The organism is Rhizobium sp. P2_G2 (genome assembly GCF_056403555.1).
Window position 1 is genome coordinate 1 of the sequence record NZ_JBFUFF010000049.1, and the last position, 47,218, is coordinate 47,218.

Annotated in this window: 47 protein-coding genes and 3 pseudogenes; 37 read left to right on the top strand and 13 right to left on the bottom strand. The window is 59.6% G+C overall.

Annotated elements, in window-relative coordinates; genetic code table 11:
• From AC1D06_RS26335 to AC1D06_RS26365, 7 genes are all read left to right on the top strand, one after another.
• The coding region (locus tag AC1D06_RS26335) for a response regulator (RefSeq protein WP_477988736.1) at positions 1–536 on the top strand (536 nt) is incomplete at its 5' end.
• Positions 517–699: a hypothetical protein gene (locus AC1D06_RS26340; RefSeq protein ID WP_477988737.1), complete on the top strand. Its 183-nt coding sequence runs from the start codon at positions 517–519 to the stop codon at positions 697–699. The genes AC1D06_RS26335 and AC1D06_RS26340, both read left to right, overlap by 20 nt.
• Positions 700–930: 231 nt before the next feature.
• Entirely contained in the window at positions 931–1,140 is a 210-nt protein-coding gene (locus tag AC1D06_RS26345) for a cold-shock protein (RefSeq protein WP_477988738.1), read from the top strand.
• Positions 1,141–1,304: 164 nt separating this feature from the next.
• Positions 1,305–1,574 carry a hypothetical protein gene (locus tag AC1D06_RS26350; RefSeq protein ID WP_477988739.1) on the top strand — a complete coding sequence of 90 codons (270 nt, stop codon included), beginning with the start codon at positions 1,305–1,307 and terminating at the stop codon, positions 1,572–1,574.
• Between the two features lie 73 nt (positions 1,575–1,647).
• A complete protein-coding gene (locus AC1D06_RS26355; RefSeq protein WP_477988740.1) occupies positions 1,648–1,872 on the top strand; it encodes a hypothetical protein in 225 nt (74 codons plus the stop codon).
• Between the two features lie 34 nt (positions 1,873–1,906).
• Positions 1,907–2,287: a DUF6481 family protein gene (locus AC1D06_RS26360; RefSeq protein ID WP_477988741.1), complete on the top strand. Its 381-nt coding sequence runs from the start codon at positions 1,907–1,909 to the stop codon at positions 2,285–2,287.
• A 59-nt stretch (positions 2,288–2,346) separates the two neighbouring features.
• Positions 2,347–2,583 (top strand): hypothetical protein, encoded by a 237-nt coding sequence (locus AC1D06_RS26365; protein ID WP_477988743.1) that lies wholly within the window; start codon positions 2,347–2,349, stop codon positions 2,581–2,583.
• 350 nt (positions 2,584–2,933) lie between these two features.
• Here AC1D06_RS26365 and AC1D06_RS26370 read toward each other — a convergent pair.
• Positions 2,934–3,834: pseudogene (locus AC1D06_RS26370) on the bottom strand (methyl-accepting chemotaxis protein); the annotation flags it as partial.
• Positions 3,835–3,839: 5 nt separating this feature from the next.
• Between AC1D06_RS26370 and AC1D06_RS26375 the strand changes: the two are divergent.
• The gene (locus AC1D06_RS26375; RefSeq protein ID WP_477988744.1) at positions 3,840–4,235 is read left to right on the top strand and encodes a M10 family metallopeptidase C-terminal domain-containing protein; all 396 of its coding nucleotides are present in this window, start codon (positions 3,840–3,842) and stop codon (positions 4,233–4,235) included.
• A gap of 408 nt (positions 4,236–4,643) precedes the next feature.
• Here the strand turns inward: AC1D06_RS26375 and AC1D06_RS26380 are convergent, their stop codons facing one another.
• Both AC1D06_RS26380 and AC1D06_RS26385 read right to left on the bottom strand, forming a co-directional pair.
• The gene (locus AC1D06_RS26380; protein ID WP_477988746.1) at positions 4,644–4,910 is read right to left on the bottom strand and encodes a hypothetical protein; all 267 of its coding nucleotides are present in this window, start codon (positions 4,908–4,910) and stop codon (positions 4,644–4,646) included.
• 101 nt (positions 4,911–5,011) lie between these two features.
• The gene (locus tag AC1D06_RS26385) at positions 5,012–5,218 is read right to left on the bottom strand and encodes a cold-shock protein (protein ID WP_477988748.1); all 207 of its coding nucleotides are present in this window, start codon (positions 5,216–5,218) and stop codon (positions 5,012–5,014) included.
• Between the two features lie 572 nt (positions 5,219–5,790).
• Between AC1D06_RS26385 and AC1D06_RS26390 the strand changes: the two genes are divergently transcribed.
• Positions 5,791–6,018: a hypothetical protein gene (locus tag AC1D06_RS26390; protein WP_477988749.1), complete on the top strand. Its 228-nt coding sequence runs from the start codon at positions 5,791–5,793 to the stop codon at positions 6,016–6,018.
• A gap of 199 nt (positions 6,019–6,217) precedes the next feature.
• On the opposite strand, the gene AC1D06_RS26395 is transcribed toward AC1D06_RS26390, so the two are convergent.
• Positions 6,218–6,427 carry a hypothetical protein gene (locus AC1D06_RS26395; RefSeq protein WP_477988750.1) on the bottom strand — a complete coding sequence of 70 codons (210 nt, stop codon included), beginning with the start codon at positions 6,425–6,427 and terminating at the stop codon, positions 6,218–6,220.
• A gap of 429 nt (positions 6,428–6,856) precedes the next feature.
• Here AC1D06_RS26395 and repA point away from each other — a divergent pair, with 429 nt between their 5' ends.
• From repA to AC1D06_RS26420, 5 genes are all read left to right on the top strand, one after another.
• Complete coding sequence (repA, locus tag AC1D06_RS26400) at positions 6,857–8,071, top strand: plasmid partitioning protein RepA (RefSeq protein ID WP_477988751.1); 1,215 nt, start codon at positions 6,857–6,859, stop codon at positions 8,069–8,071.
• A complete protein-coding gene (gene repB, locus AC1D06_RS26405) occupies positions 8,068–9,078 on the top strand; it encodes a plasmid partitioning protein RepB (protein WP_477988753.1) in 1,011 nt (336 codons plus the stop codon). Before repA ends, repB begins: the two co-directional genes overlap by 4 nt.
• A 170-nt stretch (positions 9,079–9,248) precedes the next feature.
• Positions 9,249–10,463 (top strand): plasmid replication protein RepC, encoded by a 1,215-nt coding sequence (gene repC, locus AC1D06_RS26410; protein ID WP_477988754.1) that lies wholly within the window; start codon positions 9,249–9,251, stop codon positions 10,461–10,463.
• Between the two features lie 406 nt (positions 10,464–10,869).
• Complete coding sequence (locus tag AC1D06_RS26415) at positions 10,870–13,005, top strand: ParB/RepB/Spo0J family partition protein (protein ID WP_477988755.1); 2,136 nt, start codon at positions 10,870–10,872, stop codon at positions 13,003–13,005.
• A 151-nt stretch (positions 13,006–13,156) separates the two neighbouring features.
• Entirely contained in the window at positions 13,157–14,344 is a 1,188-nt protein-coding gene (locus tag AC1D06_RS26420; RefSeq protein WP_477988757.1) for a DUF932 domain-containing protein, read from the top strand.
• A 252-nt stretch (positions 14,345–14,596) separates the two neighbouring features.
• On the opposite strand, the gene AC1D06_RS26425 is transcribed toward AC1D06_RS26420, so the two are convergent.
• Positions 14,597–14,968: a MarR family transcriptional regulator gene (locus tag AC1D06_RS26425; protein WP_477988758.1), complete on the bottom strand. Its 372-nt coding sequence runs from the start codon at positions 14,966–14,968 to the stop codon at positions 14,597–14,599.
• 97 nt (positions 14,969–15,065) lie between these two features.
• Between AC1D06_RS26425 and AC1D06_RS26430 the strand changes: the two genes are divergently transcribed.
• From AC1D06_RS26430 to virB11, 13 genes and pseudogenes are all read left to right on the top strand, one after another.
• A complete protein-coding gene (locus AC1D06_RS26430) occupies positions 15,066–15,563 on the top strand; it encodes a hypothetical protein (protein ID WP_477988760.1) in 498 nt (165 codons plus the stop codon).
• A 3-nt stretch (positions 15,564–15,566) separates the two neighbouring features.
• Positions 15,567–16,241: a transglycosylase SLT domain-containing protein gene (locus AC1D06_RS26435; RefSeq protein ID WP_477988762.1), complete on the top strand. Its 675-nt coding sequence runs from the start codon at positions 15,567–15,569 to the stop codon at positions 16,239–16,241.
• On the top strand, positions 16,238–16,537 hold the full coding sequence (locus tag AC1D06_RS26440; protein ID WP_477988764.1) for a TrbC/VirB2 family protein: 300 nt from the start codon (positions 16,238–16,240) through the stop codon (positions 16,535–16,537). The genes AC1D06_RS26435 and AC1D06_RS26440 overlap by 4 nt, the downstream gene beginning before the upstream one ends.
• 4 nt (positions 16,538–16,541) lie before the next feature.
• A complete protein-coding gene (locus AC1D06_RS26445) occupies positions 16,542–16,883 on the top strand; it encodes a VirB3 family type IV secretion system protein (protein WP_477988765.1) in 342 nt (113 codons plus the stop codon).
• Entirely contained in the window at positions 16,858–19,242 is a 2,385-nt protein-coding gene (locus AC1D06_RS26450) for a VirB4 family type IV secretion/conjugal transfer ATPase (RefSeq protein WP_477988767.1), read from the top strand. Before AC1D06_RS26445 ends, AC1D06_RS26450 begins: the two co-directional genes overlap by 26 nt.
• Positions 19,242–19,940: a P-type DNA transfer protein VirB5 gene (gene virB5 / locus AC1D06_RS26455; protein ID WP_477988768.1), complete on the top strand. Its 699-nt coding sequence runs from the start codon at positions 19,242–19,244 to the stop codon at positions 19,938–19,940. Before AC1D06_RS26450 ends, virB5 begins: the two co-directional genes overlap by 1 nt.
• On the top strand, positions 19,937–20,170 hold the full coding sequence (locus AC1D06_RS26460; protein WP_477988769.1) for an EexN family lipoprotein: 234 nt from the start codon (positions 19,937–19,939) through the stop codon (positions 20,168–20,170). The genes virB5 and AC1D06_RS26460 overlap by 4 nt, the downstream gene beginning before the upstream one ends.
• A 3-nt stretch (positions 20,171–20,173) precedes the next feature.
• Positions 20,174–21,106, top strand: a complete 933-nt coding sequence (locus AC1D06_RS26465) for a TrbL/VirB6 family protein (protein ID WP_477988770.1) — start codon at positions 20,174–20,176, stop codon at positions 21,104–21,106.
• Positions 21,107–21,141: 35 nt separating this feature from the next.
• Positions 21,142–21,417 (top strand): hypothetical protein, encoded by a 276-nt coding sequence (locus AC1D06_RS26470; protein WP_477988771.1) that lies wholly within the window; start codon positions 21,142–21,144, stop codon positions 21,415–21,417.
• A 4-nt stretch (positions 21,418–21,421) separates the two neighbouring features.
• A complete protein-coding gene (locus AC1D06_RS26475) occupies positions 21,422–22,093 on the top strand; it encodes a VirB8 family type IV secretion system protein (RefSeq protein ID WP_477988772.1) in 672 nt (223 codons plus the stop codon).
• A gap of 47 nt (positions 22,094–22,140) precedes the next feature.
• Positions 22,141–22,943, top strand: a pseudogene (gene virB9 / locus AC1D06_RS26480) (P-type conjugative transfer protein VirB9).
• Positions 22,944–22,952: 9 nt separating this feature from the next.
• Positions 22,953–24,125 (top strand): type IV secretion system protein VirB10, encoded by a 1,173-nt coding sequence (gene virB10 / locus AC1D06_RS26485; RefSeq protein WP_477988773.1) that lies wholly within the window; start codon positions 22,953–22,955, stop codon positions 24,123–24,125.
• A gap of 8 nt (positions 24,126–24,133) precedes the next feature.
• On the top strand, positions 24,134–25,123 hold the full coding sequence (gene virB11, locus AC1D06_RS26490) for a P-type DNA transfer ATPase VirB11 (RefSeq protein ID WP_477988775.1): 990 nt from the start codon (positions 24,134–24,136) through the stop codon (positions 25,121–25,123).
• A 93-nt stretch (positions 25,124–25,216) separates the two neighbouring features.
• On the opposite strand, the gene AC1D06_RS26495 is transcribed toward virB11, so the two are convergent.
• Positions 25,217–26,407 (bottom strand): DUF1173 domain-containing protein, encoded by a 1,191-nt coding sequence (locus tag AC1D06_RS26495; protein WP_477988776.1) that lies wholly within the window; start codon positions 26,405–26,407, stop codon positions 25,217–25,219.
• 178 nt (positions 26,408–26,585) lie between these two features.
• The gene (locus AC1D06_RS26500) at positions 26,586–27,890 is read right to left on the bottom strand and encodes a PDDEXK nuclease domain-containing protein (protein ID WP_477988778.1); all 1,305 of its coding nucleotides are present in this window, start codon (positions 27,888–27,890) and stop codon (positions 26,586–26,588) included.
• Between the two features lie 328 nt (positions 27,891–28,218).
• Here AC1D06_RS26500 and AC1D06_RS26505 point away from each other — a divergent pair, with 328 nt between their 5' ends.
• The 4 genes from AC1D06_RS26505 to AC1D06_RS26520 all read left to right on the top strand — a co-directional run bounded on the left by AC1D06_RS26505 (position 28,219) and on the right by AC1D06_RS26520 (position 35,810).
• A complete protein-coding gene (locus AC1D06_RS26505; RefSeq protein ID WP_477988780.1) occupies positions 28,219–32,697 on the top strand; it encodes a strawberry notch-like NTP hydrolase domain-containing protein in 4,479 nt (1,492 codons plus the stop codon).
• A 5-nt stretch (positions 32,698–32,702) separates the two neighbouring features.
• Positions 32,703–33,734 carry a DUF7146 domain-containing protein gene (locus tag AC1D06_RS26510; protein WP_477988796.1) on the top strand — a complete coding sequence of 344 codons (1,032 nt, stop codon included), beginning with the start codon at positions 32,703–32,705 and terminating at the stop codon, positions 33,732–33,734.
• Positions 33,735–34,110: 376 nt separating this feature from the next.
• Positions 34,111–35,067, top strand: coding sequence for a DUF2493 domain-containing protein (locus AC1D06_RS26515; protein WP_477988781.1), 957 nt, complete (start codon positions 34,111–34,113; stop codon positions 35,065–35,067).
• 92 nt (positions 35,068–35,159) lie between these two features.
• Positions 35,160–35,810, top strand: coding sequence for a plasmid pRiA4b ORF-3 family protein (locus AC1D06_RS26520; RefSeq protein ID WP_477988783.1), 651 nt, complete (start codon positions 35,160–35,162; stop codon positions 35,808–35,810).
• A gap of 104 nt (positions 35,811–35,914) precedes the next feature.
• On the opposite strand, the gene AC1D06_RS26525 is transcribed toward AC1D06_RS26520, so the two are convergent.
• On the bottom strand, positions 35,915–36,535 hold the full coding sequence (locus tag AC1D06_RS26525) for a hypothetical protein (protein ID WP_477988784.1): 621 nt from the start codon (positions 36,533–36,535) through the stop codon (positions 35,915–35,917).
• Between the two features lie 460 nt (positions 36,536–36,995).
• On the opposite strand from AC1D06_RS26525, the gene AC1D06_RS26530 reads away from it, so the two are divergent.
• On the top strand, positions 36,996–37,319 hold the full coding sequence (locus tag AC1D06_RS26530) for a DUF736 domain-containing protein (RefSeq protein WP_477988785.1): 324 nt from the start codon (positions 36,996–36,998) through the stop codon (positions 37,317–37,319).
• A 355-nt stretch (positions 37,320–37,674) separates the two neighbouring features.
• On the top strand, positions 37,675–37,842 hold the full coding sequence (locus AC1D06_RS26535; protein WP_477988786.1) for a hypothetical protein: 168 nt from the start codon (positions 37,675–37,677) through the stop codon (positions 37,840–37,842).
• 78 nt (positions 37,843–37,920) lie between these two features.
• Here AC1D06_RS26535 and AC1D06_RS26540 read toward each other — a convergent pair whose 3' ends face one another.
• The gene (locus tag AC1D06_RS26540) at positions 37,921–38,208 is read right to left on the bottom strand and encodes a WGR domain-containing protein (protein WP_477988787.1); all 288 of its coding nucleotides are present in this window, start codon (positions 38,206–38,208) and stop codon (positions 37,921–37,923) included.
• Between the two features lie 308 nt (positions 38,209–38,516).
• Between AC1D06_RS26540 and AC1D06_RS26545 the strand changes: the two genes are divergently transcribed.
• Positions 38,517–38,912, top strand: coding sequence for a hypothetical protein (locus tag AC1D06_RS26545; protein WP_477988788.1), 396 nt, complete (start codon positions 38,517–38,519; stop codon positions 38,910–38,912).
• A 28-nt stretch (positions 38,913–38,940) separates the two neighbouring features.
• Here AC1D06_RS26545 and traG read toward each other — a convergent pair whose 3' ends face one another.
• The 3 genes from traG to AC1D06_RS26560 are packed head-to-tail and all read right to left on the bottom strand — an operon-like array spanning position 38,941 to position 41,364.
• The gene (gene traG / locus AC1D06_RS26550; protein ID WP_477988789.1) at positions 38,941–40,860 is read right to left on the bottom strand and encodes a Ti-type conjugative transfer system protein TraG; all 1,920 of its coding nucleotides are present in this window, start codon (positions 40,858–40,860) and stop codon (positions 38,941–38,943) included.
• Complete coding sequence (locus tag AC1D06_RS26555) at positions 40,857–41,090, bottom strand: conjugal transfer protein TraD (protein ID WP_477988790.1); 234 nt, start codon at positions 41,088–41,090, stop codon at positions 40,857–40,859. The genes traG and AC1D06_RS26555 overlap by 4 nt, the downstream gene beginning before the upstream one ends.
• Positions 41,080–41,364 (bottom strand): TraC family protein, encoded by a 285-nt coding sequence (locus AC1D06_RS26560; protein ID WP_477988791.1) that lies wholly within the window; start codon positions 41,362–41,364, stop codon positions 41,080–41,082. Before AC1D06_RS26560 ends, AC1D06_RS26555 begins: the two co-directional genes overlap by 11 nt.
• A gap of 220 nt (positions 41,365–41,584) precedes the next feature.
• Here AC1D06_RS26560 and traA point away from each other — a divergent pair, with 220 nt between their 5' ends.
• The 3 genes from traA to AC1D06_RS26575 are packed head-to-tail and all read left to right on the top strand — an operon-like array spanning position 41,585 to position 47,135.
• Complete coding sequence (gene traA / locus AC1D06_RS26565) at positions 41,585–46,204, top strand: Ti-type conjugative transfer relaxase TraA (protein WP_477988793.1); 4,620 nt, start codon at positions 41,585–41,587, stop codon at positions 46,202–46,204.
• A gap of 29 nt (positions 46,205–46,233) precedes the next feature.
• Positions 46,234–46,503, top strand: a complete 270-nt coding sequence (locus tag AC1D06_RS26570) for a hypothetical protein (protein ID WP_477988794.1) — start codon at positions 46,234–46,236, stop codon at positions 46,501–46,503.
• A gap of 2 nt (positions 46,504–46,505) precedes the next feature.
• A complete protein-coding gene (locus AC1D06_RS26575; protein ID WP_477988795.1) occupies positions 46,506–47,135 on the top strand; it encodes a zeta toxin family protein in 630 nt (209 codons plus the stop codon).
• Here AC1D06_RS26575 and AC1D06_RS26580 read toward each other — a convergent pair.
• Positions 47,122–47,218 (bottom strand): annotated as a pseudogene (locus tag AC1D06_RS26580) (IS5/IS1182 family transposase); the annotation flags it as partial. The gene AC1D06_RS26575 and the pseudogene AC1D06_RS26580 overlap by 14 nt on opposite strands.

The window sequence follows — 47,218 nt, forward strand, 5'->3', positions numbered from 1 at the left end:
CTGCTGAAGTCGTAAGATGTTGCCATAGCCATATCCTCCTTGAAGCAACATGGGCATTAAGGCCATCGAGCCTTGTGAACGCCGGCCCTTTCAGCGCCGGCAGAATTCGATTTAGTTGCGTGGATTTTGCCGTTCAAGATCCCTTTCCAGATTTTTTTGGAAGTATGGATCGAGGCCTTTTTGACGCCTTCCCTCTTGCCTTTTCAGCCCCTTGGGCCATGTTGGAAATCAACGAACCTTTGATCTCCACTTCCGGTCCATCAAGCTCCTTAAGCGGCAAGGATGTCCTGCCAGGCAATCAGTGCATGCGATCCGGGCAGTTGCCGGAGACCGGGCACGGAACGCCCAAGCACATTCTCATCGTCGAGGATGAGTATTTTATCGCGGTGGATTTGAAAACAAGTCTGACGAGGGGTGGCTACGGCGTGGTCGGCCCAGCGGGCATCGTCGCTGACGCCCTTGATCTTCTGTCACGCGAACGTCCCGACGCAGCCGTTCTCGACGTCAATCTCGGCAATGAAACGTCACACCCGTAGCGTCTATGTTGACATCCGTGGGGATACCGTTCGTGCTGACAACAGCCTGGACGACCCGAACGTGCTCCGGCACCCGGTTCTCCGCGGCGCCACCAACCTCGGCAAACCGACCGATTCTCGGGCGCTGCTGCAGGCGGTCCGCGCGCTGCTCAATGAAGTTTGACAGACGTGTACGCAAACGCACCATCTGGCCCATTATTGGTCCGTCGAAAACTAGACGTTGACATCGCCGGCCGAACTCTCTATCTGAAGTTCATCGAGATTTGCTTGCTGAGCTTTGATTATCGCGCGTTTGGCACCGCGCCCTGAACGAACCTTCCTTTCAAAAAATCGGTATCACCATCGCAGCGCTTTCGTGCCGCGGTTCATCAATGTTGCTATGAAAGGGTTCATCATGACCATCGGCACGGTTAAATGGTTCAATTCCACCAAGGGCTTTGGCTTCATTCAGCCTGACAACGGCGGCCCGGACGCATTCGTCCACATCTCGGCCGTCGAGCGTTCGGGCATGCGCGAACTCGTCGAAGGCCAGAAGCTCGGCTACGACATGGAGCGGGACCGGAAGTCCGGCAAGATGTCTGCCTGCAATCTGCAGTCTGCTTAATTCGGCCATCCGCTTTCCTTTGACCACGGATGTACTGGCACTGTTGAGAGCGTGATACCGGTGAAGGTCAGGCAATTGCCTGGCCTTTTTTGTTGCCGTGGTGCTTTGGGGCGATGGCTAACGAAGTGCTGCTATCGAAGCCCAGGCGGCTTTCGGAGATTTGCATGGAAACCAACGAATTGCAGGCCACCAACACCGCATGGCAAATCGCCATGCAGGAAATTCTGCGCATGGTCGTGCGCGACATCTACAAAACAGGCGGTGAAGAGAGCTTCAAAGCCCATATCAGCCGAATTGAAGAAGCTGCCGTGGACAGTATCTACACTGGCTTGATGCTGCGTGGCACCGACGGCTGGATCGAGACGCTGGTCAAGGAAAAGGCCAGCAACTTCGTCACCAGCCTGCTCACATCGTTCACGTTCGACCGCGCATAGAGCAATCAGAGGTTCGAGGCGCGAGGTCCAGTTGCTCCTTTCGCCACGGACCACCCCTATTGAGGATGACCCCATGGCAGAGACATATAGCAGATCGCGCCAGCAGGCCGAAATTGCCTTTGGCAAAGAGCAAACTGAATTCTTCGCCAGAGGACAGGCGATGAATGCGCTCGATTCAATCGCCCAGGCGCGCGAAGAGAAGACCTTACGGCTGCGCGAAGCACGTAAGGCGAAGGAGTTGGCCGACCGAATGTCGTCCCCTGCTGCTACCTCTGCGAAACGGGTCAGCAAAGCCTAACCATTTTGATTTTACACCCAACCAGGATGATGATTTGAAAAACGCCGGACACCATGATCTCGCCGATCGCCGTAAAGCTGCAACCGAGGCCAAGGCAGCCCTTCTCAGTGCCTATCGCTCTGCCAGGGATGCGGCGATACCAGGCCAGGAAGCCAGACAGGCCGAGCGCTTAGCGGTTGCTGCCGCCAGAGACGAGCGGCGTGTCGAGCGGGAGCGTTCAAGAACGGAAGAGCAGGACCGACTCCAAGCAGCAGCTGCCGAGCGACAGGCCGTCATCGATGCTGCCGCAAGAGCAGAGGCGGAAGCGCGGGAGGCTGCGGAGAAAAACCGGATAGCCTGGTTGGTTGAAGAGCAGGCCGCTCGCAAGGCCGAACGCGACCGCCGCTACGCCGCCCGCAAAGCTCGCCAAGCGTAGCGTCGGGCGTGGTCCCGAACGGCGCTGCTGATTTCAGGCCTTGTCATAGGAGATATGTTTTGACCTATAACGAACAGCATCAGATCATCATGAATGCGTTCTGGAATCCCCGCTTCGGTGTTTCCCCTTCAGCCACGAGGGGGGCAATTGAGAGTTTCGCCCGTAAGCACGATCTGTCCGGAGAGAATTATACGAACGCGCTCGATAGCGCGATTGCGGCTGGCCTTTTGGCGCCGATGGCCGGATCGAGCTTGACCATCCGTAATGCCGGCCGCGCTATGCTGCCGAAGCGGTAAGAATGCCAGTTGGTTCCGGTCTCGCTGTCGCGCGCAGCCACACACCTGGCGCGAACTTCTGATTGTGCGGTATCTCGAAAGCGGAGTCTCAATTCGGATAACGAGCGCTTGTGGGAATTGAGAAGATTCACCGGTTGACCAAATTATCGAGTAGAACAGCAAAAATCACGTCAGCGGTAGTTCTGCCTCGTGTGACAGCACAGGTGCCGCCGCCGATATTTCTGCTTCCGAGCCGTCGGCCCGCATCGGACACTTGGCTCTCTTTAGCTGCCGAGGTGGCGATGACAATCCATCTGGTTCAGTGGGGGATCAGCCGCCGCTACATAGACGCGAAAGCTCTGATAACACAACTAAGCAACCTTGCGCAGTAAGCGGGATTGTTGTCCGGTCGCGGTCCCCATGTTGAACTCGGCGATCAGGTCGCGCAATGTGGCACTCTCGCTGGCCAAAGATGCGGATGCGGCGCTCGCCTCCTCAACCATAGCGGCGTTCTGCTGGGTGGTTTGATCAAGGCTGTTGATTGCCGTGTTTATCTCCGCGAGGCCTACAGACTGTTCGCGTGCTGATACGGCAATTGCATCAACATGCTGGTTCATCGCCGTCACCAGTTCACCGATCTGCTTCAAGGCGCCGCCGGTTTTCGATAAGGTCGACGCCGGTCGCCACCTCGCCGCTCGACGCCTGGATAAGCGTCTTGATTTCCTTCGCCGCCTTGGCGGAGCGTTGCGCTAGTTCGCGCACCTCTTGAGCGACGACCGCAAACCCCTTGCCAGCCTCGCCGGCGCGTGCAGCCTCGACGCCGGCATTGAGCGCAAGCAGGTTGGTCTGGAACCCAATCTCGTCGATGACGCCGATTATGCTCGATATCTCGTTGGAGGATTGCTCGATGCGGCTCATCGCCTCGACCGCCTGGGTCACGATCTGGCCCGACGTGGCGGTGCTTGTATTGGCCTCGGCCGCGACTTTGCGAGCTTCCTCGGCGCGTTTGGACGATGAGGCGACATTGGCCGTGATCTCGTCGAGCGCCGCCGCCGTTTGCTCCAAAGCTGCCGCCTGCTGTTCGGTGCGTCTCGCCAGCCCATTGGCGCTGTGGGCAATCTCGTTCGATCCGCTGTCGATGCCGACAGTCGAGCCTGCCACTTTGCCGAGCGTCTGGCAGAGCTGGGCCACGGCACTGTTGAAGTTGGCTCGAAGCGCTTCGAAATCAGGGTCGAACGGCTCGCTGATTTGGGTCGTGAGATCGCCATCGGCGAACCTTGATCGGGAAGAAAAGCATTGACGGCATAGGCAATACGCTCGCCAATCATCTCACTGGCAACGCTGGGAACAACGTGCTCGATGACGGCTTCGGCGCCGACCGGCTCGCCGGCGGCCGCGGCATGGATGTCTTGATCGGCGGCGGCGATGCAGACACATTCGTTTTTCGGAGCGCGGACGGGTCCGATACGATCGCCGATTTTGCCGCCACCGGGAAGGGTCACGATGTTATCGATCTCAGCCACGTGACTGGCATCCATTCCATGGCTGACGTTCAAGCCCATCTACTGCAGTCAGGCTCCAATACCGTGATTGACTTTGGGAACGGTGACTACCTTACGCTGCTTAAGCATGCTCCAGGAGATCTAAACGTGCATGACTTTCTATTCAACTGAGTGAAGGCAACTCAGACAACCATTGCACAGAAAAGGGCGATCCTGACAGAGTACGGTCACCCATTCGGCGCGACGACAACGCTGGTTATGCGCTCAGATAACACCGAGGCCAGGCGGTGCCGATGGGCACGTCCCGAGTGCGGACGTCCATACCATTCCGTGCTGGCATAAGAACCAGCCTCCATCCTCTCTGTGAAGGCAGCTATGGTGTTTCATGCGTCTCGACATCGCTATGTTGCCGAAGCTGCAAAAATGCTAATTGGCTCCGGTCCCGTTGTCGTGCGCTGAGATGAGGCGCACTCCAGGTCCTCAATGCCTCAACTGGGCCGAAACGGGCCGCGAGCCGTGCTGAATGGTTGAACTTCTTGGCGATTTCATCCGCATCGCGGCTCGCCCACAGCGGTGGCATCAGTTCGGCAGAATGATCGTTTGAGAGTTATCGTTGGCGGGGTTAAGGAGCTTGTATCCGTCGGCGGTGAGATAGACCTGATCGTCCGCTGCGTGAATCCATCCGTTTGAGCTCGCATGGATGATGGCATTTTCCAGCTCGTCCAATTCCACGCCCTGGGCAAAGGCGTATTCCGCCAGGTCGTCAACGCTGACGCGGTCTCCAACCTCCATGTCCAAGCGCTGCATACATTCCAGGACCACGTGGCCGTGCTGGTTGGTTTCCACAGTCGACTCCGGCTTGATGATTCTTAGTCTGGGATGACGCGCACGCCACGAAACAGGCCAAGCTCTCCCGACATGTTCCCCTCCGGCATCGCAATCGGGGCTTAAGCCTGCAGGTTGTCAGCCGACATCTTGCCGCTACGGCGATCCTTGACCAATTCATAGCTAATCTTCTGGCCGTCGTTGAGCCCGCGCAGTCCAGCCCGCTCGACGGCGGAGATGTGGACAAAGACGTCGGCGCCCCCATCATCCGGCTGGATGAAACCAAAGCCTTTTGTTGCGTTGAACCATTTGACGGTACCAGTGGCCATTTTTCTCTTCCCAAAAATCTGCACGCGCCGGCGGCAGCGATTTGAACGCCGGCACCATGCTGGGTTTTTTCGCGCGATGCAAGGCGGGAAGACCGAAGGCATCCAACGGCATGGCGCTACGTTTCGCGTCACCAAACGAGATGCTCTGTTCGTGGAAGAGCCGGCTCGGCCGACCAAAGCGCGGTCTCGCTGCAGCTGGAAATTCAGTGCGGCGGTCAATTGACTCGTATGTGTCGGTTTGCTTGAATACCAATCTCGGAGGGCGGTCATGGCTTATGATTGGGACGGTCGGCGGACACGCCGAATTCGGTTTCTGCGGCTTACGGCGGCCATATTGTTCGGCTTGGCGGTACCGGTCGCCGTTGCGGCATGGCCCCATATCACCTGAGCTATGCCAGGTCGGCCAGTGACTGCCCCGCCGCTAAAGGCCAGGATTGATCCTGCGGTCAAATTGTCCGAACAACTTCAACAGCGTCAGACAGATTCGTTGCCGTTGACTTCTCGGAAGAAGCGCGTACGCAAAACTCAACGCGCTTCCGATCGATATCTCCCCAACTGAGAAGAAATCGTAAATGACTGACGAGCCCGTGACCGAAACAATGGCAATCGAAAATCGCAGCGACTTTGCGCAATGGGCGATCGAGCGCGCGCAGGCCATCGTCGCCGACCAGGGTGGCGATCTGGCGCTTGCTGCACGCGACATGTCCGATGACAAGATCGCCGACGCCGGCAACGCCCTTGGCCAAGCGATCGTCGATGCGCTGTTGGAAGTGTTTGACGGGCTACTGTCGGACGCCTGATTTTGCCGCCGAGACGACTTCGTGAAACAACGGTCGTCGCTGTGACCTATTGGTCGGCACCGGCTCACCACCTGAACATGGTCGTTCGGTAAGCTGCCACTTCGGCAGGCTTGGTTCTGTCACTGGCGGCTGCTCCGATACAGGCTCTCTGTTCCTGGGCAGGGTGGTCACGGCTTTCTAGGATTAACGCTGCCTGCCCTCATTTTTTACCTCCAGATGGACTGGTGCTCATGATGGCAGCAATTTTACCCCTTCTGGGATCGAGCCTCTGGCGGATGAGTTTCGCATCAGTCGATCCAAGATCGACAGAGTGGGCGCGCATTCCGGCTACGTGTTTTCCCTGGGAATGTGCCAAGGCTTCCGACATTGCCTTTGTCAACTCGGCGCCAAATTTCGTCATCTTGCTCACACATTGCTCTTATACGGCACCTTGATCGCCTTGGCGCAAGCCATAGCAGGCTTCAACAGGGCTCTCATCCCGCGCACGCCGTCAGTGGCAGGGTTCGTGGCGAGAGGTCCTCGATTCGACTCCGGCCTGAACATGTTCCTCCATGTTGACGACGAAAATGGTGCGGCTGGATTGAGTATTGATCTCGGTTTGCTTTTTTTGCGGTGCGGCATCGGCGGTTGAGTTTAGCAGAGAGAGGGATGTAATTCTTTGTTTTTTATGGATTGTCTGCCCAAGATCATTGATTTCGGGTGACGAGGCAGGCAGTGCATTAACCGTTTGTTAACCAAAAAACTCTTGCCTGGCGCGCAGAATCGGAGCCTATTGCCATCGGCGGAACTTTCCCAATTTTTCACTTAATACCGCCATTGGCAAGAAACAGGTTACGAGATGGCGAAGAGCGCCGCGAAAACAACGGTGAAAGTTGAGGGATTGACCGCTTTGATGGAGCGGCATGCTGAAGCCTTATCGGGGCAACTGCAAGCGCATCATCTCAAGGTTTTCCCGCCTTCTGCAGAGAAAGGAATCCGGGGCTTTGCGCCTTCGGAGGCCGCAAAGCTCCTCGGCGTGAAAGAGTCGTATCTACGACAGATCGCTTCCGACACGCCGGAGCTGAATGTGAGTACAGGTGCGGGCGGGCGTCGCATCTTTTCGATCGAAGATATACATCAGATCCGAAAGCATCTGGATCGAGTGGGCCGCGGCAGCCGACGCTATCTGCCGCATCGGCGAGAGGACGAGCAGTTGCAAGTCATCTCGGTTATGAACTTCAAAGGCGGATCGGGAAAAACCACTACATCGGCGCATTTGGCTCAATATCTCGCGATGCGAGGATATCGCGTGCTCGCGATCGATCTCGATCCTCAGGCAAGCCTGTCTGCGTTGTTCGGCAGCCAACCGGAGATACACGTCGGTCCAAATGAAACGCTTTACGGCGCTATCCGCTACGATGAAGAGCAGCGTCCGATTGAAGAGGTGGTCAGAGGAACGTACATCCCAGACCTGCACCTCATTCCTGGCAACCTTGAGCTTATGGAGTTCGAGCACGACACACCGCGTGCGCTGATGAAACGCAAGGAAGGCGACACTTTGTTTTACGGGCGGGTTAGCCAGGTCGTCGAGGATATCGCGGACAACTACGATGTTGTCGTAATAGATTGTCCTCCCCAACTTGGCTACCTCACCTTATCAGCTCTTACGGCAGCGACGTCTATTCTGGTGACGGTGCATCCGCAGATGCTCGATGTTATGTCAATGAACCAGTTCCTGGCAATGACGTCGAATCTACTCCGGGAAATTGAAGACGCTGGTGCTCAGTTCAACTTCAATTGGATGCGGTATCTGATCACTCGCTTCGAACCGAGTGATGGTCCGCAGAACCAGATGGTCGGCTACCTGAGATCGATCTTCGGGGAAAACGTACTCAATTTTCCCATGGTGAAGACGACCGCCGTCTCTGACGCCGGGCTCACGAATCAGACACTTTTCGAAGTAGAACGCGGCCAATTCACGCGGTCGACTTATGATCGCGCCTTGGAGGCTATGAACGCCGTCAATGACGAGATCGAATCTCTCATCAAAAAAGCCTGGGGTAGACCCATATGAGCAGGAAGGACATTTTAGGCGTTTCTGCAAACGTACCGACGTCTCTTACTCCCCACGATACCCACACGCCGAGAAGTCATTCCATGCCGCTTCTTGGCGTGGCTCGTAAGGAACGTGACCCATCAACAAAGCTGACTGCTAACATTGGCAACGCGTTGCGTGAGCAAACCGACCGCATGGAGCGAGCGGAGGAAATTGAGCGCCGTCTGGCTGAGGGGCAAGCCGTCATCGATCTCGATCCCAAGGCTGTTGATCCTTCGTTCATGCAAGACCGTATGCCCGGCGACATAGATGGCCTGCTTGCATCCATAAAGCAACAGGGTCAGCAGGTGCCGATCCTTGTCCGCCCTCACCCTCACAAGTCCGGTCGATATGAAATCGCGTTCGGCCATCGCCGCCTACGCGCGGTAACTGAACTTGGTCTTCCGGTAAAAGCCGTCGTGCGAGATTTGACGGACGAACAGTTGGTCGTCGCACAGGGCCAAGAAAACAATGAACGTCAGGACCTAACGTTTATCGAGAAAGCTCGGTTTGCTGCCCGTCTAAGGGAGCGGTTTCCCCGTGAGGTTATCATCTCGTCGATGTCCGTCGATAAGGGCGATCTCTCCAAGATGCTCTCCATCGTCGACGCCCTCCCCTCCGATTTGATCGATGCGATCGGCTCCGCTCCTGGCGTCGGCCTCAGGAGCTGGCAGGAATTGGCTGCGCTTGTGGAAAAAGCATCCCCCGGAGACGATTCAGTGAGGCTAATGCGCTCTGACGAAATGCAGGTGCTTCAGTCAGCGGAGCGATTCAAGGCCCTTATGACGCATCTCAAGCCTCGTCGGATGGTGCGTGGGCTTCCCGATGTCATGTCGACCGGAGATGGCGAACGTCTGGCGCAGGTGAAGCTGAGCAAGGCGAAGTTAGAAATTACGATCGATCGGAAGGCGACACCGGACTTTGCGGCCTTTGTGATCGAGCAGTTGCCAGCGCTTTACGAAGCACATCGTGCGAAACACAAATAGAAGAAGGACTAGTACCGCGCAAAAAGAAAAGAGCCCCCTCAACGTTGCCGTCGTGGAAGCCCTTCTGTCTCTTTAGCACGAACAGAATCGCATTTCCTGGAATCCTCGTCAAGAGTTTTCAGCACCGTTTTGGTGAGCAAATTTCCTTTGCCTGCTGAAAGGTAAAAGAGATGAGAACGGGAAATGTGACGACGCCCTTTGGTCGGCGRCCGGTTTCGCTTGCTCTCGTGCGACGGCAGCAAGCCATAGCCGAGATCAAGGCGGGAAAGTCGGCTGAGAAGTGGAGAATCTTTCGGGATATCTCGATGGCGATGACACGACTTGGCATTCAGTCGAACAGCCTCGCAGTGCTTGACGCACTTTTGAGCTTCCATCCGGACAACGAACTGCGTCAAGATGCATCGTTAATCGTATTCCCCTCGAATGCGCAACTTTCGTTGCGAGCTCACGGGATGGCGGGCTCGACCCTGCGGCGTCATCTCGCGGCCCTTGTGGATGCAGGTTTGATTGTCCGGAAGGACAGTGCAAATGGGAAGCGTTACGCCCGCAGAGATCACTCTGGCGACGTCGAGAGAGCGTTTGGCTTCGACCTTTCCCCCCTCCTCGCCCGCGCCGAAGAACTGGCGATGCTGGCCCAACAGATTGCGGCTGAGCGCGCCGCTTTCAGAAGAACTAAAGAGAACCTGACGATCTGCAGGCGTGATGTGCGTAAATTGATCACAGCAGCTGTGGAAGAAGGCGCAGAGGGAGACTGGGAGGCAGTCGAGGACATCTTCATTTCGCTGACCGCCCGCCTTCCACGCAACCCTTCGATTGCGGAGGTTAGTGAAATCTTGGAACAAATGCAGATGTTAAAAGAGGAGGTCCTCAACCGGCTGGTAACTCAGGAAAAATTGAGAAATGAAAGCGCCAATGATGTCCATATCGAGCGCCACATACAGAATTCAAAATCCGATTCCTTATATGAACTTGAACCAAGCTCTGAAAAAGAGCGGGGGGCAAAGTCGGCGGCAGGAGATCGGACGAGCGTTAACCCGCAAACGGTATTCCCGCTCGGTCTAGTCTTGAAGGCCTGCCCGCAAATTGTCGACTACGGGGCCGGCGGCAAGATTGGGAGCTGGCGCGATTTTATGTTCGCGGCTGTGGTCGTGCGATCGACGCTGGGGATCAGCCCGTCGGCATATCAGGAGGCTTGCGAGGCTATGGGGCCGGAGAATGCGGCTGTCACTGTTGCGAGCATCCTAGAACGCGCGAACATGATCAACTCACCTGGCGGATATCTTCGTGATCTGACGCGAAGAACTGAGCGAGGGGAATTTTCGCTAGGACCGATGATTATGGCGTTGCTGAAGGCGAATGGCGTGGCCCAAAGTCGAACGGGATAGGTGCCGCTGAGAAGGGAGTGAGGCGGAGGTCTATTTGACACCGACCGAACTTTTGAAAAGTTGGTCGCGACCAACTCTGCTAAGCAATTGTTGTTCCTGTATTTTTTGAAATGAAGTATTTGCGGCGCGGAATCCTCTCGCCGAACAGGGCCTTCAGGTGAGAAATGAGTGCTCAACTGATTTCCTTGTCGCAGAAAGGCAGTCGCTCTTGGTGGTCGGTGCGCTTGGCGGAGAGTGGCAGTTTGGCGTAATGGACCAGGATTGCCTGATTTAAGGTTGGCCAGAAAAGGTGAGATTTGCTGCTGCGGACTGCGGAGCGGTCCAGAGGAAGAGGAGGGAAGGGGAATTTCCGGCGGGTTGAGATGGTTGGAGAGAGGCTCCGGCCGGCCCGCTGCGGAGAGATGACATGGCCAAAGCCATTCAGAAAATCACCCTGAACAGGTCCGAAGACATTCCGTTCGATAAACTCGAGCTGTCGCAGCGGAATGTGCGCAACATCAAGGCCGGGGTGTCAATTGAGGACCTCGCGGAAGACATAGCACTTCGTAAGCTGTTGCAGAGCCTGAGTGTGCGGCCGATCATCGGCGAAAACGGCGAGGAAACCGGTCGATACGAAGTTCCCGCCGGCGGCCGCCGGTACCGTGCGCTCGAACTTCTGGTCAAACAGAAGCGCATGGCAAAGACGGAACTCGTCCCGTGCATCGTGAAGCGCGACAGCGCGACATCGGCTGAGGACGATTCCTTGGCGGAAAACGTCCAGCGCGCCGATCTTCACCCTCTGGACCAGTTCCGGACATTCCAGACCCTTCGCGATCAAGGCCTCGGGGAAGAGGACATTGCCGCGCGGTTCTTCGTATCGGCTGCGACTGTGCGGCAGCGCCTGCGGCTCGCATCCGTTTCGCCACGTCTGCTCGATCTCTACGCCGACGATCAAATGAAGCTTGAACAGATCATGGCCTTTTCGATCACCAATGATCATGTCCGTCAGGAGCAGGTTTGGGATACGGTTTCACGCTCGCATTCGAGGGAACCCTATTACATCCGCCGCCTGCTCACCGAAACTGCAGTGCGCGCCAGCGATCGCCGTGCGATGTATGTCGGGATCGACRCGTATGAGGCAGCCGGCGGCGTTGTCATGCGGGACCTCTTCGAGCAAGACAACGGCGGATGGATGCAGGACCCTGGCCTTCTCGAACAGCTGGTATTCGAGAAGCTGAAAGTCGATGCCGAGGCGCTGAAGTCCAAGGAGGGTTGGAAGTGGGTCGATGCGGCACTCGACTTTCCTTTTGGTCACACCTCCGGTCTACGACGGTTCTACGGCGAGCGGGCTGAGTTCACCGAGGACGAACTCGCTCGTCATGATCAAATCAAGGCCGAATACGACAAGCTCGATGCCGAATACGCCGAGGCAAACGAATATTCGGAAGAAACCGAAGCCCGGCTTGAAGAACTCGGAACTGCACTGGACCAATTGAACGACCGGCCCTACGTGTTCGATCCTCAAGAAGTCGAGCGCGGCGGCGCCTTCATCTCGCTCAGCGCCAGTGGTGAGTTGAAGATCGAGCGTGCTTTCGTTCGGCCTGAAGACGAGCCGGTTGTTGATACCGAGGATAGCGATCCTGGCGATCCCGGTGGCGATAGTGACGGCGAAATCCCCGGCTCGACGGCCGGTGGTGTCTCGGTGAACGGAAAACCTGTTTCTAATGAGCAGGTCGACGACGAGGATGACACGCTCCGACCGCTTTCCGACAAGCTGGTTCTCGATTTGACGGCGACAAGAACCGTGGCGCTCCGGAATGCGCTGGCGAACGATGTCGTCATGGCCTTCATCGCAGTGCTACATGCCTTCGTGCTAAAGACCTTCTATGTCTACGGTTCGGATTCATGCCTGGAGCTGACACTTCAGAGCGCCAAGTTCAGCCAAAGCCAAGGTCTCGGCGACACCGTCTGGGCGAAGGAGATCGACCAGCGGCATGAAGCGTGGGGACACGATTTGCCGAAAAGCCCTGACGACCTTTGGGATTTCCTAATCAGGCTCGATGAGGTCAGCCGGCAGGTTTTGTTTGCGCATTGCGCCTCGCTTTCGCTGAACGCCGTCATCGAGCCGTGGAACAGGCGTACTCGAACCGTCGCTCATGCCGATCAGGTCGCGCGGTCGATTGGATTCGATCTGGTCGAAGCGGGATGGGTGCCGACGGTCGATAACTATCTTGGCAGAGTGACCAAGGCGCATATCCTGCAGGCTGTTCGCGAAGCGAAGGGCGAGCGGTCGGCGCAGCTCATCGATCACTTGAAGAAGCAGGACATGGCCCGCGAAGCCGAGCGCCTGCTTGAGGGTAGCGGATGGCTCCCTGAACTGCTGCGCCTCCCGGGCGACGACGTTTCAGGTGAGGAAACTGTAATAGGTGAGGTTGCGGATGATACTGTCGTTGAGGCGACCGTCGTCCCCCTTCCAGCCTTCTTGTCCGGCGACGTCGGTGATGACGACATTCGTCTTTCATCTGAAGACGAACTCGAGCCACACCTCGACGCTGCGGAATAGGCGTCGTCGCTCCCCGGTGGGGCTAGGTGTCAATCTGCAAATCAGCCCCAATGCCCCCAGAATAACAAAGCGGCGTTTGCGCCGCTTCGCCCTGATCTCAATCCTAAAGCCCGGCCTTTGCGCCGGGCTCTTTCGTTTCAGGAGAATTTACATGAACATGATGTCCAATACGCAATCTGTATCCTCCGGCTTCACGGTCGACATCTCGCGTGGCGAGCGCCTTGGCCGTGTTTCGTCGGAATGGTTTTCCCGGCCAGACGACGAGCGATATCTTTCCCTTTCTGAACTCCATGACGCGGTAAGGTTTCGCGCGGACCGCGCCCATGCCCGGACGGTGGAGAGCTCGGCCATCCGTGTGGAAGCGAGCCGCAACAATTCCGAAAGGTTGGAACTGGTTGTCCCGGGCCAGCAGCGGCCCATCGCTCCGACGCATTGGAGTTATGGTCAGCTCTGCAGCTTGGTTGGTGCGCCGGCGAGCTATATGCGGCAGCTCCCCGCACCGCTTGCCGCGATCAATCTCCAGCACGGCCTGCTCAATCATCGCGCCGAACTGGTGAAGACGCTCGAGATGGATGACGGCCGCATTGAACTCAGGGCTGTGACCGGCCCCGAATATGGTCGGATCTGGGATCACGAGCTCGTATCGGCGGTGATGAAGATCGCCGGCAATGGAACCGGCGACACGAACTGGAAGGTGCCGGGACTTCTCGACTGGTCGAGCATGACGCACAATCCGTTCGTCGACATCACTAAGGATACGACGACGCTCTACGCATCAGACCGCGATGTCTTCCTGTTCCTGGTTGACGACACCCATCCGATCGAGGCTGGACGCCTGCCGAATGGCGAACCGGATCTGTTCTTCCGCGGCTTTTATGCCTGGAACTCGGAGGTCGGTTCGAAGACGCTCGGCATAGCCTCGTTCTATCTCCGCGCCGTGTGCGCCAACCGAAACATCTGGGGCTCGGAAAATTTCGAGGAAATCAGTATCCGGCATTCGAAGTTCGCGGCAGATCGGTTCGCGCATGAGGCCGCACCCGCGCTCACGAGTTTTGCCAATTCCTCCCCTGCCGCATTCGTCGCCGGCATTCGGGCGGCGCGCGAGCGGGTGGTTGCCCGAAACGAAGAGGATCGGCACACCTTCCTGCGCCGACGTGGCTTCTCGAAGGGCGACACCGGTAGGATCATTGAGACCGTGCTCTCCGAAGAAGGCCATCCTCCGGAATCGATCTTCGATTTCGTTCAGGGGATCACGGCGCTTGCGAGGGACAAGACGCACCAAGACACCCGCCTCGATCTGGAAGGCAAGGCTAAGAAGCTTCTCGAAAGTGCGGCCTGAACGGCATCCAAAATGCGTCCACGACAGCGGTATCGCGGGCCGAAGGCGCCGGCGATACCAATCCTATGAGTTCTCATTTGACTGGCGAAAATTAGAGAGTCTACCGGCCAGCAAACAGGTCAAAGACTGTAGTCTGGGAAGGGGTATGCCTGCCACCGCAAGGCGCGATTTCTAGGACAAAGTTGTATCCTCAAAAACGTATTCGGCCACAATGATTCGCGGCCTCTCCATCATTTAACTATTGAAAAAATGCTACTTAGATTCCGCTTCTTTGCCCCCTTCAAAGGCATTCAGCCTGTTGAGGATGTCCTCCGAGATCTTAAATTGACGGGCCGTGCCACGGCCCATGACGTTCTTTCCCAGGGTCTCCGTCAGCACTCCACGTCCAACAAGAGGTTCAATCGTTTCCTTGATGCCCGTTCTCGTAAGTTGCGTAATTTCTATTATATTTGAGAGTGTTAGAGGCTGATGTGCCTGATGCATCATGTAGAGCACGCTCATCAAGCCGATCTGCTTCAACCGTGACTGAGGCGTCTCGTCCGGCAGCGGGTTATCCAAAATTTCATGCAGAATGAAGGCGGAAAAGGCGACATTGTGCAATTGCGTCTTGAGCGCTCTTGTCATCTATTTAACTGCTGTATATAAGACAGTTAAATTCCCGGTCGGCGACGCTCGAAGAAAGTGGCGCCGCTGCCGGCTGGAGACAAGGAGGGTGGAATTCATGAGAGACCTTCTAGCAAGAGCGTTGTTCGTCGTTTCGACCATGCTGCCATACTATCTCATTTCTGCGAGTTATGCGCGGGCTGATGATTGGGGATGCCAGGTTATCCTCTGCATTTCCAATCCGGGTGGTCCCACGCAATATGCGGCCTGTGAACCGCCGATCCAGAGGCTCTGGAGCGCGCTGGCCGCGGGGCATTCTTTCCCAACCTGCAGCGGAGTTGGATTTCAGACGTCCGACCCGGGGTATGAACCATACTATTGCGACGCCGGCTACAGGCTCGTTGGCAGCTTTGGTGCCAGGGGAGAGACAGCGTCGTGCGTTTCGACCTCGCCGCAGAGGGTGGATGGCTCCTTCTGCACCTTTAGCCACGACAACTTCACGAGCAGCGGCGGCGAGTGCTTGAGGTATGTCACCACGCAAGCCCATCTTCGTGCGCAACCTCACTACATCGATGTGACGATCGAGGGTGTCGGCAAGCAGCGGGTCTGGTACTGAGTCATGCCTGTCACATTCATCGATTTGGCGCAGACCTGCGCCCCGACCGTGGCTGTCGAAACGCTTGCCGGCATTGTCAGCCTCGAGAGCCGCTTTCAGCCTTATGCTATTCGCATCGGAGCAGGCAAATCCCTTGCAGACCAGCCAGCATCCAAGGCCGAGGCAATCGCGGCGGCAAGCGCGTTGATTGCCGAACGGCAGAATGTTCAGCTCGGTCTGGGCGGCATAAAGTCTAATGAGCTTCGCAAGCTGAAGCTCTCGATTGCCGACGCTTTGGATCCTTGCCTTAACCTCCAAGCGACCGCCACGCTGCTCGATGGCTATTATCGGCTGGCCTTACGCGCAGGCGCTGACACCTCGCAGGCCGAGAAGGTCATGTTGGAATCCTATTATGGCCGAAACGATCCAAACGTCGAAGCCATGGCCGAATATGGCAAACAGGTTGAGCAGGAAGGCAGGCGCCTTTCAGACGCGCTCACGACACTGACGATAAGGCAGGGCACCGACGAACGGCCTGATCCGTCCGAGGCAGCCGAAAGCGACAAACTCGCGTCGAAATCCGAGGCGGAACCGGAGGTCAGCGAGACCGCAGGCTCGCCGTCCTGGGATGTGTTTGGCACCGGCCGAACATCCTCTGTCCTGATCTTCCAAAACAATCCAGCGGAGCAAAGTGAATGATCTCGAAAGCCAAAATCCGTCCTGTCGCAGCGTCAGTTCTCATGGCGGCAGTTATCGTCGTCGGTGTGGCTGAACCGGCATTTGCGCAGTCTGCCGGCATAGGATCCGTGCTGCAGAATATCGTCACGATGCTGACGGGCAATATCGCCAAGCTTCTGGCAGTCATCGCCGTGATCATCATCTGCATCGCCTGGATGTTCGGCTACATGGACCTCCGGCGGGCAGGTTTCTGGATCATCGGCATCGGCGGCATCTTCGGTGCCACGGAACTGGTGAACACAATCGTGGGAAGCTAGCGCCATGGTGAACGCGGCCAACTCCCTTGAAGAGGACACGCTCTTCCTAGCCTGCACGCGGCCGGCGATGATCGCCGGTGTGACAATGGAAGCCATGGGTGTGAACATCATGCTCACGACCATCCTTTACATCGTCGCCGGCTCGATCGCCTACGTTTCGGTGGGCGTCGTCTTCCACCTGGTCTTCCGGGCGCTGGTCAAGCACGACCACAACATGTTCCGCATTCTGCTTGCCTGGGTGGAGACGCGAGGGCGTTCGCGCAATAGCGCCTATTGGGGCGGCGCCTCGCTCTCTCCAATGAAACTGGCCCGCCGCTACGATGAAAGGGATCTCAGCCTTGTCTAACACCGCGACCCTCAGGTCCCGCGAACTCGGCCCGGAGACCTTCATCCCCTATATGCGTCACGTCGATGGCTCGATCATCGCGCTCGACTCTCGGGCGCTGATGACGATGATCGCGCTGGAAGGCGTGTCGTTCGAGACGGCGGGTGTGCTCGACCTGAACGCTCTGCATCGCGACCTCAACACACTTTATCGCAACCTCGCCGATGAGCGGCTCGCAATATGGACCCATCTGATCCGTCGGAGGGACAGCAGCTATCCTGACGGAACGTTCGCCACACCGTTTTCCGCAGAACTCAACGCCAAATATCGTAATCGCATGGTCCGCGAGGATCTGTTCCGCAACGATCTTTATGTTTCGATCCTCTGGTCGCCGAGCCGCGATCCCGCCGAGAAGGCGGTGCAGCTACTGTCCAGGCTCAGAAGGGCGCGCGGTACCAAGAACGAGCTCGATGAAGAGGGCTTGAAACATCTTCGCGACAAGGTCGTCGATGTGACCGCCGGACTGAAGCGGTTCCAGCCGCGCTTGCTCAGCCTCTATGAGCATGATGGGCTGCTGCTCTCCGAACCGAATGAAGTGCTACACCAGATCATTGGCGGCCGTCGCGAGCCGATTCCGCTGACCGAGGGGCGCATTGCGTCCGCAATCTATTCCGATCGGGTTATCATCGGCCGCGAGACGGTCGAGATCCGCCACGAAGCCGAAAGCCGCTACGCCGGTATCTTGAGTTTCAAGGAATATCCTGCCCGGACACGGAGCGGCATGCTGGACAGCGTATTGACGTGCCCGTTCGAAGTCATTTTGACGCAGTCCTTCGCCTTCGCCTCGAAAGCCGATGCGCGGGTCATCATGGGGCGCAAGCAGAACCAGATGGTCAGCAGCGGCGACAAAGCCGCATCGCAGATCGATGAACTGAATGATGCGATGGACGATCTGGAATCCAACCGGTTCGTGTTGGGCGAGCACCATATGAGCCTTTCGGTGTTTGCCCGCTCTCTCATGGAGCTGACGGACAATCTTGCCAAGGCGCGGGCGCATCTCACCAGTGGTGGCGCCGTCGTCGCGCGCGAGGATCTGGGCCTTGAGGCAGCCTGGTGGGCGCAACTGCCGGGCAACCTGCGCTACCGCGCCCGATCCGGTGCGATCACATCGAAGAATTTTGCCGCGCTTTCGCCCTTCCATTCCTATCCGATCGGTCAGATGGACGGCAATGAATGGGGTCCGGCGGTCGCTCTTCTTAAAACCGCTTCGGGATCGCCGTTTTACTTCAATTTCCACTTCGGCGATCTCGGCAACACCTTCGTCTGCGGTCCCTCGGGCGCCGGCAAGACCGTGCTCTTGAACTTCATGCTGTCGCAGCTCGAGAAACACGATCCCCACATGGTCTTCTTCGACAAGGACCGCGGCGGCGACCTCTTCGTGCGTGCCGCCGGCGGCACCTATCTTCCACTCAGGAACGGTGAACCCACCGGCTGCGCGCCCTTGAAGGCGCTGGAGCTTACGCCTGAGAACAAGGTGTTCCTCGCACGCTGGGTCGGCAAGCTCGTCGGTTCGGCAGCTCGCGAACTTTCGGTCACCGAACTCCGCGACATAGCGTCTGCGACCGACGGCCTTGCCGATCTTCCGGTCGCGCAACGCACGATCGGCGCGCTCAGAACCTTCCTCAACAACACCGATCCGGAAGGTATTGCCGCGAGATTGCGCCGATGGGAGAGGGGAGGGCCGCTCGGCTGGGTGTTCGACAACGAGATCGACGACATCGGTATCGGCGCTAAATTCATCGGCTACGACATGACTGATTTCCTCGACAACGAGGAAATCCGTACCCCCTTGATGGCCTATCTTTTTTATCGCGTCGAGCAGTTGATCGACGGCCGTCGGATCATCATCGTCATCGATGAGTTCTGGAAAGCGCTTCAGGACGAGGGCTTTCGCGATCTCGCCCAAAACAAGCTCAAGACGATCCGCAAGCAAAACGGCCTAATGCTGTTTGCAACGCAGAGCCCGCGGGATGCGATCGTCTCGCCGATCGCGCATACGATCATCGAGCAGTGCCCAACACAGGTGTTTCTGCCGAACGCGCGTGGTGACCGGGGAGATTATGTTGATGGTTTCAAACTCACGGACAGGGAATTTGAACTGATTGCCCGCGAACTCTCTGTCGAGAGCCGCCGCTTCATTGTCAAGCAGGGTCACAACAGCGTCGTGGCAGAGCTGGACCTCAACGGCTTCGACGACGAACTGGCCGTCCTCTCCGGCCGAACGGCCAATGTCGAACTCGCCGACGCGATCCGAGGCGAAGTGGGCGATCGGTGGGAAGACTGGCTGCCAATTTTTCAGCAAAGAAGGAGAGCGAACTGATGGCAAGATATCGACTTTCGGGCGCGGCATTCGCCGTGGTGCTGATCCTTTCGGCGGGCGGCGCGTCAGGGCAGGGGATTCCGGTCATTGACCAGACTTCGATCGCCAAGCAGATCGAAAGCATAGTGCAGCTGAAGGCGCAGCTCGATGCCTTGAACCAGCAGATCGAGCAGGCGCAGCAGCTCTACGGGTCATTGAACAAGCTGACCAACATGGCGGATGTGGCGAGCGTGCTCAACGACCCGGATGTCCGCCAGGCGCTGCCGCCGGATTTTGCCGCAATCGAGACGCTACTCAAGGGCGGTAGCACCGACACATTCGGCGACTCCGCTTCAAAATTCTTGCAGGAAAATTCCACCTATCGTACCAGCGCCGACGATTTCTACGCCCAGGAACTGTCGCGTCTCCAAAACCAGAACGCCGGTCAGATGAGCCTCGGGCAGCAGATCTACGATGCCGCAAACAAGCGCATTGCGGGGATCGACCAACTGCGGCAGCAGATATCCATATCAAGCGATGCGAAGGATACTGCTGACCTGCAGGCACGGCTGCAGGCGGAAACGGCCTTCCTGCAGAACGATGTCTTGCGGATGGAGGGGCTGAAAATGGTGCAGCAAGCGCAGGTGCAGGTCGATGAGYAACGCAAGGCGGAGGACTGGCGCCAGCGTATGGACTCAATGAAGGCTGCCCTGCAATGAGGCGCTTTCCCCTATCACTTGCGTTTCTAGCGCTTGCGGCTTGCTCTGAGCCGTCGGAGCGGTCCTATGCCGTCGATGAACTCGTGGCAGACAAGGGCCTGCTCGCCGAGCTGATCAAAAACTGCCGCAACAATCCCGGCGAACTCAGAAACACTGTCAATTGCAGGAATGCCGAAGCAGCCGACGGCAAGGTTCGCCTCGAACAGATGCGGCGGTCGCTAGGAGGCTGAGTGATGTATCAGGTCTTCGACTTTGTCGACGGGCAGTTCAAGACGCCTCTGGAGACCTTCATCTCCTCGGGAACGTCGAATATTGCCGGTTGGGTCACCGGGCCGTTGACCGCGGCGGTGACGCTTTATGTCATCCTCTACGGCTATCTCGTCCTGCGCGGGTCAGTCCAGGAGCCTATTCTGGATTTCGCGTTCCGGGCGATGAAGCTCGCGATCATCGTCATGCTGGTCAAGAACGCCAGCGAATACCAGACCTATGTCACCAACATCTTCTTCAACACCTTGCCGCAGGAGATTGCTCAGGCCCTTAATTCCGGCTCGGCGCCGAGCGCGTCGACCTTCGATAGTCTTCTCGACAAGGGCCAAGCGTCAGCCACCGACATTTGGTCGCGTGCGGCCTGGCCGGTCGACATTGTCACCGGTGTCGGCGGAATGATGGTCATCGGCGCCAGCTTCATCGTTGCGGCCATCGGCTATATCGTCTCGCTCTACGCGCGGCTGGCGCTGGCGATCGTGCTCGCCATCGGCCCCATCTTCGTGGCGCTTGCCATGTTCCAGTCGACCCGGCGCTTTACTGAAGCCTGGATCGGCCAGCTTGCAAATTTCGTTATCCTGCAGGTGCTCGTTGTTGCCGTGGGTTCGTTGCTGATCACCTCGATCGACACGACCTTTACCCAAATCCAGGGATATAGCGATGTGCTGATGCGGCCGATTGCTCTTTGCGCGATCTGCCTTGCTGCTCTCTATGTGTTCTACCAACTGCCCGGCATCGCCTCGGCACTCGCTGCCGGTGGCGCGTCGTTGACCTATGGCTACGGCACCGCACGCGACGCCCATGAGAGCACGTTGTCTTGGGCTGCCTCCCATAGTTTTCGCGCCGCCGGCCGCGGCATTCGCGCCGTCGGCCAAACTTTCAGATCGACAGGCGCCAGTTAGCGGCCCCTCTCGCACCAACAAAAAAGAAGGTTCTCATGATCAGAACAGTTTCGCTGCTGTGTATGGCAGCCACGCTGAGCGGCTGCGCCTCGCTCACCTATCCGCTCCCGAAATGCGATGGTTATTCCCGCCGGCCGCTCAACCGGTCCATGTGGCAATGGGAAGACAAAAGCGATCTGAAGCAGGAGCGTTCGGAAACACCATCAAGCGTGGCCAGTCGCCTGGCCTCGGCCTACATTGAGGAGAGGAAGGATCCGGCTGCGTTCGCCCACTTCGACATTGCCGCCTCATATCGGCGCTGTGAGGGCTAGCAGCATGGTCACCTCGGATGATCTCAAGAGCTACTTCGACAAAGCCCGTCGCTTCGATCAGGACCGCATGATCCAGGTCGAGCGCTCGGCGCGCATTGCATGGACGATCGCCTTGGTCGCCAGCATACTCGCCGCCGTGTCGATCTTCGCCATTGCCGGGCTGACACCGCTCAAGACGGTGGAACCGTTCGTGGTGCGGGTCGACAATTCGACCGGTATCGTCGATGTCGTCTCGGCATTGACCTCGGCGGCCGGCACCTACGATGAAGCCGTGACAAAATACTTTGCGGCAAAATATGTGCGAGCCCGCGAAAGCTATGTCTGGAGCGAGGCAGAGGAGAATTTCCGGACGGTAGCACTTTTGTCGACGCAGCCCGAACAGGCGCGCTTCGCCGCTCTCTACCGCGGCAGCAATCCCGAATCTCCGCAGAACACTTACGGGCGCAACGCCACGTCACGCATCAATATCGCCTCGATCTCGCTGATCAATTCGAAAGTCGTCTCTGTCCGATATATGCGGACGGTCACGCGCGGCGATGATGTTAGAACCACGCATTGGGTCGCGACCCTTACCTTTTCCTATGCGAATGCGCCGATGTCTTCGACAGACCGGCTGGTGAACCCACTGGGTTTCGCTGTTAGCGAATACCGAGCCGATCCGGAGGCGATCAATTGAAGCGAATCCTCGTCATACCAACCCTGCTGATCGCCGGCTTGCCGTCAATGACGCCGGCCCTCGAAATCCCGCGCGGTGCGATGCAGGACAGCCGCGTCCGTTTCGTCAATTAACAGCCCTATGACATCACCCGGATCGTCGGCACGCTCCGTTCATCGGTGCAGATCGAATTTGCGGCCGACGAAGAGATCGCCCATGTGGCACTTGGCAATAGCATCGCCTGGGAAGTCGCAGTCGCAGGCAATATCCTCTTCCTGAAACCGCGCGAAAATCAGCCGGTGACCAACATCTCGGTCGTGACGACCCGCCGCGATGGATCGACGCGCAGTTATCAGATGGAGTTGACCGTGCGGGACGGCTCTGTCGCCGCCGGCCAGAACACCTATTTCTACGTCAAATTCCGCTATCCCGGTGATGAGGCCGAACGCCGGCGCCAGGACGCGGCCAACAAAGCGCTGGCCGCCCAGGCGAAGAAGGCGGACGATGTTCTCGCGCTCCATGAAGCCTATGGGCCGCGAAACTGGCGCTACTCGGCGCAGGGGTCTCAGGCGCTCGAACCGCAAGCGGTCTACGACAATGGCAAAGTCACGACCTTTGCCTTTATCGGCAATCAGGAAATGCCGGCGATCTACATCGAAAACTCCGACGGCAGCGAGAGCCTCGTACCTAAATCCGCCGACGGGAACCTTGTGCTGGTGCACGCGATCAGCCGGAAGTTCATCCTGCGCAGGGGAACGTGCTCTGCGTCTTTAACGAGGCCTATGACCGGGTAGGGATCAATCCCGAAACCAATACGACATCGCCGTCGGTCGAGCGGATCGACAAGACCAAGCCCAATGCGGTGCAGTAGGAGATTGCCATGGTTGATCAGGATGAGAGCCGTATACCGGGCGAGCGGGCGGAGACGGCGGCCGGCAGACGGATCGACAACAATCCCATGCTCAAGCGCGGCGCCGTCGCTTTGGCGGTGATCGCCTTTGTCGGCTTTGCCCTTTGGTCGATGAGTGGCGAAAAGAAGCGGGCCAATACCGGACAGCCCGAAAAGGTCGTCATCCGTCAAACGACCGACTTCGAGCCCGCCAAGGAAAAGGTCGAGCCGGTCAAGATAGTCCCGGAGGTTAAGCTGCCGACGCCGGTTGTTACGGAAAAGGTCAAGGCCGAGGACCCGTTGTTGGATGCGGCTCGCCGGGCGCCGGTCATGGCCTACAACGGCCAGAAGACCGCAACGGCGCGCCGGGAGAATGATCCGCAGGCGACCACGCTCAACGCCAATTCCGTGCCGCTCGACAGCAATCTTTCGCCCGTGAATTCGCAGGCCAGCAGCGACGAGCAACGGTTCAATGGCATGCTGCGGCCGACAGAGCTTGAGGGCTCGCGTGCCGGCACGCTGGGAAACCGCGATTTCATCGTCGCCATGGGCACGTCCATTCCCTGCGTGCTGGAGACGGCGCTGTCGTCGGATCAGCCCGGCTTTACCAGCTGCGTCATCAATCGCGATGTCCTTTCCGACAACGGCCGGGTCGTGTTGATGGAAAAGGGCACCCAGGTCGTCGGTGAATATCGGGGCGGTCTGCAGCGCGGTCAAAAACGCCTGTTTGTTCTGTGGAACCGAGCAAAGACGCCGACCGGCGTGATCGTCACGTTGGCATCTCCGGCCACCGACGCACTCGGTCGGGCAGGGGTCGATGGCTATGTCGACACGCACTGGTGGGAGCGTTTCGGCAGCGCGATCCTGCTGTCGATCGTCGGCGACGCGACCAGCTTTGCCAACAGCCAGATGCAGGACAGCAATGTCAGTGCGCAGAACACCACGAGTGCCGGTCAGCAGGCTGCGGCGATCGCGGTCGAGCAGTCGATCAATATTCCGCCGACGCTGCTCAAGCATCAGGGGGAGCTTGTGTCGATCTTCGTGGCGCGCGATCTCGATTTCTCCGGCGTCTACAGCCTTCGGGTGACGGAGTCGAAGAACAAGATCCTGGATCGGGCCGTGCTCGGGGATTTCAGCCCGCGGTCGACGCTGGTCACCAAATAGGGCGGCGCATGAGCGAGGGCGCCGATGCCGGGGTGGTTCGAGAGCTGCTGTCGCCGTTTTCGCTGTTCTTGAAGGACACGACACTCTATGAAGTGATCGTGAACCGGCCCGGGCAGGTGCTCACGGAAGGTGCTGGCGGTTGGCGGACCCATGACCTGCCAGACCTCACCTTCGAAAAATTGATGCGCCTTGCCCGGGCTGTGGCCAGCTTTTCCAATCAGTCTATCGACGAAACCCGGCCGATCCTTTCGGCGACGCTTCCAGGTGACGAGCGAATCCAGATCGTCATTCCGCCCGCCACCACGAAGGGCACAGTGAGTGTCACGATCCGGAAGCCGTCGTCAGTGACACTGACGCTCGACGATCTGGAAAATAGCGATCTGTTTGCCGAGGTCATTTCCGCGGGAGGAGCGAATGCGGCTGGAGACCGAAGGCTGACGGCACTCTGCCAGACTGGAAGCCACAAGGATTTTCTGCGTGAAGCCCTGATCGCCAGGAAAAACATCATCATCTCGGGTGCGACCGGATCCGGCAAGACGACGCTGTCGAAAGCGCTGATCCGCCATATCCCGGAAACGGAACGCATCATCTCGATCGAGGACACCCCGGAGCTCGTCATTCCCCAGCCCAATCACGTCCGCCTCTTCTATTCCAAGGGAGGGCAGGGCTTGTCAAAAGCCGGCGCAAAAGATTTGCTGGAATCGTGCCTGCGCATGCGGCCGGATCGGATCCTTCTGCAGGAGCTTCGTGACRGCACGGCTTTCTACTACATTCGCAACGTCAATTCGGGCCATCCGGGTTCGATCACCACGGTGCATGCCGATTCCGCCAAGCTGGCCTTCGAGCAGTTGACGCTTCTGGTAAAAGAATCGGAAGGTGGGCGCGATCTGGAGCGCGCCGACATCTATAGCCTCCTGAAAACCTCCATCGATATCATCGTTCAATGCAAGCGGGTCGAAGGCCGGTTTCGGGTGACGGAAATCTATTTTGAGCCATAGATGGGCATTCCAATTTAGATTGGACGCGCTTTCACTTTAAATTAGCCGGAAATGTACGGTCGGTTTTGGACTGTCAACGCTCTGGCGTTGACGTCAAGGCAAGCTCGGCATTTCGCCGTCGGCCACGCGCCAGACCCAGGGGGTGATCTCCGGTATTGCTCCGACCATCTCCTCAAGGGCTTGCTCGTACTCATGTCCCCCACTCGCAGGAACAATGAACATCGCGACAGGTGCCGGCTTTTGTTCGGGAAGCGTCACGGACACGATCGGCGCGTCGCGTGGCAAGTTGAAGCGCAGCCCCTTGACGCTCTTTCGCTTTAGATGGCTCAGCTTCTCCAGAAGCCGCAATTCGTGGATATCCTCAAACGGCAGCCAGTTTTCATTGACGACCATCAGGGCAACCTCTTCCACCGATGCAATGCCGGCCGCCGAAACGCCGAAGGTGGCGATGACAACCAAATGGAATGCCTCGCTCGAGCGCCAGAGTTCAAGTTCCGTTTCATAGCGCRCCGAAAGCCGCTTCCATGCTCCGTCTTCGATCATCAGGGGAAAGGGCATGTGCCTCAGGACGATCCTATGTCCCTCTCGCGCCGCGGAGAACTCCTTTACCTCGGCGACGATCACCATCAGCCTGCGCGGTCCCGAGCCCATGGCCTGTACGCTCTTCAGCGCAGTAGCGCGTCTCGCGGCAATCCCCTCCTTGTCTTCAGGATGAAACACTTCTGGCACGAACAGCATGTCGCTCAAAGAACTGCCCCTTGCCGTCATTTGCGAGGCGGCATTGGTGAGGCATGCGCGCACCCGGCCCCAGCCGCGACGGCCAGACCAGGTCGAACGCCATTCCGTCAATTCGCCGGCCTCCCAAAGATAGTGGAGCATCGCTCGCAACGACAGCTTTCTCGGCTCGCTGCGGATGTCGGGTTCCGAAGGTTCCGCGACTGCGCTTGGCGCCGTTCGGGCTCCTCGTTTCGTCAGAGAAAAGTCGAGCTTCAGATTGGCATTGCCGTTGGAATCAATCTGGATTGCTTTGCCGATCAGTGGGCCGAGGCCGGAAAATTCGTAGGGCGGCTCGTAGGAAGAGCAGGACGGATCGTGATCACGTCCGGACAGTGGCATCCGCTTGACAAGATATTGGTCTTCGACCCTCGCAATATACATCGGTGCCGCCGGCTCCTTGCACATGCACAGCGGGCGCAGTCTTTTCTCGTAGGCCAGCGGGAAGAAAGCCCGCAAGTCAGGCGAGGTTTCCTCGAATAGCCGATCACCTATTGCGAACTTCCGCACCTCTGTTCTCCCCATTCCTCGAGGGAAGCTACACGAGCAGAACGTGTTTTACTATCGCAAATTCTTCAGTAAAATTCGATTGCCGATCAACCTTGGATGACAGGGGTCAACACTGTCGGCGCCGTCTGTGAAGGGGAGACGTTGGCGCGGCAATCGAGGGGGCTTCACAGATGGTATGTCACCCAGATCGTCCATTGCGGATCGTTCGTAGCTCGGCAAGAAAAGCATTTGAAATCTCGTTTGCTTCGATTGTATCCGCAGTCGAGACGTTCAGCCCATGCGCTGCACGGTTCATCGCGATTAAGGCACGACGGAATCGGTCGACAGCGTCGGGGGCTAACCCAAGTCTCTGCAGATGCGTCAGCATCGATGTGATAGTCAGAGGATCGTCACTTCCGATCCGCTCATCCACTATCAAGCGCATTTCGCGTTCGATCTCGATGCGAAGTTTGACGAGCGACATTAGCGGGAACTCTTGTGCAAATTCGGCCTCCGTCGGCAGCTCTCCCTGAAACGGTTCGGGTAGCGCGGCAGAAAGCCTATATTCCGCAACGCCCATCGGCTTGGTTGAATCACGAAGAGCGTATTCGACAATAACCTCATTCTTGCCCTTACACAGGATAATGCCGATGCTTGGGCCGTCAGACTCGTGTCTGAGCTGATTATCGACTGCGGAAAGATAGAAGTTCATCTTCCCGGCGAATTCCGGCTTGAACTCTTCGATCTTGAGTTCGACGACGACGAAACAGCGCAGCCGTAGGTGATAGAATAGAAGATCAAGATAGTAGTCCTGGCCGCCGACCTCGAGGTGGTGTTGACTGCCGACAAAGGCGAAGCCTTTGCCAAGCTCGAGGATCAACGACCGCAGATGTTCGAGCAAGCCCTGTTCGAGTTCGCGTTCAGACATTGCTGGGCCGAGGGCCAGAAAATCAAAGCTGTACGGGTCTTTGACGAGTTCTTGAGCCAAGTCCGATTGCGGTGGAGGCAGCGTCCGGGCAAAATTGGTCAGTGCCTTTCCTTGTCTCCGATGGAGGCCGCTTTCGATCTGATGCGCCAGCACGTTGCGGCTCCATCCATGCTCTACTGCCTGGCGGGCATACCAGAGCCGCTCTGCTGGCGTTTTCAGGCTCTCGACGAGCTTCACATTATGGCCCCACGGCAATTGTGCAACAAGCTGTTGCACAATTGCTTCGTCGGGAAATGCCTCGGCAAATGCACGCATATATTTGAGGTTTCGTGGCGAAAGGCCTGTCATTTCGGGAAAATCACGTCGAAGATCGGCAGCGAGCCGATCAATCACGCGAGCGCCCCATCCCTCACTCGTTTGGCGGGCGAGAATGTCGCGGCCGATACTCCAATAAAGGACAATCAGCTCTCGATTGACGGCGACGGCCGCCTTGAGGCGAGCGGCTTGGATCCTTTTCTTCAGCTCGGCAAGCAGGGAAGCGTAACTGCCGTCGGATGCAGGGACAAGAGTGGTCATGCGCGAGTCTTTAGCAGCTGTAGCTCACAAATGCTGCATCCATTTTTCAGCGAAATGCCACGTGATATTTCCTCTGCCGCCATCGGAGATCTGGCATCAGTCCAAAATTTGTATCGAAATATTGGTCGGTGAAAATCTGCCGGCCGTTGATCGGAAGCCGAGTTGACGAAATTTGGGAGCAGTGGCCATCGCGTTGAGCCTACGCCGTTGCTTGAAGCAGGATGTGGGATTGGAGAGGAGGGAGAGAGGGGCCGGAAAGGGTTGGCCTGCCGGGGTTTGGAGAGCGTCCGGGCGGGCCGTTCCTTTTCCGCTCTCGACAGGGTCTGCCATGAACATCATCACAACAGGCGCCGCAAACGCGTCCGCCAGCTCGCTTGCTCCCGCCGATCGCACCGGCCGCTCCGGCAAAATTCTCCTCGCCGGCCATCAGCTTTTGCCGCTTCTCGAACGCGGCCAGGCCATCGGCGCCGCCGACCTCCGCACAATCCTGATGAATGTTTTCGGCGGCTCGGACGCCGAAGGTTTTTGGGCATGGAAAGATGCCTATGAGTCGACCGAGGTGGCGCAGGTCCTGTTCCTGCGCAAGTTCGGCGTGGCGATTTCCGCCCGTGCGAACGCGCCGCAGGCAGCACTTGCCATGCTAACCAAGGTTGCGGGCCTGATCCCAACCCACACGCGGCGCTCGGAAGAAAGCCAGCAGCTCCAACAATTTTCCACCCCGCTGCCACTTGGTCTTGTCGCGGCGCGGGCCGCCGGCATCATGGCGGACGACACCGTGCTCGAACCGTCCGCCGGAACCGGGCTCATGGCAATCTTCGCCGAACTCGAGCATGCGCGCCTTTCTCTCAATGAATATGCGCCGGTCCGCCACGATCTCCTGGAGCAACTATTCACGGGATCGGCGGTGTCGCAGCACGACGCGGCCCACATCGATGACTATCTCGACCGTTCGGTTCGTCCGACGGTCATCTTGATGAACCCGCCGTTTTCGGCCGGTGTTCATGTCGACGGCCGCATAGTCGACGCTGCATGGCGTCATCTCGCCTCTGCCTTCGCGCGCCTTGCGCCCGGCGGCCGGCTTGTGGCGATCACCGGCTCCAGCCTTTCTCCAGACAATCCCAAATGGCGCGACGCCTTCGTCCGCCTGCGGGCCCGCGGCACGGTGCTGTTCAGCGCCGCCATCGATGGCTCTGTCTATGTCCGGCACGGCACGACGATGGAAACCCGCCTGACTGTGATCGACAAGATTGCCGCCGCAGATCCCACGAACCTCATCACCTCGCATGGTGTCGCTCCCGACCTGGAAACGCTGCTGTCATGGATTGCGGGCCTTCCACCGCGCTCGCCTTCGACCGCGCCGAACTCGATCGGTGCGCTTTCCAACGGCATCTTACGCGCCTGCGCGGCAAAAATGGCCGCACGCAAGGCCGCCGACACCTTGCGTCCCGCGGCCGTGATCGCTCCGGCAAGCCGGACATCGCCCGCTGTCCGCGCACAGCGACCCGCATTTCCGCCGGCGGGCTGTGTCGACGACGAGATTGTCACGCTCGACTATGAACTGCGCGACGCGGCGCCGAGCGCCCGCGTCGACGTCGCCGATGGCATCTATGAGCCCTATCGGCTGCAGGCGATCCATATCCCGGACGCACAGCCCCACCCGGATAAGCTGGTCGAATCCGTCGCCATGGCATCGGTCGCGCCACCGAAGCCGACCTATCGGCCGCGTCTGCTGAAACGCATCATCACCGGCGGCGACTTGTCCGATGCCCAGCTTGAAAGCGTGATCTATGCAGGCGAGGCTCACTCCGGCTATCTCGCCGGCCATTGGTCCGTTGATGCCACCTTCGACAATCTCAAGGCCGTCGCGCCCGAGGCGGAGGGCGCTGTCCGCTTTCGCCGCGGCTGGTTTCTCGGCGACGGCACGGGTGCCGGCAAAGGCCGCCAGGCTGCTGGTATCATTTTGGATAATTGGCTCCAGGGCCGCCGCCGCCACTTGTGGATCTCGAAATCCGAGACCCTGATCGAGGATGCCCAGCGCGACTGGAGCGCGCTCGGCCAGGAAAAGCTGCTCGTCACGCCGCTGTCGCGCTTCCGACAGGGAAAGCCAATCAAACTCGACGAGGGCATCCTCTTCGTCACTTTCGCCACGTTGCGCACCGACGAGCGTGAAGGCAAGCGATCGCGCGTCCAGCAGATCGTCGATTGGCTTGGGCAAGAGGCGGGGAGCGGCCAAGCCGCGACAGGGAAAGCAAAGCCTTTCGACGGAGTCGTCATCTTCGATGAAGGCCACGCCATGGCCAATGCCGCCGGCGGCAAATCCGAGCGCGGCGAAAAGGCCGCCTCGCAGCAAGGCCGTGCCGGCCTTCGCCTGCAGCGCGCTCTGCCGGATGCCCGCGTCGTCTATGTCTCGGCAACCGGCGCGTCGGAGGTAGAATCGCTCGCCTATGCCGAACGCCTTGGCCTTTGGGGTGGCGCCGACTTTCCGTTCTCGACCCGATCGGAGTTCATCGCGGCGATCGAAGACGGCGGGGTGGCGACCATGGAGGTGCTGGCGCGCGATCTCAAGGCGATGGGGCTCTACGCCTCCCGATCCCTGTCCTTCGAGGGCGTGGAATACGACATCCTCGAGCACGAACTGACTAAGGAACAGGTCCGCATCTACGATTCCTATGCCGAGGCCTTCCAGATCATCCATAACAATCTCAACGAGGCACTCGAAGCCAGCGGCATCGTCAGCAACAGCACCACGCGCAACAAAAATGCCAAAGCCGCTGCCCGGTCCGCCTTCGAAAGCTCGAAGCAGCGCTTCTTCAATCACCTTTTGACCTCGATGAAGACCCCGGCCTTGATCGGCGCAACGACCAAGGATCTGGAGGAGGGCCATGCGGCGATCGTGCAGATCATCTCCACCGGCCAGTCGCTCACCGAACGCCGGCTGGCGGAAATCCCGACCGAGGAGTGGGGCGACATTCAGGTGGACGTCACGCCGCGCGAGATCGTCGCGGAATATCTCAACCACTCCTTCCCGACCCAGCTTTTCGAGGAATATTCGGACGCCGAAGGCAACCTGTTGTCTCGGCCGGTCTATGACGCCAATGGCAACCCGGTCCTATGCCAGGAAGCGGTCGCACGCCGCGACGCATTGCTGGAACGACTGGGCAGCCTGCCCGCGGTCCCGACTGCACTCGACCAGATCGTCCAGCATTTCGGGACGGAACGCGTTGCCGAGATCACCGGTCGCTCGCGCCGGATTGTTCGCCGCGACGATGACGGCGGCACGATCGATCGCTTCGCCGTCGAGAGCCGGCCGGGAAGCGCTAATCTCGACGAGACCCGCGCCTTCATGGACGACGAAAAGCCGATACTGATCTTCTCCGAAGCCGGCGGCACGGGACGCTCCTATCATGCCGACCTCGGCGCGAAGAACCAACGCACACGCCTGCACAATCTCCTCGAAGCCGGATGGCGGGCCGACGTGGCGATCCAGGGCCTCGGGCGCAGCCATCGTACCAACCAGGCGCAGCCTCCGCGCTTCCGCATGATCGCCACCAACGTCAAGGCGGAGCGCCGTTTCCTGTCGACCATCGCCCGGCGTCTCGACACGCTCGGCGCAATTACACGCAGCCAACGACAGACAGGCGGGCAGGGCATGTTCAGGAGCGAGGATAATCTCGAATCCCAATATGCCCGCGATGCGCTCAGGCAGTTTTACAAGCTCATCCACCGTGGTGGCGTCGCCGGCTGCTCGCTGGAGAAATTCGAGATGATCACCGGGCTTTCGCTGACCGCCGAGGAAGGTGGTCTGAAGGACGAACTGCCGCCGATCCATACCTTCCTCAACCGCATGCTGGCGCTGACGGTTGCGATGCAGAACCTGTTGTTCGACGCCTTCGAACAGTTGCTGTCTGCCCGGATCGAGGGCGCTATCGCCGCCGGTGTCTACGACAAGGGCCTGGAGACGCTGACCGCGGACCGGATGACGGTGAAGGACCGAAAGCTTGTCTACACCCATCCGGTCACAGGCGCTGAGACGCATCTCTTGACGATCGAGCGCATGGATCGCAACAGGCCGATGATGCTCGCCGATGCCTTAGCGCTTGGCGCGCGCGACCCCCGCGCTAGGCTGATGGTGAACGGCAAGTCCGGCCGCCCGGCTGTGCAGATTCCGACCCGCTCGGTGATGCTCGATGATGGCTCGGTCCAACCGCGCATCGCGCTCATCCGTCCGATGGACGAAATCCGTTTCGAGGTGCGCCAGCTCGACGAAACCAACTGGGAGGAGGCCGACGAGGAGATCTTTTCGGCCACATGGAATGCCGAAATCGCCAATCTCCCGGAATTTTCGATCTCGACCATGCACGTCGTCTCCGGCCTCCTGCTGCCGATCTGGAAATTGCTGCCGCAGGACTTTTGCCGGGTCTATCGTCTGGAGACCGACGAGGGGGAGCGCATTGTCGGCCGCTTGATCTCTTCGGAGGGCCTTGCCCGGCTGTGCCGGAATTTCGGGCTCGACCAGACTGAGGTCATCAGCGCCGCCCAGATCTGGGGATCGCTTCTAGGCGGCACCGCGGTCGTCGGCCTTGCCGGCAATATGACGTTGCGGCGCGTTCGGGTGATGAACGACTATCGTGTCGAACTCAGCGGCTTCACCGACGGGATGCGAGACAGGCTCAGATCCATGGGTCTGTTCTCCGAGATGATCGCCTGGAAGCTCAGGTTCTTCATTCCGACGTCGGATGAGGGATCGGCGATCCTGTCTCGGCTCCTAGAACGGCATCCAATCGTCGATATCACGGGGCGGGCGTGACCGCCATGCTGTCGGCTGCCCAATTGGCAGATCGTCTCGCGTGTGACGCCGAGGCGGTCTGCCGTCACTACCTCTCCGCCGGCCATCGGGCCGGCAACTACTGGATCGTCGGCGACGTCGCCAACAGCAAAGGCAAGTCGCTCTATGTCCATCTCTCCGGCCCGCGTGCCGGGCGGTGGACAGATGCCGCGACCTCACAATATGGCGATTTGCTCGACCTCGTTCGGGAAACCTGCGGGTTGGTGGATTTCCGTGATGTCGCAGATGAGGCGCGGCGTTTCCTTAGCCTTCCCCAACCGGTGCCGTCCCGTAGGGGCGGCGCCCAAACCGATGTGCCGGTCGATAGACCGGCAGACGACCGCGCACGACGCCTGTTCCGGATGGCAGTGCCGCTCGTTGGTACGCTGGCTGATAGCTATCTGCGCCAGCGCGGCATCCTGCGGGCGTCTTTGCATTCGTCCCTGCGCTTCCACCCGTCCTGCTACTATCGGGATCTCACGACTGGCCGAACGAACAGCTATCCGGCCTTGATCGCGGCCGTGACCGACCGCTCCGGCGTCATCACCGGTGTGCATCGCACCTGGCTCGACCCGGCGGGTGACGGCAAGGCGAGGATTGACGATCCCCGCCGCGCGCTCGGTGAGCTGCTCGGAAACGCCGTGCGCTTTCGGTTCCCCGCCCAGGGGTCCGTCTCGGTCATGGCCGCAGGCGAGGGGCTCGAAAGCATCCTGTCGCTTGCGCATGTGATGCCAGGCATGCCGATGGTCTCGGCGCTGACCGCCAATCACCTTGCCGCCTTCCGATTGCCCGATGGCTGCCGGCGCCTCTACATCGCAGCTGATGCAGACGCGGCCGGCCGGCACGGCATCGAGGGATTGAGCCGCCGCGCGCAGGCGCTCGGGATCCTGCCGCTCGTGCTTTCCCCCGAGCTTGGCGACTTCAACGAGGACCTGCGCTGGCTCGGAGCGGAGCGGTTGATCGCGAATCTTAGGACCCAGCTCGCGCCGGACGATGTTCCGGCCTTTCTGCCCGCATGATCGGGCTAGCTGGCGAGGTGAGGGGCGTGTCGTAGCGGGAAGGCCAGTCTCCGGCCGCTCGCCGTTCGGATGAGCGCGCGCCTGCGGGCCTGCCGAGAGGCGACCCTTACCATGCGGCTGGCGGGCCTTCAGCGGGTCGGTCAGGTTTCTTCCCCTGCCGGGCCATGTCTCACGCATCGGCTGCTCCGAAAACCGGTTCCCGCTGTTCGGGCCGATGCGATGGCCCGGCATTCCTCGCGAGACAAGAAACCCTCCTTCCGCCGCCCGGCGCTCACGCTGGGCCGCTTCGCTGCGCTCGCGGTTCCGGCCCGCCGCCGCATGGACAGGGATCGCCGTCAGGCCGCGAGAGGCGCGGCCCAAACCGACGGAGACCATCATGAACCTTGTCCTTCCCATCGACGACGCCTTCGAGCCCCACCACGCCTCTTCTCCGACCGACCGCTTCATCTACGAAATGCAGATCTACGGCCATCGCCCCTTCCAGGACGAACCGGACCCGCGCCCACTGCCAGAGGAGCCGGTCGTCCAGTCGGCGCTGACTGCAATGTTCGACGCCTTGTTCGAGATGCTCGGCGACACGCGGCTGGAGCCCGACCTCGAAGACCTGCTCTGGTCGACGGTCAACCTCTTCCATCGCGCCGGCGAGCGCATTCAGCGCGAGCTGCAGCGCAACGAGGATGGGCAGCGCAATGGTCAGCGAGAGCAGGACGGCTCGGAGGTGAAGAGCGTCGAGCTCGAACGCCTTGTCGCCGAAGGCATCACGCTTCTTGAGCGCCGCAATGCCTTCGAATTCATGCGCGACCATGCGGCCGACCTCTTCGAAGCCCAGATTGGATCGGCCTGGCGGCCGCGCACCGGGTCCAAGGTGAGCCACGCCAACATGACCGCGGCTATGATCGACTCCAAGGACTTCCTCTCCGCCCGCCGCCGCGCCGAGACCGAAGTGCTGATCCCGGCCGGCACCAAGATCGCCTTTGGCGGCGGCATCGACTACAACGATCATGAACGGATCTGGGCGAAGCTCGATCAGGTGCATGCCAAATATCCCGACATGGTATTGTTGCACGGGGCCTCGCCCAAGGGAGCCGAACGCATCGCGGCGTGCTGGGCCGAGGCGCGCAAGGTGACGCAGATCGCCTTCAAGCCGAACTGGACGAAGCACGCCAAGGCGGCACCCTTCCGCCGCAACGACGACATGCTTTCGGTCATGCCCGCCGGCGTCGTCCTCTTTCCCGGCTCCGGCATCACCGGCAATCTTGCCGACAAAGCTCGTCGGCTCGGCATCCCGGTCTGGCAGGCGGCGCGTGATGGCGCGGGAGTGACTGTGTCATGACGCCATGCGGGTTCTACCGCATGGCGTTCTTCCGACTATGGAAGCCGGCCTCGGCTTGACCTTCCCCGGTCCATGCTGTTCACTGATGCGGCATGTTCAAAGCCATCAACGCCGTACAAATTCATGTTTCACTCGACGAGATCGAGCCGGCGGTCTGGCGCCGGCTGGTATTGCCGTCGCACTGGACGCTTGAACAACTGCATCTTGCCATTCAGGCCGCCTTTAACTGGTGGAACTATCATCTTCATGAATTCCGGATCGGCGGCTTGCGCTACGGCGACGTGGAGCTGTTGACCGAGGATGCCTCCTATGACGATCCTCGTGTCTTCGATTTTCGTGAGGTTCGCCTTCGCGATTTCGAGCACGGAGCCATTTTCAGCTATCTTTACGACTTCGGCGATAGCTGGCGCCATTCGGTCGTCGTCGAGGAGTTCAAGGCCCTCGACACCATGCCCAAGCATGGGGTCTGCATTGGTGGAGCACGTGCCCGACCGCCTGAGGATGTCGGCGGCGTGCTCGGCTATGAGCGCTTTCTGGAGGTCATGTCGGACAAAGAGGACCCCGAACACGGAGATATGAAACGTTGGTGTGGTGGGCATTTCGATCCGGAATGGTTCGATCTGGCGGTCGTAGAGAAGGATGTGCGTAACGCACTGCGCTCGGGCGTGAAGCGCCGGCTGTATCAGAAGGCCGAAGCGCGGCGAGCTGCGGCGCGCCTATCTCGCCTCGGAGATGCCGGATGAGCATAAGGATCTCTTCGGCGCGGAAATCGACGGGCTGGCGCGCGGCGAAGGGTACAATGATGAGGCGTGAGTTTCTGCCCGGTCGACGATTGCCTGTTGCCAACTCATCTGTCGTGCTCGGCCTCGAGGTTTAAGACACTATCCAGCGGATCATCCGGGCTTTGCTTCCCGCGAGCCGGTTCCACGAAGCCTGCGGCACAGTCTTCGCGCCTATGGTCTTCTGTCAAAGGGATCGCATCATAGGCATTGAAGATCGTCTCCATGACTGCAGCATAACCAGCCCCCTCCCGCTCCTCCCGTGTGGTAAAGGAGCCGATGCGCAGGTTGGACAGCGGTGCCTCGACCTCGCGGTCGCTTAGCTTTGCCCCTTCGATGCGCGTGGAAGAACCGATGCTTTTAATGGTCGCGACCCGACTCAAACTCGATAGCCGATCCGGCGCAATTCGGCCGAGCGGCGTGCCATGCCCCTTTGAATTCATCGATCTCGGCAATGAGCGACAGTATTTCTGGTGTGATCCGTATCGTGGAGGTATCGAGGGGTGCCATCCAATGGTCCATCCATTTCCATCCAAAAAACGCGCAAATGCACCCATCAGCAGCGTGAATTGGACGATGCCGACCGACTCGCAAGTGTCGTCGGACGAGACGGCTAGGATCGGAGGTTCTGATCTTGCAACCTGCCACCTCCATGTCGGACGCAGGAACGTGTCGACGATTCTTTCCATGCGATCGAACCGAACCCTCGCGGATCTCCGACCGCGCCGCAAACAGTGAGATGATTGCGATATTGTCGATTGTAAATGCGGGAAGCGGATGTTTCATCCGTTGCTGAGGCCGGGCACACGCTTGGGGAATAGTGTAGACTGGGATTGCGGCGAAGTGCTCAAACGGATGCGCGGCCGAATCCCGCAGCGCCGGACCGGGCGGCCAGGATGGTATTTCCTGCCCTTCGGTTGCGCCGAACCATTCCCGTTTATGTCGCTCGTATAGACGACCGCCTGCTTTTGCGGCCAACCCCTGAAGGGGTAAGACTCGCCCGAAATTTTTGCAAAATTCAATTTCGGTTCTTTGGTCTCGGCGGAAAATAGAATTTTGCAAAATTTTCAGACGAGCTGACCGCAGCAGGTCGGCCGTCTCTTCGTGCGCCATCGGGAATGATCCCGAGCAACCGAAGGAGACAGAACCATGGCTACCACGATCGCAACCCTGACCGAGAAGACCGACGGCACTCTCGAAGGCGTTTTCGCCACCATCCGGGTCAACGCCCCCATCGCCATCGTCCCGAACGCCAACAAGGCGAGCGACGAAGCGCCCGACTACCGCATCATCCACCGCAAGACCGGCTTCGAGATCGGCGCAGGCTGGAACCGCATCGCCCGCCAGACCGGCGAGGAATACCTCTCGGTCAAACTGGAGGCCCCCGAGATCGGCGTGATCTTCGGCAACCTCGCGCCGGCCCCGGGTGGCGAGCCGAACCGCAAGGTCATCCTCTGGAACAGCCCGGCTTGAACTGATCTGCCGGCCTCAACAATGGGGCCGGCTCTCACCGCGAGGATTGGTTCACTGGCACGGAACCTCAGTGAGGTCGGATTTCCTAATCCGGCAACGGGCTTCGAGCCCGTTGCCGGCTTTTTGGTGCCACACGAACCCGAAATGTCTGCTCAGACCGTCCGATAATGTCATGGCGGGACGGAGGCCTCAAGGACGAGCGGTTCCCCCAATTTTGCCTCCGCTTCGTTTCACTCCGCTCCAACAAAATCGGCTCCCCCACTCGCCGGCTCCGCCGGTTGCTTGCGCAATCCTTGACCCCTCCATCCCGCCATGACCGCCGCAGTCGTCTTTCACAAACGTCAAGGAGACGACAATGACCACTTGCATCGAAGACATCATCGAAATGCTCCGCCTTGAGCTCCGCAACGCCGATCCCGCTGAGCGCCGCCAGATCGAAGGCGAGCTGGAGATGGCTCAGGCTGAGCTGGCCGTAGCGGTTGCCGAGCAGGAGGGCATCATCGACGCCGAGCCTCCCTTCTGAGGGAGGCTTTTGTCGTGTCTTCTGGTCAGATGCGCCGGATCGACCGGCGCATCTGACTTAGCTTCGCTATTCTTGCTGTTACGTCTCTCGGCGCCAATCCGTACCCATTCCGGCGCTCGCTGATCGTCTTGTCTTATAGCCACGACTGCGCTTTATCCGCAGCAGTTCGAGGAACAGCTGCACTGCATCTTCCTCCCGATCGAAGTGATGCACCATCGTCTGTCCGGCGGTTCCGATGCGTCCCCAGCGCCGTGTCAGGCAGGGCGTGCCGAAAAGCGTCAGCTCGATGGACAGCGCGTAGAAACGCGCCATATTCTTGGCGGTGTCCGCGCGTTCGACATAGAGCTGATAGGGTTGAGCGAGCATGGGACAAGACTCGCCGATTGAGGAACGCAGGTCCAACGACACTTATGAATCGGTCGTGGCGTGGCGATTCATTTTCGTGATCGATCGTTTCGTACAGCGGAAAGGTTTCCGGGCGAACCGCCTTCGGCGCCGGGCTCTACTCGCGTTGCTTCGCGCCGCTCACGGAGCCGGCTGCGCCGTCTCCGCCTTCGGTCACGATCCCTCCGCAGAACGACAATGCCGGGCCGATTCCTGCCGTTCTTGCTTTGATCTCCATCTACCATTAGACTCTCAGAAATTGGACAGTCTTTTGTCTTGAGGAGTCTATGATGTCCAGTCATCCACCGGCTGCCGATCTCGAAACTGACGCCTCGGACGAAAGCGCAGCCTCCGGCCTGTTTCAATTCATCATCCGGCTTCCATTCACGATCGCCGTAGCTATCGCGAAGGCGGCTCTCTATAGCGCGTGGTATTTCGTTTTCTTTATCCTTTGCATGTTCCGCCCGTTCACCGGTTTCATGATGCTCACTGCGGTCGTCATGGTGCCGATATCGATCACCGTCTACGCCCATCCCGGCGCGGCCAACGGCATGCCCTTCTGGGCGTTCGGTCTGATGGCGATCGGGCTCGTGACCTTTGCGGTCGGCTATACGATTTTTCTCGATTGGTTCACGCCACCCGGCGCGGAGGACCCGTTCGCCCGGTATCGCCGGCGAGATCGATAGGCATTTCCCAGTGGGGCGGCTATAGCGTTCACGGGACCGCCTTGACGAACCGATTGGCCTTCGCCGCCACATTCATGTCCTTCCGCCTGAAGTAGATTGCGCGGCCACAGCGGATCGGACTATGCCCCTGGACGATGATGATCTGCTCGTCCTTGCGCATCGATTGCGTAATCTCGTGCGGCATGATCAGCGGTCGGCGCTGGAAGTTGACGTTTTCCGATTTGCGCGATGCGCCGCTTTTCGTGTCCCAGCCGATATTGCGCGAGCTTCCCTTCACCTCGACGGTCATCTCGCCGCATTGGGCTGAGACGTTGCGCGCTGTATCGAGCGCCTTGATCGCGGCATAACTCGTGAAAGCGCAACCGTCGATCCATGACGTCGCTCCGTCTTTCCCGAAATGCCGTTCCAACTGCCCGACCGACTGGTACATCAGCATCATCGATATGCCGTACTTGCGGCCGCGGTCGCGCGCCTCCTCGAGCACGCGCATATAGCCAAGCAGATCGACCTCATCGAGCATGAACAGCGCCCGGCGCCGGAATGCACCGTCGGCCTGCACCATGGCGTTGATCAACGAGCCGATGATGACGCGGCCAATGCCCGGATAGGAGCGCAGGATCGATGCCGGGATGTTGAGGAAGACGTCTTTTCTGCCCGAGACGATGTCACTCGATTTGAACGTATTGCCGCAGACGAGCGCCGCGTAGCTGTCGAGCGACAGCCACTGCGTATCCTTCGATGCCGTCGAATACACGCCGGAAAAAGTCTGCTCGGTCATGTTGGTGAACACCCCGAGTGTTTCGCGAATGAAGGCGGACGCAGATTGCTCCTGGATGTCACGCAGCATCGCGAGCACCGAGGGCTCAGGTTCCGAAACGATCTGGCGCAGACTGCGTAAGTTTCGCCGTCCCTCGTATTCCGGCGACAGCATCACATGGGCAAGCAGACCGGTCAGAAGATTGTGGGCCTGGTTCTGGAAGTAGGAGCCGGTCGAGCTTTCGAAGCGCAGGCTCTCCGACAACAGCATATGGGAGATGCCGACGATATCCTCCTCCTTTTGCAAGGATGTCTCGATACCATCGAGAACGTTGAAGCCAATGATCGGGTTTGTCGGATCGAGTACCATCACCTCGCGCCCGAGCACGCGGGCGCGATGTTCGACCACCATCGGTGCGACCTCGGTGGACGGGTCGAGGCAGATCAGCGGACCTGAGTAGCGCAGCGCCGTCGGCACCACATTGCTCGTGGTCTTGTAACCACCCGACCCGGCAAAAAAGAGCATGTGGGTGGAATCGAAGTCCTGCTTGTAGGTCAGCAATGGCGCTCTGCCGCCATGCCCCCATGTTGCGCAGTCGTTCGGATCGAACGGCAGCGCATGGACGATTTCCTTATCGACGCGATAGCGTTCACCGACGACGATCTCGCCATCCGGCGGAAAGAGTTTTGCTGCCGCCGCGATAGGCAGCCAATCGGCATCGCCGAATGTTCCGCGTCGTGCCCGCTTGACCGGATCGGGCACCACGACGGATATGCGGGCAGCCGCCGCGGCCGCGATGAAGCCGGCAAGCGCTCCGATCACCGCCATGATATCGAGATAGGAAAGCGCCCGATCCCAGGTGATGAGTCCGCTTTCTACCGGCGGCGCCAGACGTCCGTATTCGCGCAAGCAATAAAAGCCGGCAACGGCGAGAAAGCACACCAAGCCGGCCATCGCGATCGGCCGGCGCCGATGCAGTGGCAACACCAAAACCGTGAAAAGTCCTCCAAGTGGTCCGAACAACAGCGCCGGTATGGGGGACGCCCTGAGGAACCAATACGAGGTCTTTCCCGACATGCCGGCGGCCAGTTCCAACCATTTCCAACCGACGATATAGACGGTCAATGCGGTAACGGCGACTGGCACCAGGACAAGCAGCAGGCTCGGATGCGATCTGCGCTTCGAAGTCATTCCACGTGCTCCTCAATGTCCAAAGCGAGGGTGCTCGATGACCTGGCCTTGAACACCTCCTCTCCGATCTCATGCAGGCGTCTGTATTCGGCCGAGTCCGGCCGCACGCATGCCAGCTCAATTAATCCGCCGAGCAAGAAGGCCCGGTCGACCTTGGACAGGCCGGCCTTGACGACGATGCCGCCCAACAAGAATTTTTCGCGTGCCTCGCTTTTGCGATCAGCTGTCATGTGAAACCGCCGCCTCCGTTCCAGCCGTGCTATCTGCCGGTCGACGCGTTTGAGGAGCGGCGGCAGGCGTTTTCTTTTCTGCTTTGCGAAATCGCGCGGCGATCTCCTCAAAAATCTGGTCGATCTCCTCGTCGGAAATCTCCATCTCCGCCAATCCGACTTTTGTCGCGGCACGCGCGAAGCGTTCGGCGGATTTAACTGTCAAAAATCGTCTCCGTTCACGCAGCTTGTCGATTTGGGCGTCAATATCGGAAATTGATGATTTTACGGCCATATGGATTTTCTCCCGCTCTGATTTGATCGAAACAAGGCCAATTATACGGACTAGAAATAGATAGTTAAATAGGCTATTTTGCAATCACCCAAAAACGTCGCACCGGAATTCCGGCACAAGGCCGTGTCCCGGAAAAGCGGCATCGGCCCTTCGGTCCGATCGGTTTGAGGGCGCAATATACGTCGCTGCCGCGACGTGCTTGGACGATGCGGAGACAGTCGTGGCGATCATGTTCGTCAGAGCGCAGGTGATCAGCAGGGGAGCGGGACGCAGTATCGTCTCGGCCGCCGCCTATCGCCATCGCGCCCGGATGATGGACGAACAGGCTGGCACGTCCTTCAGCTACCGGGGTGGGGCCTCCGAACTGGTGCATGAGGAGCTGGCGCTGCCCGACCAGATCCCGGCCTGGGTAAAGACGGCGATCGACGGCCCGTCCGTGGCCAAGGCCAGCGAGGCGCTCTGGAATGCACTCGATGCCTTCGAGACGCGCGTCGACGCGCAGCTTGCCCGCGAACTGATCATCGCGCTGCCGGAAGAGCTGACACGGACGGAAAATATCGCCCTGGTGCGAGAATTCGTGCGCGACAATCTCACGTCGAAGGGAATGGTCGCGGACTGGGTTTTTCACGCCAAGGATGGCAATCCACACATCCATCTGATGACGACTCTGCGTCCCCTGACCGAGGAGGGGTTCGGACCAAAGAAGGTTCCTGTGCTTGGCGAGGATGGCGAGTCGCTGCGGGTCGTCACCCCGGATCGGCCGAACGGAAAGATTGTCTACAAGCTCTGGGCCGGCGACAAGGAAACCATGAAGGCGTGGAAAATCGCCTGGGCGGAGACGGCGAACCGTCATCTGGCATTGGCCGGTCATGAGATCCGGCTCGATGGTCGCTCTTATGCGGAGCAGGGCCTCGACGGGATTGCTCAAAAACATCTCGGGCCGGAGAAGGCGGCGCTCGCCCGCAAGGGCGCCGAGATGTATTTCGCGCCGGCCGATCTCGCCCGACGGCAGGACATGGCCGACCGGCTGCTCGCCGAGCCGGCGCTTCTGTTAAAGCAGCTCGGTAACGAACGCTCTACGTTCGACGAGAAGGATATCGCCAAGGCACTGCACCGCTATGTCGACGATCCCGTCGATTTCGCCAATATCCGGGCGCGCCTGATGGCATCGGATGAACTGGTCATGCTTAGGCCACAGCATCTCGCGGCTGAGAGCGGCAAGGCGGCAGAACCGGCGGTGTTCACCACGCGCGACATCCTGCGCATCGAATATGACATGGCGCGGTCCGCTGAGGTTCTCTCGGAGCGCAAGGGCTTTGGCGTCTCGCAGCGCAAAGTCGCTGCAGCCGTCCAAAGCATCGAAACGGCCGATCCGGCAAAACCTTTCAAGCTCGACGCCGAACAGGTCGACGCGGTGCGCCAAGTCACCGGCGACAGTGGTATCGCTGCCGTTGTCGGTCTTGCCGGCGCAGGCAAGTCGACGCTGCTGGCCGCCGCGCGCGTTGCCTGGGAAAGCGGAGGCCGGCGGGTGATCGGGGCTGCCCTTGCCGGCAAGGCGGCTGAGGGATTGGAGGACAGTTCCGGCATCCGGTCGCGCACGCTGGCATCCTGGGAATTGGCATGGGCAAGTGGGCGCGAATTGTTGGGTCGCGGCGATGTGCTTGTCGTCGACGAGGCCGGCATGGTGTCCTCGCAGCAGATGGCCCGCGTCCTGAAAGCCGTGGAAGATGCAGGCGCAAAAGCGGTGCTGGTCGGCGACGCCATGCAGCTTCAGCCGATCCAGGCCGGTGCCGCCTTCCGGGCGATTTCGGAGCGCGCCGGCTTTGCCGAACTTGCGGGCGTCCGGCGCCAGCGCGATGAATGGGCGCGCGAAGCCTCGCGGCTTTTTGCCCGCGGCAAGGTGGAAGAGGCACTCAACGCCTATGCGCAGCATGGCCACATTGCTGAGGCCGAAACACGCGCCGAAATTGTCGAACGTCTCGTCGCTGATTGGACCGATGCCCGCCGTGACCTTCTACGGAACTCCGCCGGCGGCGAGGACGCGCGCCGTCTTCGTGGCGATGAATTGCTGGTGTTGGCGCATACCAATGACGATGTGAAGCGTCTCAACGAATCTCTGCGCAATGTCATGATGCAGGAGGGCGCACTCTCCGACAGCCGCACCTTTCAGACCGCGCGGGAGGCGCGGGAGTTTGCCGCCGGCGATCGGATCATCTTCCTCGAAAACGCCCGCTTCCTGGAACCGTGCGCCAAAAACCTCGGGCCGCAGTATGTAAAGAACGGCATGCTGGGCACGGTCGTCTCGACCGGCGACAAGCGGGGCGATGCGTTGTTGTCGGTGCATCTCGACAATGGCCGCGATGTCGTCATCAGCGAGGCCAGCTACCGCAATGTCGATCATGGCTATGCCGCGACGATCCATAAGTCTCAAGGCGTCACCGTCGACCGGACCTTCGTGCTCGCCACCGGCATGATGGACCAGCATCTGACTTATGTGGCGATGACCCGACATCGCGATCGCGCCGATCTTTATGCGGCAAAAGAAGAATTCGAGACGAAACCGGAATGGCGTCGCAAGCCGCGCGTCGATCATGCCGCCGGCGTTACCGGCGAACTGGTCGAAGCAGGAATGGCCAAGTTCCGGCCCGCTGACGAGGATGCAAAGGAAAGCCCCTATGCCGATGTCAGGACCAGCGACGGAACCGTTCAACGCCTCTGGGGCGTGAGCCTGCCGAAAGCGCTCGAGGACGCCGGGGTCTCGGTGGGCGACACCGTGACCTTGCGCAAGCACGGCGTCGAAAAGGTAACGGTGAAAGTACCGGTCGTCGACGAGGAAACTGGCGCGCGGCATTTCGAAGAACGCGTCGTCGATCGCAATGTCTGGACGGCAAAGCAGCTCGAAACCACTGAGGCTCGGCAGCAGCGGATCGAGCGCGAGCGCCATCGACCGGAACTGTTCAAAGAGCTTGTCGATCGTCTCGGACGATCTGGGGCCAAGACCACGACGCTCGATTTCGAAAGCGAGGCCGGCTATCGGGCGCATGCGCAGGATTTTGCACGATGGCGCGGCATCGACACGTTCGCTGCGGTCGCGGCCGGCATGGAAGAGGGCGTTTCCCGGCAGCTGGCCTGGCTTGCGGAAAAGCGCGAGCAGGTGGCGAAGCTCTGGGAGAGGGCGAGCGTGGCGCTCGGGTTCGCGATCGAACGGGAGCGGCGCGTGTCCTACAGCGAGGACAGGGCGGACTTGCTCGCCGCAGGAATCCCGGCTGCCGGACGCTATCTGATCCCGCCCACCACCGAATTTGCTCGAAGCGTCGATGAGGACGCACGCCGGGCGCAACTTTCGTCGCCACGGTGGAAGGAGCGGGAGGAAATCCTTCGGCCGTTGCTTGCAAAAATATATCGCGATCCGGATGCTGCCCTGTCGGTGCTGAATGCGCTTGCCTCGGATGCCGGCATCGAACCTCGAACGCTTGCGGCTGATGTTGGTAAGGCGCCGGATCGCCTCGGTCGTCTGCTCGGGTCCGACAACATCGTCGAGGGGCGGGCAGCGCGCGACGAACGCACTGTCGCGACTGCCGCTTTGGAGGAATTGCTGCCCTTGGTCCGCGCCCATGCGACCGAGTTTCGGCGGAATGCTGATCGGTTTCGCGAGCGCGACCAAACACGCCGAACCTATATGTCCTTGTCGATCCCGACGATCTCGAAACAGGCTATGGCACGTCTTGTCGAAATCGAGGCGGTGCGCAGCCGAGGTGGCGACGACGCCTGGAAAACCGCCTTCGCCTTTGCCGCTGAGGATCGCTCGCTCGTGCAGGAGGTGAAGGCCGTGAGCGATGCATTGACAGCCCGCTTCGGCTGGAGCGCCTTCACCACGAAGGCCGATGCGATTGCCGAGCGCAACGTGCTTGAGCGCATGCCCGAGGATCTCACCGATGAACGGCGCGGGAAGCTGACGCGGCTGTTCGAGATCGTTCGACGCTTCGGCGACGAGCAGCATCTGGCCGAGCGCAAGGACCGGTCGAAGGTCGTCGCCGGCGCTAGCGTCGAAGTTGGCAAGGAGACGATTGCCGTGCTGCCGATGCTTGCAGCGGTCACGGAGTTCCGGACGCCGGTGGACGATGAAGCGCGCCCACGAGCGCTGGCCACCCAGCACTATCACCACAATCGTGCTGCTCTCGCCGAGACAGCTATGCGGATCTGGCGCGATCCGGCCGGCGCTGTCGAAAAGATAGAGGACCTGATCGTCAAGGGCTTTGCGCCTGATCGGATCGCGGCGGCCGTGACAAATGATCCTGCCGCCTATGGCGCGCTGCGTGGCTCGGATCGCCTGATGGATCGGATGCTCGCCACCGGCCGGGAACGCAAGGATGCGCTGCAAGCTGTGCCGGACGCATCCTTCCGACTGCGCTCGCTTGGTGTTGCTTATGCAAGCGCCTTCGATGCCGAGCGCCAGTCCATCACCGAAGAGCGCCGCCGCATGGCGGTCGCCATTCCCGGATTGTCGCAAGCCGCCGAAGACGCGCTACGCCAGATGGCAGCGCAGATGAAAAACAAAGGCAGCAAGCTCGACATTGCCGCTGGTTCGCTCGATCCTCGAGTCGCGCAAGAGTTTGCGGCGGTCAGCCGAGCGCTCGACGAGCGTTTTGGCCGCAACGCCATCCTGCGCGGCGAGAAGGACGTCATAAATCGCGTGTCGCCGGCGCAACGCCGTGCATTCGAGGCGATGCAGGAAGGGCTGAAGGTTCTCCAGCAGACGGTTCGACTGCAGGGCAGCGAGGAAATCCTGTCCGAGCGCCGCCGGCGCATCATCAACCGCGCGCGCGGCGTCACCTATTGAGAGTTCTGAAGAAACGAAAGGAAGCAACCATGGCCGAACAGGAAATCCGATACGACGCGATCGCCCGCACCGAGATCGCCATCAGGATCCTCAACCTGGCGCGCGCCATCGTCACGGCACGCGTCTATGAGCTCGAGGCGCAGGATCCCGCCGCGGCCGACCGGTTGCGTGATCGCCGTCGTGACCTCCTCGATCTCCAGGAGCGCCTCGCGGCTGACGCGCTTGATACGGTCGAGAACGTCATCGCCGTCTGGGGACCGCGCGTCCAGGACGAGGCCCGCTTCTGGGCGGAGTTCTAACAATGGCGGAGGAGGCATCCGGCCTGCTCTCGCCGGAGAGAAATGAGAGCATCTTCCGAACCGACATTTTGCGCGACTATCTGCCCGACGACATTGGCAGGGTGGAACGACCGTGCCTCATTCTGCTCGGCGGGCAACCGGGCGCGGGTAAGACGGCTGTCCTGACGGCGAGCCAAGCGGAGCTTGCGCGGTCCGGGCCGACGATCCGCATCGTCGGCGATGATCTCAGGTCCTATCATCCACAATTCCTGGCGTTTCAGCAACAGGATCCGGAGACCGCCTCCCGCCACACGCAGATGGATGCGGGGCGGTGGACGGAAAAGCTCCTGGCCGCAGCCACGGTGCGGCAGGTCAATGTCGTCTTCGAAACGACGATGCGCACGCCGGAGAATGTCGCCCGGGTAGTCGCGACAGCGCGCGATGCGGGATACGCGGTGGAGGTGCGTGCCGTCGCGGTCAACCCGCGGCTGAGCTGGCAAGGCGCTCATCATCGCTTCGAGGAAATGCTGCATGCCGGTTTGGCGGCGCGGATTCCGCCGCAACACATTCACGATGCCGCTGTCGGCGGGCTTCGCATCAGCCTCGAAAAGCTTGAGAGCGAGAACCTAGGCCGTAGACTCATAACGCGTTGATCCAGATGCGGGTAGCAATGATTTTGGCGGCGGCAAGGAAATTGGCTGGGTTCTTGTCGTAACGTGTTGCCATAGCTCGATAT

Coding starts and splice junctions, on each gene's coding strand:
- AC1D06_RS26340 (WP_477988737.1), top strand. CDS start 517: ATGAAACGTCACACCCGTAGCGTCTATGTTGACATCCGTGGGGATACC.
- AC1D06_RS26345 (WP_477988738.1), top strand. CDS start 931: ATGACCATCGGCACGGTTAAATGGTTCAATTCCACCAAGGGCTTTGGC.
- AC1D06_RS26350 (WP_477988739.1), top strand. CDS start 1,305: ATGGAAACCAACGAATTGCAGGCCACCAACACCGCATGGCAAATCGCC.
- AC1D06_RS26355 (WP_477988740.1), top strand. CDS start 1,648: ATGGCAGAGACATATAGCAGATCGCGCCAGCAGGCCGAAATTGCCTTT.
- AC1D06_RS26385 (WP_477988748.1), bottom strand. CDS start 5,218: ATGGCCACTGGTACCGTCAAATGGTTCAACGCAACAAAAGGCTTTGGT.
- AC1D06_RS26390 (WP_477988749.1), top strand. CDS start 5,791: ATGACTGACGAGCCCGTGACCGAAACAATGGCAATCGAAAATCGCAGC.
- repA (WP_477988751.1), top strand. CDS start 6,857: ATGGCGAAGAGCGCCGCGAAAACAACGGTGAAAGTTGAGGGATTGACC.
- repB (WP_477988753.1), top strand. CDS start 8,068: ATGAGCAGGAAGGACATTTTAGGCGTTTCTGCAAACGTACCGACGTCT.
- AC1D06_RS26420 (WP_477988757.1), top strand. CDS start 13,157: ATGAACATGATGTCCAATACGCAATCTGTATCCTCCGGCTTCACGGTC.
- AC1D06_RS26425 (WP_477988758.1), bottom strand. CDS start 14,968: ATGACAAGAGCGCTCAAGACGCAATTGCACAATGTCGCCTTTTCCGCC.
- AC1D06_RS26430 (WP_477988760.1), top strand. CDS start 15,066: ATGAGAGACCTTCTAGCAAGAGCGTTGTTCGTCGTTTCGACCATGCTG.
- AC1D06_RS26435 (WP_477988762.1), top strand. CDS start 15,567: ATGCCTGTCACATTCATCGATTTGGCGCAGACCTGCGCCCCGACCGTG.
- AC1D06_RS26440 (WP_477988764.1), top strand. CDS start 16,238: ATGATCTCGAAAGCCAAAATCCGTCCTGTCGCAGCGTCAGTTCTCATG.
- AC1D06_RS26445 (WP_477988765.1), top strand. CDS start 16,542: ATGGTGAACGCGGCCAACTCCCTTGAAGAGGACACGCTCTTCCTAGCC.
- AC1D06_RS26450 (WP_477988767.1), top strand. CDS start 16,858: ATGAAAGGGATCTCAGCCTTGTCTAACACCGCGACCCTCAGGTCCCGC.
- AC1D06_RS26460 (WP_477988769.1), top strand. CDS start 19,937: ATGAGGCGCTTTCCCCTATCACTTGCGTTTCTAGCGCTTGCGGCTTGC.
- AC1D06_RS26465 (WP_477988770.1), top strand. CDS start 20,174: ATGTATCAGGTCTTCGACTTTGTCGACGGGCAGTTCAAGACGCCTCTG.
- AC1D06_RS26470 (WP_477988771.1), top strand. CDS start 21,142: ATGATCAGAACAGTTTCGCTGCTGTGTATGGCAGCCACGCTGAGCGGC.
- AC1D06_RS26475 (WP_477988772.1), top strand. CDS start 21,422: ATGGTCACCTCGGATGATCTCAAGAGCTACTTCGACAAAGCCCGTCGC.
- virB10 (WP_477988773.1), top strand. CDS start 22,953: ATGGTTGATCAGGATGAGAGCCGTATACCGGGCGAGCGGGCGGAGACG.
- AC1D06_RS26500 (WP_477988778.1), bottom strand. CDS start 27,890: ATGACCACTCTTGTCCCTGCATCCGACGGCAGTTACGCTTCCCTGCTT.
- AC1D06_RS26505 (WP_477988780.1), top strand. CDS start 28,219: ATGAACATCATCACAACAGGCGCCGCAAACGCGTCCGCCAGCTCGCTT.
- AC1D06_RS26510 (WP_477988796.1), top strand. CDS start 32,703: ATGCTGTCGGCTGCCCAATTGGCAGATCGTCTCGCGTGTGACGCCGAG.
- AC1D06_RS26515 (WP_477988781.1), top strand. CDS start 34,111: ATGAACCTTGTCCTTCCCATCGACGACGCCTTCGAGCCCCACCACGCC.
- AC1D06_RS26520 (WP_477988783.1), top strand. CDS start 35,160: ATGTTCAAAGCCATCAACGCCGTACAAATTCATGTTTCACTCGACGAG.
- AC1D06_RS26525 (WP_477988784.1), bottom strand. CDS start 36,535: ATGGAAAGAATCGTCGACACGTTCCTGCGTCCGACATGGAGGTGGCAG.
- AC1D06_RS26530 (WP_477988785.1), top strand. CDS start 36,996: ATGGCTACCACGATCGCAACCCTGACCGAGAAGACCGACGGCACTCTC.
- AC1D06_RS26535 (WP_477988786.1), top strand. CDS start 37,675: ATGACCACTTGCATCGAAGACATCATCGAAATGCTCCGCCTTGAGCTC.
- AC1D06_RS26540 (WP_477988787.1), bottom strand. CDS start 38,208: ATGCTCGCTCAACCCTATCAGCTCTATGTCGAACGCGCGGACACCGCC.
- AC1D06_RS26545 (WP_477988788.1), top strand. CDS start 38,517: ATGTCCAGTCATCCACCGGCTGCCGATCTCGAAACTGACGCCTCGGAC.
- traG (WP_477988789.1), bottom strand. CDS start 40,860: ATGACTTCGAAGCGCAGATCGCATCCGAGCCTGCTGCTTGTCCTGGTG.
- AC1D06_RS26555 (WP_477988790.1), bottom strand. CDS start 41,090: ATGACAGCTGATCGCAAAAGCGAGGCACGCGAAAAATTCTTGTTGGGC.
- AC1D06_RS26560 (WP_477988791.1), bottom strand. CDS start 41,364: ATGGCCGTAAAATCATCAATTTCCGATATTGACGCCCAAATCGACAAG.
- AC1D06_RS26570 (WP_477988794.1), top strand. CDS start 46,234: ATGGCCGAACAGGAAATCCGATACGACGCGATCGCCCGCACCGAGATC.
- AC1D06_RS26575 (WP_477988795.1), top strand. CDS start 46,506: ATGGCGGAGGAGGCATCCGGCCTGCTCTCGCCGGAGAGAAATGAGAGC.